The sequence below is a fragment of the Methanosphaera sp. DEW79 genome (assembly GCF_003266085.1).
GTDB classification, from domain to species: Archaea; Methanobacteriota; Methanobacteria; order Methanobacteriales; family Methanobacteriaceae; genus Methanosphaera; species Methanosphaera stadtmanae.
The window spans coordinates 1-56,568 of sequence record NZ_MUZW01000060.1; the positions used below are offsets into that span (position 1 = coordinate 1).

The following is a 56,568-nucleotide window of genomic DNA, read 5'->3' on the forward strand; positions in this document are numbered from 1 at the left end:
TATTTACATATAACTAAGAAAAAGAAAATTGAAAATAAAATTCAAAGAGATGTTGATGAGAAAGTAACTACCAAGTTACTAAAAGATAAACAATATAATCCACCTATTAAAAAGATAATTTTTTTAATATGTATTGGATTTATTCTATGTATTTTCAATATAACATATGCCATTGAAGTATTTATGATAACACTTCTTTATATTTTATTTAAAAGAAATCTACCCAAATATAAAAAAGAAAAAAAGAGAAAAGATATTTTAAAAGTTATACCCTATGTTTTAAGAGAATTATCAATAGAATTAAAGGCAGGTATTGGATTATTTGATGCTATTGAAGAAGTTAGTAATGGTAATTATGGTCAGTTATCTAAGGAATTTAAAATAACATTGAATGAAATAAAATATGGTACTAATTATATTGAAGCTTTTGAAAATTTATCAAAACGTATTAATTTACCTATTATGGAAAAAATAGTTAGTCATATGAATAGAACAATAATTAATGGTGGTAATCTTGCAGATACTTTGAATATTTTAGCTAATGAAAATTCACGTAATATGCAAATTAAATATAAGGAATATTCTGAAAAATTAAATTCATTGATGATACTGTATATGTTTACTACTGTAGTTATACCTGTAATTTTATTTATCATGATAATTGCAGCTACAACTGTTATAGGTCCCATAGTTAAGGCAGAAATATTGTTAGTGTTATATTTGTTTTTCTTTCCCATTATAATAGTATTCTTCATTATAATTATAAAAAGACTTGAACCAACTTTATAGAAAAAAAGATAAATATCAGAGTTTACACAAGTAAACTCTTATTTTTTTAATTATTTAAGCAGTGTAGAATAATTTATCATCACTGATTGTGTTATTTATTATTCCTAAATCCTTTTCAGTGTTCATAAATGTATGTATATTGTCTTTGTATGTATCATTTAAGTCAGATACCCAACTCATATTACTAAGAATTCCTTTTTCAACAGTTTCATTAGGTACAATATTTTTAGGTAAGTATTGTACACATCCTTCTGGATCAGATTCTAATTTTTCTGTTGCTTTTTTATGAATATCTGCAATTTTTTGAACTTGTTGTGGATGTTTATCAATGAAGCTTTGTGATACAGCAACTACACAACATGGATGATTACTTAATATACTACTAGAATCTTCTATTAATGTTTGATTATTTACTTGTGTAGCTATTGATACATATGGTTCATATGTTAACATTGCATCAATACTTCCAGTTTTTAATGCATCATTCATACTTGCTACTTTCATACTAGGACTTGTTATGTCATTTATAGACATGCCATGTTTTTTCAAGTCATATTTTAGTAACATGTATTGTATTGAAGCTTCTCCTGGTGTTGCTATTTTTTTTCCTTTTAAATCTGTTATGGATTTAATATTAGGATCTTTTGTTACTAATCCACTTCCTTCTGTTTGTGCTCCAGCAATTACTTTTACAGGAACTCCTTTTTGTATTGAAGACAATACTGGTGTTATACCTACATACCCTACATCTACAGTACCACTTGCCATAGCTGTCATTAAGTCTCCACCATTATTATATTCATGTAATTCTACTTTTAATCCTGCATCAGTATACATATTTGAAGCATTTGCTACAAATAGTGCTGCATCGTGATCACTAGGCAGATAACCTATTGATACTGTGTTATCATCATTACTTGATGTGAAGTAAAATACTGCTCCAGCAATGATAATTAAAAGCACTACTGCAATGCCTATATATTTTTTATTAACCATTTTTTTCTTTTCTCCAATATATTTAAAATCATTTATTTATAATTAATATTTTTCTAATATATTCTATTAACAAAAAATAACAATTGTTAATAGATTTATTGTTAATATATAATAAATATATCCCAAAATACAAAAATCCACTAGAAAAAAACTAAAAAACATTGAATAAAATTTTAATAAGTATTAAATTATAAAATAATTATAATCAAAAGAATGAAGGAAAGAAATTGACAAAAAAAGAAGAAGATTATATAAAGGAATTCGCCCAAGATCGAGAAATTATCAGCCCTTTTCTCATAAAACAAAAAGAAATGAAAAAAACAAAAACAAACACATCATATCTTGAAGTAACACTACAAGACAAAACAGGACAAATAAAAGGTAGAATGTTTAAACACAGACCATTTAAAACGTATGAAAAGATAGAAAAAAATACTGTGTGGAATATTGTTGGAAAAATACAAGAATTTCCAACTGAGAGTGGAAGATTTAATATATTAATTGAAAGTATGAACCCAACAACAAACTACAATGAAGAAGATTTTATAAGAAAAGTAGAAGACTATGATAAACATGTAGAATTTCTATTTAACACCATAGAAACAATTGAAAATATCCACCTAAAAAAATTATTAAAAGAATTTTTTAATGATGAAGAATTTAAAAATAATTTTTTAACAGCACCTGCTGCAAAAATACATCATCATAATTATAAAGGAGGACTACTTGTTCATACAAATGAAGTAATAAAAATATGTCAAACAATAACATACATCTACAACAAAATCAACTATGATTTACTAATAACTGGAGCAATACTTCATGATATAGGAAAAATTGAAACATATGACTATGAAACTGAAAACATTGAAATGAAATATGAAGGAATCATGTTAGATCATCTATTTATTGGAGCAAATATGATAGAAAATAGAATTAAAAAAATTGATGCACCCAAAAAACTTAAAATACAACTAATACATATGATACTTAGTCATCATGGAGACACATCCCTTGGATGGGGTTCTGCAGTGAGTCCAAAAACTCCTGAAGCATTAGCACTACATCATGCAGATGATATGAGTGCAAAAATTACCAGTTCATTAGAAAATAAATAATAATTAAATTTATAATAGAATAATATAAAATATAATAATTAATTAATTATGAATTAATAAACAAATTTCAAATATTTTATCAATTTATACTTCATAATTTTTTTTAAAGGTGTTAACATGGATAAAATTAAAATAGCAATTGTCGGAATGGGTAACTGTGCTAGTTCTTTAATACAAGGAATTTACTATTATGCAGATAAAACAGAAACAGATGTCGATGGCCTAATGCACTGGACTATAGATGGATATAAACCATCAGATATAGAAGTAGTAGCAGCAATTGATATTGATAAGAGAAAAGTAGGAAAAGATGTAAGTGAAGCAATATATGCTAAACCAAACTGTACAACAATCTTCTATCCAAATATGGAAAAAACTGGTGTAAAAGTAACAATGGGACGAGTACTTGATGGTGTAGCACCACATATGTCTAATTATAAAGATGATTCAACTTTTATAATCTCTGAAGAAGCAGAAAAATCCAAAGAAGAAATAGTCTCATTATTAAAAGAAAGTAAAGCTGAAATGTTAGTTAACTATTTACCAGTTGGATCTGAAGAAGCAGGAAAATTCTATGCTGACTGTGCACTTGAAGCAGGAATAGCATTTATTAATTGTGTACCCATATTCATTGTAAGTGACCCTGAATATGAACAAAAATTCAAAGAAAAAGGATTACCATGTATTGGTGATGATATAAAAGCACAAATTGGTGCTACTATTACACATAGAACATTGGCTAACCTATTTAAGGATAGAGGTGTAATATTAGATAAAACATATCAATTAAATACTGGTGGTAACACGGACTTTTTAAATATGTTAAATCATGATAGATTATCATCTAAAAGAGAATCTAAAACAGAAGCTGTACAATCAGTCCTAGCACATAGATTAGATGATGATAACATACACATTGGTCCAAGTGACTATGTTCCATGGCAAAAAGACAATAAGTTATGTTTCTTACGTATGGAAGGTAGAACATTTGGTGATGTGCCAATGAATATTGAATTAAGATTAAGTGTAGAAGATAGTCCAAACAGTGCTGGATGTGTAATTGATGCTATACGTTGTTGTAAATTAGCTCTTAAAAGAAATATTAGTGGTGCACTTACATCTATCTCATCATATACAATGAAACACCCACCAATTCAATATACTGATGATGTAGCTCATGATAAAGTTACTGAGTTTATTGAAGGAGAATTAGAAAGATAGATTCCCATTCCACTATTTTTTTTTAATAACTTATTCTAAAACAATCAATATTTAAATAATTATTTTAAAATCGAATTTTATATTATTATTTTTATGAAAAATAGAATAAATGGAGTTTATAAAAAAAGTAATGTAAAATAATTTACTCATTTTTAATTACTTCTTTATGTTCATTATTTGGAACTATTTGCATTTTACCATCATCATAAACTGTTTTTAATTCACTTCCATCCATCATATAATGAAGACAAATAGCTAAAGCTGCAACTTCAGAGTGTGGTTGATTTGTAACACTTAAATTCCAGTCTGCAGCTTCATAAACATCTGTTGGAACTCGTGATCCTCCAACAATTATAAGTTTATCACGATTATTATCCCTAATTGTAGGAACTACATCTTCAACATGTTTTCCATACATAGTTAAATGTATAATTTCAAATCCTTTCTGTTTATGTTCCTTAATAACTGGCCTATAAGCTTTTTGATATTCAACTTCAAAATCACCACCCCAATTTTCTACAACTTTTTGTGCAGATTCAATAATATGTTTATCATGTTCTCCACTTAAAATTACTTTATCTGCTCCAAAAGCACGAGCTGTTAAACAAACATGAGTTGTGATTCTTGTATCTCTTCCAAGTCTATGATCTAATCTTAAAACTGTTATCATTTATTAATCCTCTTTTTTCTACAATAACATTATGTTTAAATTTAATATTATAAATAATAGTGATACTACTTTTGCTATTTCATTAGATGCACCAAAGATATCCCCAGTAACACAACCAAATGATTTATCAGCAACATTTGATAAATACAATCCAGAAATAACTGATGCAAATACTGCCATAACACCTGATGCATTTAATAAAAAGTAACCTATTATTAATGAAATTATAATAGTAAATATTAATATTTTATAATCCATTCCTTTTTTAATTTCCTTACCAATTCCATTAGAATCAGTTCTTCCAAATACCATTGATGTAATCATACTTAACTTTGCACATAACTCCATTAATATAATTGAAGCTATTAAATACTGTGCTGGAACTGATGAAAGTGCTGCTATTGTCATGATTGCAATTATGAAAAAGGTTGCAATTCCACCAGCACCCACCATTGAATCACGCATAATACTTAATCGTTTTTCTGGTTCTCCATGTGCCATTAAGCCATCACCCATATCAAGAATACCATCAACATGATTAAATCCTGTAAACCATATTAAAAAACAATAAAGCATTGTTGCTGTTAAAAAACTTGAAAATCCAAATATATTTGAAAGTATATATGCCATTACTGCTCCAATTATCCCAATACCCAGACCAATATATGGCCAGAGTATTACAGAACCAGACATTTGTTCTATTGTAACGTATCTTTTAATAGGTATTCTTGTTGAAAAGGAAATTAAACCTAAAAAACCTGTGAGTGATGGTTTTACCTTAGCTTTTCCTTGAACATTTTTTTTGTTTACATTAACCATAAATTATCCTCTTTTATAAATCCAATTTAACAATACATCCAGAGACTAAAGCCATAACAATACCTTTTGTGAATGGTTCAAATTCTAATAAATTCAAATCATCTTTAATTTTATTAAAAACAGACACTGCTTCCTTACCTGCTATTTGATTTACCATATTTAAACATAATATATTAGCAGTATTTTCTATGTTAGTGTTGTTTTTGATAACTATTCTTTCATTATTATAATCTTCTTCCAATCTAATAATAGCAACAATATACGCTACTATATTCACATCATCTAAAATATTTTCTAATTGATTTACAAATACATTATGAGTTATGTCTTTAGTAGTAACTTTCCTAGCAACATCTTCAATTATATCTAATGAAATGTTAGCATCACGTAAATATTTTACAATGTTTCTTGGATATCCTAGAACTTTGAATGATTGTCTTAGAGCTTCATCAACAATTTCTTTTACTTCATAAAACAATGAAATATCAAATGGTAATGAAACTTCAGATTTCTTTCTACATGCAATGAAAATCGTGTTATAGAAGTTACCTAATTGGTTATCCAGCCTATTTTTATTCAATGCATTAACATCCCATGAAGTTGTTGAAATAGTTTCACTAACAGTTCTAAATAAATTCATTAATGTTAGATTATCTAGTGAAGTATCAATTAGTACTGTGATATTTGTAAAGAATTTTCCTTGTATTTCTTCAACAGTACTTACTACAGCTATTCCATTTCTTTCAACAAGAATTCTATCTAATAGGGGATTATTATAATAATGATTATTTATTTTATTAGAATATTTAAAATCATAATTTTCCCTATTAGCTAAAATATACAAAGGTTCTTCACTTTCAAAAATAAGACCATTACCTTCCTCATAACTAATTATTCCATCCAATTCAATATCCATACTCTGCCTCCTATTAATTGTTAAAAAAAAATAATTTTAATATTTAAGTAATTATATTTTTATTAATAATAAGATAAAAATGTATTATAAAATTTATACTATAAAAAACAAATTTACTTAATAAATGAAGATTAATATTTAAAAAAAAATGAATAAGAAAAACAATTAATATACTAGAAAAATAGGAGATTAAATATGGTTTTAATAATTGATGGACAAACATCGGGACTTGCAGGAAATATGTTTATTGGAGCATTTATTGATTTAGGTGCTAATAAAGATGATATTATTAATGTTATTAAAACTTATGCTAATGAATTTGGTGATATAGATATTACCATAACAAAACAACCAAAATCAGGTATAATGTGTACATATGCCCAAATTAACACAACAGATAAGAGTACACGACATTATAATGAAATTATTGAAAAATTAGATGATATAACACAAAAACATTATCCAGACAATGAAATTATATTAAAAACAATAAATTTATCTAAAAAAATATTTAAAACACTTGCCATAGCTGAGTCTAAAGTTCATGGAAAATCATTAGATCAATTACATTTCCATGAAGTAGGATGTGCTGATGCTGTAGCTGATATAATTGGTTCATCATATGCATATTATCTACTAAATCTTGATAAAGAAAAAGTATATTCTCTTCCAGTTGCAACAGGTAGTGGAACTGTGAAAACACAACATGGTATTCTACCAGTACCTGCTCCTGCAGTACTTAACATACTAAAGAATGTTCCAACTATTGGGGGATGTGTTAATACTGAAATATGTACACCAACAGGATGTGCTATTCTTGTAAATATTACTGATGAGTATGTATCATCATATCCTTATGTTACAAGAAAAACTATTGGATATGGAGCTGGAAAAAAGGATCTTGAAGTTCTTAATGCACTAAGATTAGTACATGCTAATAGTGTAACTAAAAATGATACTGTAACCATATTAGAGACAAATATTGATACTTTAAGTGGTGAAGTTCTTGGAAGTTTATATGATAAACTATTATCTGAAGGTGCAAGGGATGTTACAATCACACCTACAATAATGAAAAAAAATAGGCCAGGACAAATCATTAAGGTTATATGTAGAAATAATGATGCTCAACATATAACAAATGTTCTTATGGAGGAAACTGGAACATTAGGTGTTCGTGTAATTCCAACTGTACATAGAGGTGTTGCAATTAGAGAAAATATTCATGAAAAAATAAATATCAATGGTACCTGGGAAGATGTAAGATTTAAAATAGGGTATATTAATGATAAGATAATTAAATGTACTCCTGAATATGATGATATTAAAAAAATAGCCAATAAAACATCCATTCCTATTAAAGATTTAATAAAATATGTAGAAATGGAATATAGAATAAATAATAGAGGAGATTAAATGAAACCTAAAGCAATAACTGTACTCTCTGGAGGATTAGATTCAACAGTTGCCACATCAATTTATGCAAATGATTATGATATAACTGCAATCACATTTAATTATGGTCAACAAAGTATAAAACAAGAATTAAAACATGCAAAAATGATATGTGAAAAATTAGATATGAAACATATTGTAATAGATCTTCCATGGCTTAAAGAAATTAGTAATTCAAGTTTAACAACAGATAAAAGCATACCTCAACCAAGTGATAATGACTTAGATGATTATGATAAATCTATTGAAACAGCAAAATCTGTATGGGTTCCTGCAAGAAATACTGTTTTTTGTAGTATTGCCTTATCATATGCTGAAAGTATTCAAGCCAAAATAATTATTGTAGGATGGGATTATGAAGAAGCTGTTACATTTCCTGATAATTCAAAAGAATACCTGAAATCTTTTAATGAAACTATAAAATATGGTTCTTTTGATGATATTGAAATTAAAGCTCCCTTAATTGACATGACAAAAGAAGATATTGTTAAAAAAGGTCATGAAGTAAATGCTCCTATGAATATAAGTTATTCATGTTATATTGGATGTGACACACACTGTGGAGTATGTGAATCTTGTAAAAGAAGAAAAAGAGCATTCACAAGAGCAAATGTAACTGATTATACAGAATATGAAAAATAGGTGATTAAAATGAGTAACATTGAATATGAAGTTAAAAGACAACGTAAAACTCTTACTACCAAGGAATTTTATGATAGATTTTCAAACTTTGAAGTAGTTCAAGGTTACTGTAGAGGATGTTCAAGATATAATACTAATTATTCTTGTTCTCCACTAGATATAGATATTCAAAATTATATTGAAAGTTATGATTACATAGATATCGTTATAACCCAGTTGTTTTTCAATAAAGAAGATTATCAAGCTATTTATAGTCCTGATGAATTAAATGATATTTTAAATAACACATTTTTTATAGAAAAGAAAAAGACTGTAGATATACTTTTAGATGAAGAAAAAAAGTATGTAAAATCAGAATGTATCACTGGTCCATGTAATTATTGTAGAAGTGATTGTAAAAAAGAGTATGATGAATGTATTCATCCTGAAATAAGACGTTACTCCTTAGCATCACTTGGAATAGATAGTGCTAAAATATTAAAAGATTTATTTAATATTGATTTAATATTAATTGAAGGTAAACTTCCAAAATATCTAAATAATGTTTCATCAATATTATACTCAAAATAAGATTATAAAAAAAAAGTAGAAAGAGATTGTTTTAATCAATAACCATTAAAACATCATCTTTTTCTACAGTATCCCCTTCATTAATGAAGATTTCTGATATTTGTCCAGATCTATCTGCTTTTACATCATTTTCCATTTTCATAGCTTCTAGAACTGCAACTGTATCTCCTTCATTTACCTTATCCCCAATTTTTACTTTAAGTTTAACTATCATACCTTGCATTGAAGATGTTAAACCATTTTCTATAGAGGTTTTAATTTGTTTTGATGATGGCTCCATTTCCATGTAACCTGTAGGTAATACTTTTACACTGAATGTTTCCCCATCAACTTCCACATCATATGATGTTGGAATACTTGATGCACTGTATTCCACTTTAGGTTCTGGAATCTCTTCTACAACTGCTTCTCCTTTAAGGAATTTTTCACCAATTGTAGGATATAATACATATGTTAAAAGATCTTCATCTTTTTTAATTAAACCTTCAGATTCTATTTTTTCTTTTGCTTCTTCAAGTTCTGGTTCTATAAGATCTGCAGGCCTACATGTGATAGGTTCTTCATCACCATTTGCTTTTTTATATAATTCTTGATTTATTTCTGCTGGTGCTCTACCATATGCTCCTTTAAGATATTCTTTTACCTCTTTTGTAATGTTACCATAACGTTCACCAGATAATACATTCATTACTGATTGAACTCCCACAATTTGACTTGTTGGTGTTACAAGTGGTGGATATCCTAGATCTTTTCTAACTTTTGGTATTTCTTTAAGTACATCTTCATACTTATCAATAGCACTTTGTTGTTTAAGTTGTGAAACAAGGTTAGATAACATTCCTCCAGGTACCTGGTACATCAATACATCAGTATCAACTTTAGAAGCTAATGGATCGAATAATGCAGCATATTTTTCATTTAACTCTGCGAAGTAATCTTTTATTTTAGATAATGCTTTTAAATCAATACCTGTATCATATTCTGTTCCTACTAATGCTGCCACAACACTTTCTGTTGGTGGTTGTGCTGTTCCTCCAGAAAATGGTGAAATTGCTGTATCTAACATATCCACTCCTGCTTCAATTGCAGCTTCATAACTCATTAATGTCATTCCACTTGTACAATGACTGTGTAAGTTAACATCTAAGTCAACTTCATCTTTTAATGCAGTGACTAATTTACCAGCAACATCAGGAGTAATTAATCCAGCCATATCTTTTATAGTTATAGCATCACAATCCATTGCTGCTAATTCTTTTGCAAATTCAACATATTTTTCAATTGTATGAACTGGACTGATTGTATAACTGATTGTACCTTGAACATATGCTCCTTGATCTTTAGCAGTTTTAATGGACATTTTCATATTTCTAGAATCATTTAATGCATCAAATATTCTGAAAATGTCAACCCCATTTTCATAAGATTTTTCAACAAATGCTTTTACTACATCATCTGCATAATGTTTGTAACCTACTAAGTTTTGTCCTCTTAGTAACATTTGAATTGGAGTTTTATTTAGATGTTCTTTAAATATTCTAAGCCTTTCCCATGGATCTTCATTTAAAAAACGTATACATGTATCAAATGTTGCTCCACCCCAAGCTTCTAATGAGAAATAACCTACTTTATCCATATCTTCTATAATTGGAACCATATCTGCAGTTCTCATTCGAGTAGCAATTAATGATTGATGTGCATCTCTTAATGCAGTTTCTATTATTTTCACTTTTGCCATTTAGACACCTTCTTTGTTTTATTCAAGATTAAATTTATATGTAAGTGTTTTTATGCTTAAACTTATTATGGCAGTATAATTAATTAATTTGAGTACCTACGATATTACATTGAATTAGTTAAATGTTATTTCATAATATATTCAAAAACTATTTTCGTATAATACTCCTATAATCAAAAATATAAATAAATTTTCCATAACTTTTTTATTCTGTTTTTTATTTTTGTTTAAAGTAATATACTTAATTTACTATTATTATGAATGAAAAATTTGAATATATCTTAATAATAACTATAAAATTTTTAAAAAAAAAGAATTTAATAAGAAAAATAGTATAAATAGATTCACATCTAAATATCTATTTTAATCTTTTACCTGTAACAGGTTTTTTGTTTTGCCAACTGTATCTTCTTAATCTTTTAGATCTTCCAAATCCACAAGATGCACAGTATTTTTTTGTTGGATTGTAAGCATTTCTACCACATCTTCTACATCTGATATGGTTTTTCTTATTACGTTTTCCGAATGATGGTGTTCCTTTCAATTTCACAACCTCCTAGTAATATGTAAATAATAAATAAATATAAAACCTTTTTTTAAAAAAAGGTAAAAATAGAGAATAAAATTAAATTTTATTCCTTCTATAAGATATACACCTCGTATATCAATACCTTAAATGTATAAATAGTAAATTTCAGGTATATTTTTCTAATAAGGACGATTAATATTAATAGATTTGAAAACTACTAATGTCCTTTAAATAATTATCCTGGTGATATGTATACTATGTTATCTCCACGAACTAAAACAACGCCTAATCTACAGATAGATTCACCATCTTTTATTTCTTCAGCATCGTTTAGTACTAAATTCATATGCATGTCAAAACTTTGTAGAGCTCCTCTAAATTCTTTTCCACCTTTAAGTTTAATTAGAACTTGGGAATTTAAAGCTTGACCTAATGCATCTAATGGTCTAGATGTATTGTTATTATTTTTTTGATCATTCACTATTAATCACCTTATCAATAATATTAATTTATTTGTTCAGAATTATATTTAAATGTATCTATAATCCTAACTTTAATAAGTATTTATTCCTATTCTATTATTATATTTAATTTAGATATATGATATAAGTTTCTATTAAGTTCTATTATATTAATTTTTATAAAAAGGCCATTTAATAGATAATCATATATACAAATAGTAAATAGAATATTTTACTATAAATAAAAATCAAATAATTACTATAAATCAAATAATTAATAGTCAGTATAGCTAAAACTTCATTTTAGATTAATAAAATTTTATAATTCTAAAAATAGAGAGTAAAAAACTGTATATGACATTTTATTAACTTTTAAAAAGAATAGAAATATAAATTATTTAGACTAATAAACAATTGCAAAAAAACAAAAATAATTATATAAAAAAAATCATAATCTAATCTTAAAGGTGGATTGAGAAATTGAAAATTAAAAAAAGAAATTTCTTGAAAAATAAAAAAATTAAAGAGATTAAAGAAGAACTAGGAAATTACAGTATAATCATTCCTAAAAAAGCAAAGGTAGAATTATTAAAAATAGAAGATTTACCAAATATTCTTTTAATAAATGGAGAACCACTTTTAATGCAGACAGAAAATAAAATAATACCAACACTTAAAGCTGTTCTATCATTAGAAATTACAGAAAAATATGCTACAGTAGATATGGGTGCTATAAATTTTGTTATTAAAGGTGCAGATATTATGTCACCAGGTATTGTTGATGCAGATAAAACAATAGTTGCTGGTGAAACTATAGTTATTATTGAAGAAACACATAAAAAACCAATTGCTATTGGAACTAGTTTAATTTCTGGTGAAGAAATGATTGAAAATAGTAAAGGTAAAGCTATTGAAAATTTACATTATGTTGGAGATACTATTTGGGACTTAAAAATATAGGAGTTAAAAATAGAATGTCTTCAAATAATATTAAATTAAAATATGATTCAGGAAATATATTATCTAAAGATGTACATAGTATAGGAATCATTGCATTAGGTTCACATAGAGAAAATCATGGTGCTGCTCTTCCTATTGATACTGATTCAAAGATAGCTGCAAATGTTGCATTAAATGTAGCTACTAAGACTGGTGCCACTTTTCTAGGTATTTTTTATGGAGCTACTGAATATGATTATATTAAACATGGCCATCATTTAAAAAAAGATGATCTTGTAAATAAACAAATAATACCACAACTAATTAATATAAAAAAGCAATTAAATATTAAGTCTGTAATTATAGTAAATGGACATGGTGGTAACAATCTTATTATAGAGGATATTGATAAAATATCCAAAAAAACAGAACTAAAAATTATATTCAACAATTCAATTATTGAAAGTGAAGGTCCTCATGCATGTACTGGTGAATTATCAATGGGTGCTGTGTTAGGTATTACTGATATGACTTCTCTTAAAGAACATGAAAATTTTATTAAACACCCTGAAGTTGGAATGGTTGGCCTAAAAGAAGCAAGAGATAATGAGCCAATAATAAATAAAGAAGCCCTAACTATTGAAAAAGAAGGTTTTGAAGTTAACATGATACTTGGACAAGATATGCTAGAAAATGCTCAAAAAGAAATAATTAATGAGGTTAAAAAATTATTATAATCTAATTTCTTCCCTCTATTTTTTTAATTAAATTCCTACAATTATTACTTAAATTCTTATTATTAAATGCAAGACTTATTCTAGATATTGCTTCTAATGTTCTAATTACCTGATCAAGCCAACTGAAAATATCTCCAGGATAGATATGTACATCATAATTTGTCATGAAATACTTACTAATATGATTTGGATCCCACCCATGTAATCTTTGTCTTATTATCTTATCAGAAATATTTACTTCCAGACAATTACAAAAAGGTTTTTCTTGACAATTACATGATAAAAAGTCAATTTGTAGTGAAATTAACTTATCTGTATATTGTGGATCTATTTTTGCAATAACATCCCCCGTTGTTATAATATCTCTTGTTGAATCTGCAAATAGTCTTGAACTTACATTTGTTTTTAAAGCAGATGAAAGTCTGTTAATCAATCGACTACTAAGATATGCACTGTCAAATGGTTCTAATTTTTCAACAGTTACGAGTGGATCTTGTTTTAAATGTTTTTTAATATATTCTGCCTTATATATTTTTAAAAAGGATAAAGATACTGCTCTTCCATACTTTGTAGCCATATACATATTTTTTTTACCATTAATATTTTTAATTAATTTCTTATCATACAATACATCCATAACTTCATCAAAAAGTATAGGTGTTTCTAGTTTATCATATTTATCTTTGAGATTTTGTGTATTTGCATTTCTTATTGCACTAATATCTGCAAGTACCTGTTCATAAACATCATCTTCACTATACTCCACATTTATATTATCCACATCACTATCTAATAATTCAATTGCAACTTGTTCTTCTGAATCTCCATTATATTCCTTTCCAAGTTCTGGAAGTAAATATACCCTACCAATATCATGAAATGATGGTCTTCCAGCACGACCCAACATCTGTGAAAATTCATTGTTTGTTAACCATTTATTTCCCATTCTAAGTGTTTCAAACAAGACCTGCGAAGCTGGAAAATCCACCCCTGCAGCTAATGCTGCTGTAGTTACAACGGTTGATATTTGTTGATTTGCAAATTCCTTTTCTATCTTTAATTTTTTAGAATAGGAAAGACCTGCATGGTATGCTGCTGTTGTAAGTCCTTTTTTTGATATTTGTTGTGCAATTTGGTGTGTTTTACGTCGTGAATTTGTAAAGACTATTGTTTGACCCTTATAACCCTTAGATGATTTTGAATCAAATTCCTTCTTAGATAATCTGGCAAGTAGATCTTTTTTCTCATATTCACTTTTTGCAAAGATCAAATGACGTTCCAATGGAACTGGTCTTTCCTTATATTCAACAAGTTTCATTTTAAAATCATTTGCTACTTGTTTCGAATTTTTAACTGTTGCTGATAATCCTATTAACTGTGCTTTAGGAAAGATTGTCATTAATCTTTGAACTAAGCCATTTAGTCTTGGACCTCTTTCTTGTTCATCAAGCATGTGAATTTCATCAATAACAACAGTGCCAATATTTTTTAGTTCATTATAATTTCCAGAACGTAAAATAAAATCTAATCCTTCATATGTTGCAACGATTATATCTGCATTTTTCACAGATTTATTTGCTATTGTAAGTTCTCCTTTAGCTTTCACACGATTAGAACCTACTTTAATTGCAACATTTAACCCTAATGGTTTGTATTGTTTTTTAAAATCCCTATATTTTTGGTTAGCTAATGCTACAAGAGGTGTTAGATATATTAATTTTTTGTGATTCAATGCCTTTGGAATTCCTGCTAATTCTCCAACCAATGTTTTTCCTGAAGCAGTTGCAGATACTATGAGTAAATTTTCATTCTTAAGAAGTCCTGCTTTAAGAGCTAATATTTGTACAGGTAATAAATATTTTACTTTTTTAGCAAGAATATTTTTAAATGATTTTGGAATATTTAATTTTTTAACACTTATCTTTGGATATTTTGCTTTTTTTACATTGATTTTATCATAAATTGTTAAATTATCATGTTTAATAGGATTAAAATGAGGATCAAAAATCTGTAAAATTTTTTCTAAATCATGTGTCTTCTTAAGTAATTTCCTAAAACTTGGATATGACACATCAGAATATCCTTTTAAATGCATCACATGTTTAATTTCCTTTTCAGCACAATGTTTACAAATATATTCCCCATATAATTTGTATGAAGCTGATTTTTTTAGTATTGTTATGTTACCTTCAAATGTACAATGTCTACATATATGTGTTAGTTTATATGGAATATTAAGTGAATTTAACATTGATTCTATTTCTTCATCTTCAGTAGCAAGTAGTACATTCTGTTTTCTTAATGTTCTAATAACATCCTTTGGTGATTTTAATGTTTCAACATTATCTTGTTTTATAATAAATCGTTGAGGTCTTATTTTGCCATTGTCTTCATGTAACTTAAAATAACTATAAAATAATGGTTTTCGTTGATTATTAAGGGCACCCTTTGCTGAACCTATAGGATATAATTCAATTATTTTTTTATTACGTCTTAGTATTATCATGTTATCAAAAAAATTTTTTTACTTATAAAACATTTTTTTTCTTTCAGTTATATCTATACTATATATTTCTTAATTCTATAATATTTTTATTTAGAAAAATAAAATATCATATTTAAATAAATGTTTTAACATAGCCATATATACAAGAAAATAGAGTAAGTTAAAAAACAAAAATTCTAAAATAAAGGTGTGAAATTATATGTATAATATGGGAGCATCAACAAAACCAGGATATGATATTGCTAATAAAAGTAGAGAAATTATTAAATCATTAATTGATGATGAAACTAAGAATTTAACATATGAGGAACGAGACATAGTTGAACGTGTTGTACATTCTACAGCAGACCCAGAATATGCCAAACTTGTTAAAATATCACCCACATTTGTAGAAACTGCACTTGATTGTTTTGATAAAAAAGAAGATATTCTTACAGACATAAATATGGTTAAATCAGGAATTACAAGGTATGATGGTAGAGTAATGTGTTATATCCGTGATGAAAGAGCAATTAAATTGGCTAAAAAAGAAGAAATTACTCGTTCAGCAGCTGCTATGAGAATTGCAGCTGAAGATGGATTTAAAGGAGTAGTTGCAATAGGAAACGCTCCAACAGCATTGTTTGAAGTAATGGAATTAGTTGAAGAAGGTCAAATGGATGCACGTGCAGTTGCAGGGGTACCTGTAGGATTTGTAGGTGCAGCTGATTCTAAAGAAGCATTATCCAAAACAAATATACCTTATGCAATTACAACAGGACCTAAAGGTGGAACACCAATTGCAGTTGCAATTATTAATTCATTATTAAATATTAAAAAATAAAAGAGGAGACAATAAATGAAACTTGATAAATCAAAAGAATTATTTGATGAAGCTGTAAATTACCTTCCCGGAGGAGTTAATTCACCAGTACGAGCATACAAACCTTATCCTTTCTTTGCTAAAAGTGCTAAAGGTTCAAAAATATATGATGTTGATGGAAATGAATATATAGATTATTGTTTAGGATATGGACCCTTACTTTTTGGTCATGCAAATGAACATATTATTGAAAAATCCATTGAACAATTAAAATTAGGTACAGATTATGGAGTACCTTCAGAAAAAGAAGTTCAACTAGCAAAAGAAGTAATCAAAAGAGTGCCATGTGCACAAATGGTTCGATTTACAAATTCTGGAACTGAAGCTACAATGAGTGCTATTAGATTAGCACGTGGAATTACAAAAAGAGACAAAATAATCAAATTCGAAGGAGCATACCATGGAGCTCATGACGCTGTACTAGTCAAATCAGGATCAGGAGCTGCAGGACTACCCGATTCTCCGGGAATACCTACAGATACAACAAAAAATACTATGCTCGTAGAATTCAATGATGAAGAAGCCCTAAAAAAACTTATTAATGAAAATAAAGATGAAATTGCATGTATTATTGTTGAACCTGTTATGGGAAATATTGGATGTGTTCCACCTAAAGAAGGTTACCTTGATTTTTTACGTGAAATTACATTAGAAAATGGAATTTTATTAATTATTGATGAAGTTATCACAGGTTTCAGAATAAGTAAAGGTGGTGCACAAGAATATTATAATGTTATCCCTGACTTAGCTACATTTGGTAAAATTGTAGGTGGAGGATTCCCTATTGGAGCTATTGCAGGAAAAAAAGAATATATGGAACAATTTACTCCTAGTGGAAAAATATATCAAGCTGGTACATTTAGTGGAAATCCAATGTCCATTAATGGAGGATTAGCTGCATTTGAAGTTTTAGATGATAATAGTTATAAACAGTTACATAAAAGTGGAGAATATTTCAGAAATGGAATTGTAGACATACTAGATAAATTAAATATTAACTTCCATGTAAATGGTGTTGAATCTATGACACAAATATACTTCACTGAAAATGAGGTATATGATTATAAAACAGCACAAACATCTGATACAGAAAACTTCTTAAAATACTTCCACCTACTTCTTGAAAATGGAGTGTTTATTGCTCCATCACAGTATGAATGTGGTTTTATATCAACATCACATAGTAGAGATGACTTAGATAAAACCTTAAATGCAATTGAAATTGCTCTAACAAAATTATATAAATAAACTCCTCTTCTTTTTTTACTTTTTTTATATTAGAACTTCTTTTAAAAAAAAATAATTACTTATCCTTAAATTTAATAATATATTCATATAAAATTATTAATACTAAAAAAAAATATTAGGTTATTAAGTATGAAAATTGCAATTGGACTTGGAGAAAATAAAAATGTTTTAGAAGCAGTGAAACAATTTCCATATGATATAAAAATAGCAAGGACAAATGAAGAATTACTGAATTATTTAAATAATCCAGAAATAGATGGTGTTATAAGAGGATCACTTGAATCAAACATTATCATGGATCTTAAAAAGAAGTATCCCCATATATTTAGAGCTTCCATACTTGAAAAAGATGGACATAAATTCATGTTAACACCTGTTGGTATTGATGAATGTGATACTATAAAAGCTAAAAAAACAATAATACGTGAATGTTCTAGAATTATCAAACAAACTGGACACACTCCAAAAATAGCATTGATTTCTGGTGGAAGAAAACAAGATAAGGGTAGAAGTCCCAAAATAGATCATAGTATTGATGAATGTGAACAAATAGTTCAAGATTTAAAAGATGAATGTAATATAAAACATTACTATATTCTAATTGAAGAAGCAATAAAAGACCATGCAAATGTAATAATTGCACCTGATGGAATAAGTGGAAATATTATTTTCAGAAGCTTAGTCTTAGTAGCTGGAATAAAAAGTTATGGTGCTCTTACATTGAAACAAGAAAAATTATTCATAGATACTTCTCGTTCACAAACTACTGAAGGTTATGTTAATGCAATAACTCTACTGACAAATATTATTAAAACTAAAAATAAGTGAAAAAAGTTATTATTTTATGTAAGAATAAACAAATAAATAGTATAAATAAAAAATTGAAGAAGAATCTACTATGATATTATTACAACCCTTATACTCATTATATGAATGGTATATTACAAGAAACCTTGAAGCAGATAAGATGCCAAACCATGTTGCAATAATAATGGATGGTAATAGACGTTACTCTAAAATTCAAGGAAATATGGATCCAATAGAAGGTCATAAAAAGGGAGTGGATACACTAGAAAATGTTATTGAATGGTGTATTGATTTAGGTATTAATATTGTAACAGTCTATGCATTTTCAACTGAGAACTTCAATAGAGATAAAAAGGAAGTAGAGGGTTTAATGGATTTATTTGTTCAAAGTTTTTTAAATATTAGTACAAATAAGAAAATTCATAAAAATAAGATACGATTAAATGCTGTTGGTAAATTAGAATTGTTTCCAAAAAAAGTTAGAGATGCAATTGACACTGCAGAAGAAGCTACAAAAGATTATAATGAAAGAATGATTAATATTGCAATGGGTTATGATGGAAGAGTAGAAATTGTAGATGCATTTAAGAAGATTGCAAGAGAAGTTCAAAAGGGTAATATTGAACCTGATGAAATAAATGAAAAAATGATTAATGATAATTTATATACAGCAGGACTTGAAGATCCAAATCTAGTAATACGTACTAGTGGAGAAGAAAGATTAAGTGGATTCCTATTATGGCAATCTTCCTACTCCGAATTATATTTTACAGATAGTCTTTGGCCACAACTAAGAAAAGTAGATTTTCTACGCGCAATAAGATCATATACACAAAGACAAAGAAGATTTGGAAGATAACTAGATAAAAGAAGGATAAATATGATAGATACACATTGTCATTTAAGTTTTGAAGAATTTGATAATAAAAGAGAAGAAATTATAGAAAATACTAGAAAAGAATTTAAATATATTGTTGACTCTGGTGCTAGTTATAAGGGTAATATTAGATCATTAAAAGTAGCATCACAATACAATGGTTTTATAAAAACCACTATGGGTTACCATCCAGAGTATGCAGGAAATGATAATAAAGAAACTATTAATAAAACTTTGAAACAAATTAGTGATAATATAGATAATATTCAAGCTATTGGCGAAATTGGACTTGATTTCTCAGTAAAAAGATCCGAAAATGAATTAAAAAGACAACATACTGTTTTTGAAAAATTATTAGATATGGCAACTGAATATGATATGCCTATTGTTTTACATGTACGTGATGCTGAAGCTCATGCTCTTAATATTGTAAAAAAATATACTGAAATTCCAGATGTTATATTTCATTGTTTTAGTGGAAGTAAAGAAACTGCAATGGAAGCTGTTGATTATGGATATTATATTTCTTTTGCTACAAATACCCTTTTTTCAAAAAGACATAAAAAAAATATGAAAAAGGTTCCCCTTGAAAACATGCTTACTGAAACAGATAGTCCCTATCTTTCCCCTGTGAAGGGTGAATATAATCAACCACTGAATATAAGAAAGACTATTGAAAGAATTGCAAGAACAAAAAAGATTGATTTTGAAGAAATAGAAAAAGAAACTGAGAAAAATGCAATAGATGTATATAACCTGTAGGAGATTGTATTTATGGATGATATGTTAAAAATGTATATTGAAAAAAGAAGAGAATATGAATCTAAAATAAAAAAGGATTTATTAGATATTGAGAAATCTGTTACTGGATTTGTTGAAGTCGATGATTATTTTAGTATTAAGGATAAAGAGGAGTTAATTACTTTTAAAATCATTGAAATTAATAACATGAAACATGTTACAATAACCACAGCCAATACTCCTGAAACCATTCTTAGTAATTTAAGTATTGTTGATAATCCTGACTTAATTTTATGGGTTATTCAAAATGATAGTCTTATTAAACAAGGTTTTAAAGAAGTTTTAATAAATGCTGTTCGTAATGGTGAAAATATAGTAAATACTTTAAGAGAATTAAAAGTTAATTACAAGTGAGTTTATATGAAGCCATATGTATTATTAAATTCAGCCATGACAGTTGATGGTAAGATTGCAACCAACAACAGTTCAATGAAAATATCTGGTAAGAATGATTTAATTAGAGTACATACTTTACGAAAAGAGTATGATGGTATCATGGTTGGCATAAATACTGTTTTAATTGATAATCCTAAATTAACAATTCATAAAATTAATTGTAAAAAATCAGAAAATCCTACAAGAATCATTGTTGATAGTAGTGCTAGAATTCCATTAGATTCAAAAGTTTTAAATGATGATGCTAAAACAATTGTTATTGTATCATCTAAGGCCAATAAAGCTAGTGTTGAATTATTAAAAGAAAAATGTAATGTTATTATATGTGGTTCAAAACAAGTTAATTTAAAATTAGCATTAGATAAGTTATATTCCCTTGGAATAAAGAGTATTCTCCTAGAAGGTGGTTCAACACTTAACTTTTCAATGTTTAAAGAGAAACTTATCGATGAAGTTTCTATTTGTATTGGTTCTAAAATTTTAGGAGGATATGATTCAAAGACCTTTGTTGATGGTGAAGGTTTTGATAAGAATGATTGTATTAATTTAAAAATAAAAAAAGTAGAAAAAATAGATGATGATATTTTATTAAAATATGATGTTATCTATTAAATTTTTTTTAAATTAATCCATGTTTTTTAAGTATTTTTTCAGGATTATCTTTTAATATTTTTGGAATTTCATCTTCAGGTATTTCTGCACCTCTTGCAATACGTTCTGCTAATTCATATGTTATTAAATCATCAGGTGAATGTGTATCTGTATCTAAAACAAGGTTTGCTCCCATATCTAGTCCTAATTTTGCCACATGCCCATTACCTAAACAATGTCCTTTTCTTGCACTGATTTCTAATGATACATCATTATCAATTGCAATTTCCACTTCTTCAGGTGTTATAAGTCCAGGATGTCCAATTATATCTACTTCTGGTGATTCTGCTGCTTTTCTATTTGTTCCTGGTCTTACTGGTTCAACTATTGTTTCACCATGCACTACCACTATTTCTGCACCGTATTTTCTTGCTTTGTTTGCTAATTTATCTATTACTTCTATTGGCGTATGTGTTATTTCTACTCCCGGTATTATGTTAATATCCCAATTATCACGTATATCATTTACTGCTTCAGATATTTTTGAAGCTACTTCTATATTTGATGCATCGACATGATCTGTTATTGCTAATGCTTTATGTCCCAGCACATCTGCTCTTCTTGCAAGTTCTGATGGTAATAATTCACCATCACTAAAAATACTATGTGTATGTAGGTCTATTCTTTTATTTTCTGACATAGATATTATTCTCCAAATATTGTTATGATTAAATTAAATTTATTATATAATTATTTTTATTTTTTATATAATTTTATTTATGAATATGAAATGATATAAATAATATCATGAAAAATGAACTTAGTGTATTTGTACCTTCACATATAACAGGTTTTTTTGAAATTATTCAAAATAGTAATCCCCTTCTTAAAGGCTCAAAAGGTGCAGGTATTACCCTTGATGAAGGTGTAGTTACAAATACGAAAATTAAAGATGGAAATGGGAATATAATTATAAATGTTAATAATAAAGAAGATTCTCTTAACACAATAAGTAAAAAGACTGTTAAGATTATTTTAGATAGATATAATGTTAATATTCAAGATTATGATATTTATATTAATCATGATAGTAAATTACCTATCGGTGCTGGTTTTGGAACAAGTGCTGCATTTGCATTGGGTATTAGTTTTACATTACCTAAGTTAATGGGAATTAATATTAGTTTCAAAGAAGCAGGAGAAATTGCTCATCTTGCTGAAATTTCACAATCAAGTGGTTTGGGTGATGTTATATCTGAAATGTTTGGTGGTTGTGTTATTAGATTAAATGAAGGTTCACCAGTAAAAGGTATAATTGATAAAATTCCAATAACTAAACCTATATATGTTATTACTAAAACTATTGGTTTATTAGAAACTAAGGATATAATTGAAAATCCTATTCATCAAAAGCATATAAATCAAAGTGGTAGTATTTTACTTAATAGATTAATAAATAATCCAAGTATTTCTAATTTCATGAAATTATCAAGAAAGTTTGCAAATGACACACAATTAATTTCTAAAGAAATAGCAGAAATAATAAACATTCTAGATGAAGAAACACTGGGTGCCTCTATGGCTATGCTTGGAAATACAGCTTTTGCACTATCATACAGTCCTGATACAACGATAGATAATCCAATTATAACAAAAATAAATACTAAAGGAATTGAATATAAGTAATAAAAATAGATTCTATATAAAAAAAAAGTTTTATAGAAGAAAAAGAATATGAAGATTAAACTTTTTTAACATCTTCAATACAATAAATTATTCCTTTATCTTCTAATCTTGAAGTTACTCTATTTGTCATTTTACCTACTGTAAATACAAGTACACGTAAACCTTTTTCTGCAGCACTACAAGTTGCCTCAGCAGTAGCAAATTCAAAATCTGGATAAACATTTAAATGATTTGTAATAGCCCTTGCACTTGTTCCTAAAACACCTATTCTATCAAAATCTTGTGCATAAATTTCATTTATTTTTTCCATATCACATGCTCTAGATCCACCTTCAGCAATAGGAGGTATTTTTACTATAACAACATCTTTAGGAACTAAATCTATTTCTCCACCAAGATTTATAAGAGTTACATCTTCACCTTCTAAAGCATCATTAAATACTTCTGCATATGCTCCTGATTTATCTTCAGTATCAGCATATAAAATACCATCTTCCATATTTAACCATACTTGTTCACCTTGATGTAAATCTTCAGCAGCAATTGCAGGCCAAATAGATTTATATCCATTCATTGTTGTTAAAACCATATCTGAATAAGATTTAAGATTTATTGCTTCAGTTTTTACCTTATCTATACCATATTTGGTTATTTTATATCTGAAATTTGAGCTTCCTGTTTCAACATAACCCTCTTTAACTAAAGATTTAATATTTTCAGAAACAGCCTGTACAGTTATTCCTAATTCATCAGCAATATCCTTTTGTTTAAGATGAGGTTCCTGCTGTGCAATTTTTGCAAGAATTTGGAATTTTGTGAATTCACCCTTATTTTTAAATATTCTCATATGTGATACCTCTTAATAGTTATTCTATTAAAAATCAATGAAATTTTAATATTATATATTAATATATAAAAATTACTTTATTTAAATCTTTATAAAAAAAACCATTGAATAAAAAATTAATATATTATGTGGTTTGAATAATATGAAACTAAAATTCTTAAAGAAAGAAAAAAAATGAAATAATTAATTAAAATTAACAGAATTATTTAATAATTCCAAAAATTGGTCTATATTATCCTCTGGAATATATGCACCACATGCAACACTATGTCCTCCACCAGAACCACCACATTTCTGAGAAATATCCCTTACAAGATTACCATAATGTACACCATCATAACCAAGTAATCTAGAACAACGAAGTGATACTTTATATCCTGGTGTATCTGAATCAATATGTGTATAACCAACTATAGGTTTTTGCCAATCATAATTATTTAATAACATTCCTGCAATCGTTCCAACAACACTCGCCTTAACATCATCCCCATTAAAATACTGAATATTATCCATTATTTCAACAGAATTATTCTCTTGAATTTTTGTTAAACTCTGAGCAAGATATTGTTTATGTTCTTTAACAAGAGCTTCTAACTCCACATGTCTTTGAGCTCTATGTCCTTTAATAACATCCATTCCCAATTCATAATTATTGTTTCTTCCACAAGCATTGATAACAGTACTATACTCACTTGCATCTTTAAAAGGAGTGTAATCTTCCTCAAAAGTAAATTCATATGTTTCTCCAGAAATTAATTTAGGAATATATTTAACATATCTATCAGGAACTTCTCTTGTCATCATTTTCAATAATTCACCAAATAATTTAGATTTTTCATCCATACTTAAATCACAAAGATATCTTACAGAACCTAAATCATTTTTAACAGGAATTCCCAAGTTTTCCAAGAAATAAACACATTCATTACGATTATTTGTTAGAGGTAGATGAATATCACCAAAGTAGGATAAAGCTACAAATAATGGTCTAGTATGTCTACCATACAATAATAAATCATTTGTATAATCAACACAACCCACTTCCTTTCCATCATTTAAAATTTCAGTATTAAGACCCCTTAGTCGTCCTGTCATACTATTTTGCATATCTCCAACTGCACTTAAAATACCCATCCAACTTAAATCATAAAAATGAAATGATTTAGCAAGTAGATATGATAAACCTCCACCAGAAATTGTATATGATCCATCTAATCCATAATAGTTTGGATTAATTTCAATTAAATTACCCTTTAGTTTTGTACCTAATTTACGTATAGGTGGATGATGATCAAGTACAATTACTGATTTATTTGAATTATCACAGATATTAGATACGTTTTGACCTGCACCTAAATCTGATATTATAGTTAAATCTGTGTCAGTAGTTAAATTTTCTACTTCATTAATATCTACAAAGTTAACACTATGATCTATCTCAAGTTTATCAAAAATAGATGATAAAATACTACCTGCTGTTATACCATCACAATCTGTGTGTGTAAATACTGTAATATCCTCAGCATCTAAAATTTTATCTTTTGCCTTACTAAATAATAAGTCCATATGTTTTCTTGAATCAACAATATTAGAAGAACTATCTCCAACTTCACTCATTTAAAAACTCCATAAAAATTATTAAAAAAAGATTAGAAGATGAATATTTAATTGTTACGTGAATTCTTAATATTTTTAGCAATAGCACGTAATAATTCTAATTTAGTCATATCTTCTTGTTCTACAACAACTCTTCCAGATTTTTCCCACCAAGAACCTGGATAAGATTTATTATGTTCAACAACATATTGTATTTTTAATTTTTTTAGACTCTGACTAATTTCACGTATTTTAGGTTCTTCCACTGATTCTTCAAGGGATAATTTTCTACCTTCACCCCTTGAATGTTCTGAATTTATATATGTTGGCCAAATTATTGTTTTCATATGAATCTCCCTAATTAAATATTTTGTAAAATTGCTTCAACCATGTCTTTAACAGTATATCTACTAGGTTCAATAGTACAAATACCATATTCTGATAATGCTTTAGCAGTGATTGGACCAATTGATGCTACAACAACCCTATTTTTCAATGCCAATATAAGTTCATCTAATCTACTAGGTTGACTATTTTTATATACTTCCATAAGATTTTTTACTGTTAGAGGACTTGTAAATGTTATAATATCTACAAGACCATCTATTATATCATTACATAATTCAATAATCTTAGTTGTATCATGAGGAATACCTGATGTGTATGCTTCTGCAATTAATACAGATGCACCATAATCTTCTAAACCTTTAGGTAAAACTTCACGAGCACTTAAAGTTCTTGGAAGTGCTACATTCTTATTTTTTAAATTTATTGATTTGAATGATTCTAATAATCCTTCAGCAGTGAAATCTTTTGGTATTAAATCTGGCTTAAATCCATATTTTAACAATTCTTCTTCTGTTTTAACACCAATTACTGCTATTTTAGAAGGAATAATATCTAACTTACATAGTTTAAAAAAGGATTTAACACCAGCAGGTGATGTAAATACAATCCAATCAAAAGTCTCAATATTTTCTATGATATATACCAATTCCTTAGATTCTACCAATTGTAATTCAAGTGTAGGTACTATTATTGGTTTTCCACCTTTTTTAAGAATCATATCAGATAATGTTTGAGATCTTTCAATAGGACGTGTAATTACAACATTTTTATTGTTAAAATTATTACCAGACATTATTCAAGTTTACTCCTTAATTCTTCACATTTATTATAGATATTTACAACATCCCCAATAATTATTAATGCAGGAGGTCGAATATCTTTTTCCGATATATCGGCCAATGTTCCAGTAACTATTCTTTGATCAGGTAGAGTACCTTTTTCTATTGCACAAACTGGCGTGTCTGGAGATCTATATTTAAGTATTTTTGGAATGTATTTTTTAAGTAATCCAACACCCATAAATACTACTATAGTATCTGCAGTATAATCCCAATTTACTTGTTTTTCACTTTTTTCAGGATCTTCATGACCTGTTACTAATGTAAGACTTGTTGCAACAGCCCTATGAGTTAATGGTAAACCTATAGATGTAGCTGCGCCTATACCTGAATTTATTCCTGGAACAAATTCTACATTAATCCCTTCTTCAAGTAATGCAAGTTCTTCTTCACCACCACGTCCAAATATAAATGGATCTCCACCTTTTAAACGTACAACAGTTTCATGTTTTTTTCCTTGATCAATCAATAATTGATTAATTTCTGGTTGTTTTCTATAATGTTCTCCAGCTCTTTTTCCAACATATATTAATTCAACATCGTCTGGAGCATAACTTAGTAATTCATCATTAGCTAAGCTATCATATAATATAACATCTGCTTTTTTTAATAGTTTTATTGCTTTAAGTGTTATTAGATCAGGATCTCCTGGACCTGCTCCTAACATATATACTGTCATTAAAATCACTCCAATGTTTTAATTTTTATTCTATAGTAGTATTATTTATACAAATACTACAATATTAAAATATTCATTATAAAAAAAAGTGAATTTATTTTAAAAAAAAATATAAAAAAAATAGAATTAATTAGTCAAGAAAACTTTTAAAGAATTTTAATCCATCTTCTGAACGTAATAATTTTTCAACAGCCCTTTCAGGATGAGGCATTACAGCAACAACATTACCATCAACATTACATACTCCAGTTATATTATCAAGAGAACCATTAGGATTACCATCTTCAAATGTTAAAACTATCTGATTGTTATCATATAATGTTTCAAGATTATCTGTATAATATCTACCTTCCTTATGTGCTATTGGTAAATCAATAACTTCATTTTTCTTATATAACTTTGTAAATGGTGTTCTTGTAGTATTTACTTTAAGTTTTTTACTTTTACATATGAATTTTGCATTCTCATTTTCAATAAAAACTCCTGGAACTAAATCAATTTCACCAAGAATCTGTGCACCATTACATATTCCAAGAACAGGATTTTCTTTTTTAGCAAAATCTTTTATTGCATCAATAATTGGAGTAATACCTGCAATGGAACCTGCACGTAAATAATCCCCATATGAAAATCCACCAGGTATTATTACAACATCCATCTGTGATAAGTCAGTTTCATTCCAATATATGTAATGTGAATTAGCACCTACTAAATTAACTGCATATTCTATATCTCTATCACAGTTTGTTCCTGGAAATCTAATTATACCAACATTAACATCAGCTACATCTGTCACTATTATTCCTCACTAATAGTTATTTCATAATCATGTATCACTGGATTACATAATAATTTTTGACACATTTGATCAACTTGTTCTGAAGCAACTTCCTTATTTTCAGCATCAATTGTAAATTTAATAATATTAAGTGTTTGTGTATTTTTAACTTCATAATCTAATAAAGCTAATGCTTTTTCAATAGTTGATGCTTCTGGACTTAGCATACCTTTTTTTAAACTTATTTTTACTTCCACATCAAAATTCATATTATAATTTCTCCTTGACTATTTATTTTTTTATATTATGAAAAATTAATCTTCAAATTTTTCTACGTTCCATTTTTCTTTTTCTTCAGTTGTTAATACTAAATCAACTACTTTATGATAAGCATCAACTACTCCTTCTTCACCTTTTCTAAAGATATCTTTATCGAAGTTGTCTAATGTTTCACTATCCCATAATCTAGTTGTATCTGGACTTATTTCATCACCCAATACTATGTTTCCCTCAGTATCTAATCCGAATTCAATTTTAAAGTCTACAAGAATTAATCCTTTTTCTTTTAAGAACTTAGATAATACTTTGTTAATAACATGTGTTATTTCACGTATTTTATCTAATTGTTCCTGTGAAGCTATTTTTAAAGCAGTGATAATACTATCATTTAACATTGGATCATGATATACATCATTTTTATAGTCAAATTGAATAATTGGAGGATTTAATTCTTGATTTCTATGAAATGGATATTTTCTAAGAAGACTACCTGTAGCAATATTACGACAGATTACTTCTAGAGGAATCATATCTAGGGATTTTGTTAACATTTCATTTGGTTCTACTAATCTTATAAATTGGGTTTTTATTCCACGTTCTTCTAATATTTGGAATAGTTTAGCAGATATCAATGCATTATATTCCCCTTTTTTTGATAAGGTATCTTTTCTACCACCATCAAGAGCAGTGATATCATCCCTAAACTTAATTATTACTTCATTTTCATTTTCAGTTTTATAAACATCTTTTGCTTTACCAGTATAAAGTAATTCTTTTGTTATTTCACTCATATTTAATTCCACAATAATCTTATTTCAAAAGAATAATTCTATTAAATAATATTCTTTTTCTAAAATATAATAATATAATATATGTATAATGTTTATAATAAGTATTATAATATATGAATTAAATAAATTATATTATAATAATTTAATATAAATTAGTTTAATAACTTAATAAGTTAATGAAATAATAAGTTCCAGGTGATTAAATAATGTGTGGAATAGTTGGATGTGTTTTAGATAAAAAAGCTGCTCCTATTATTATTGATTCAATTAAAAAACTTGAATATAGAGGATATGATTCTGTAGGAATTGCTACAGTAACTGATTCAATAAATGTTAAAAAAGGCAGTGGAAAAATTAAAGAAGTTGATGATGAAATCAAACTTAAGGATATTGATGGAAACATAGGTATTGCTCATGTCAGATGGGCTACACATGGAAATCCTACAAAAGAAAATGCACATCCACACTGTGATTGTAAAAATAAGATAAGCGTTGTACATAATGGTATAATTGAAAACTACAAAGAATTACGTCAAGAACTACTTAATGAAGGACATGTATTTAAATCAGAAACAGATACTGAAGTTATACCTCATTTAATTGAAAAATATATGGATGAAGGTCTAGACTTATTAAAATCAGTACAAAAAACTGTTAAAAGATTAATAGGATCTTATGCTTTAGCAGTACTTTCATCAGATGAACCTGATAGAATTATTGGAGCAAGAAATGAAAGTCCTTTGATTGTAGGAGTATCAGATCATGGAAACTACCTTGCATCTGATGTTCCTGCTATTTTAAATGAAACTAAGAAAGTAATTTATCTTGAAGATAAAGAAATTATTGTTCTTAAAAAAGATGATGTTACAATAATGGATCTTGACTTAAATGTTCTTGAAAAGAAAATCACCACCATAACATGGGATCCTGAAATGGCAGAAAAAGGTGGATATGAACACTTTATGATAAAAGAAATATATGAAGAACCACAAGTAATTAAGGACACATTATCTGAAGCAGAAAAGATAAAGGAAATCGTTAGTAAATTCAAGAATTTCAATAGAATCTGCTTTGTTGCATGTGGAACATCGTATCATGCTTCACTTATTGGAGAATATCTTATTGAATCCCAGATAGGAATTCCAACAGAAGTAATACTTGCTTCAGAATTTGAATACTTCCAAAAAACATTAGATAAACACACATTAGTAATATTCATAACACAATCAGGAGAAACTGCAGACACAATAAAAGCTCTGAAAATAGCTAAAAAGAAATCAGAGACTTTAGCTATTGTTAATGTAGTTGGAAGTTCCATTACACGTGAAGCAGATCATGTTATATATACAAGAGCAGGACCTGAAATTAGTGTAGCTGCTACTAAAACATACATTAGTCAATTAATATGTATTTACTTACTTGTAGCATATCTTGGTGAAAATGAAAAACTACTTGATAATTTATATAAAATATCAAGATTATCTGAGAAAATACTAAGTAGAGAAGAACAAATAAGAGAAATTGCTAAGAAATATAAGTTTGCACGCGACTTCTTCTATATTGGAAGAGGATTTAACTATCCCACAGCACTTGAAGGAGCATTAAAACTTAAAGAAATAACATATATTCATGGTGAAGGTTATCCTGCAGGTGAATTAAAACATGGCCCACTTGCATTAATAGAAGATAATATACCAGTAGTTGGAATATTACCTCCTGGACCTAGCTATAGAAAAACATACAATAATTTACAGGAAATTAAAGCTAGAGGAGCAGATATGATCATATTAGGTGCTAATAATGACACTCATCTTGATGATATTGAGGATAAATTATTATTTGATCCTGAAATTGATGAAGTATTATCACCATTATTATATATCATTGACTTGCAACTATTAGCATATTATATTAGTATTGAAAAGGGTATAGATCCTGATAAACCAAAAAATCTAGCTAAATCTGTAACAGTAGAATAAAAAAAATAATTACTATGAGAAGGTGATTCTGTGAATGACACTACAAAAGGTGAACTTGTTATAGTATTACTCATATCTCTTCTTGCAATAGGCTGTGGAACAGCTTGTGGAATTAATAATGTTGTTGAGAACATATGTGGTAATATTATACCATCATCTTTAACTGAAACAGAAGACATAATAGATGAAATAGAAAATAATAATGTATCATTACAAGTATCTAATGAATCAGTCAATAACATAGACTATGTTGGTAATGAAATTCATAAAGATAAATCTAAAATAAATGATAATAAAACTAGTACTGTTGATAATAATACTAATAATAAAAATGTAGATAAAAACAATACAAATACTCCCAATACAAACAACACAAAATCTATTGATACATCATCAAATAACAATCAAAGTATAAACAATACACATGAAGAAAATATTCCTAAACCACTAAAAACACTTAAAAAAACTGGAGAGAAATATTTTACTAATAACTCTAACTTAGTAACTAAAATCGAAGAATTAGTATAGTAATACTAATACTCCTCACCCTCTTTTATTAATCTATAATAAAAAAAACTTTTTCTGTTAATAAAAAAAATACAATTATCTAAAAAAAGGAAACAATAATATGTATACAACTAAAATAGAACCTAGAATCGGTGAAACAGACGGACTTAGACATATAAACAACACAGTTCTACCAATATGGTTTGAAAGAGCACGAAACAAAATATTTAAAATATTTGTTCCTAACTTTGAATTAACATATAAAAAATGGAATCTTATAATGGTACATTCTGAATTTAATTATTTAAAACAAATATATTATGGATATGATGTAGAAGTTAGAACTTATATTAGTAAGATTGGAAAAACATCATTCACCATTTTCCAAGAAGCTTGGCAAAATGGACAATTAAGAGCTAATGGTAAGTGTGTTTTAGTTTATTTTAATTTCATTAAAGAAGAAAGTGTAGTTATTCCCAAAGATATTCGTGAAAAACTAAAAGAACATTACATTACAGAAGAAGAGCTTGAAAAAAATAATAAAAATGAAATAAAAGAAAATATAAATAAAGTTGAGGAATTAGATTACTTTAACTTAGATAAATAAATCTAAGTATTCTTTTTTTACATTTGATTTCCCATAATAAAGTTAACAATATCCTCTGATGATGATCTGTTAACGATTGATAAGTATGGATCCTCTGATTTTTGGCGTATAACTAATATGTCCGAGATATTACCTTCCTGAATACTAATATCCTTTCCCAATATTTTAAATCCATTTATTGTTGCCATCTTTAAAACATCATGTGCAGTTATCTTATTTTTATATGAACCTCTTACTGCTTTTAAAGTATATTCCATTTCTCTAAACATATCTGGTTTATTGAACATTACATTATCTGTACCTAATGCAACATCAATTTGTTCTTCAACATATGCAGATACTGGAGGTACTCCTACAGATAACATTCCATTGGAACGTGGACATGCAATGATACATGGACTTGTTGAGCTAAGTAACGTAAGATCTTGCATTATTGGATATGTTACATGTACTAGATTTGTAAATCCTGCTCTTAAAGCACGTTCTACCTCTGTTTGATTTGTCATTTGAACAGATTGCTCTTGTAAATCATAGTATTCTGCTACATGAATCATGGCTAGTTTACCCTCTTGATTACATACTTCTGCTATCTGTAGCATTATTTCAGAATCAACATCCTCCACACCACTTAATCCTATCCCATCACAGTGTTGTAGTAACTCACGAGTAATTAATCTTGCTTCATTTGGTGTTGTTGTAGAATCATAGTATTTATCACTTCTTCCCAATATACATGCATTTATTGGAAGATCATATATTGCTTTTTTTAGAAGTTCTATACCCTTTATTCCACCTTCTCTAAAGTCTATAAATGTTGATATTCCAGAGTATAACATTTCTTTTGCTGTTTCATGCATTGATTCTACTATTTGGGAGTCACTTGCTTCATTTAATTTTTGATGTTTTAGTCCATTTGGTGGTTCTACTAGTTGCTTTATAGATAATCCATCACCCACATCCTTTACTATAGAGTCACCTATATGAATATGTGCATTTATAAAGGCAGGACATACTATACAATTTGTAGCATCAATTATTTCGCCCTCTTCATAGTAAGAGGATAGTTTAATTATACGTCCTTCATCATTTATTACAACATTTGTTTTTACAGCATCTAAATTAAAACCTGTAAGTACCAATCCATTTTTAATAGTTATCATAAAAAATCATTCCTAAAAAAAAATCATATTATTGTATCAAAAAAAAATTAATTTAAAAAAAGATGGAGAAAAAAAGTTATGAATATAGTTATAATTCACCATATTCATTTAATGATTTTACATCAATTTCTCCACATCTTACTTCTTCTATAGCTTTAAGAACTGCATTAGCACCAGCTATTGTAGTTACATATGGAATTCCTAATTCAATAGCAAGTCTTCTGATTATATATCCATCATCAGCAGATTGTTTTCCAGAAGGTGTGTTAATTACAAATGCTACTTCCCCATTTAACATAGCATCCCTAATATTTGGTGAACCTTGACTTACTTTACGTATTATATCAATATCCACACCAGGTGCAGCTTTAGCTGTTCCTTTAGTTGCTATTAAATCAAAACCTAATTCTTTAGCTTTCTGTGCTATTGGTGCTATTTTAGGTTTATCTAGATCACGTACACTTAAGAATATTTTTCCTTCTGTAGGTAATTTCATATTAGCTGCTAATTGTGCTTTATAATAAGCTAATCCAAAGTTTTTATCAATACCCATACTTTCTCCTGTAGATTTCATTTCAGGACCAAGTACTGAATCAGCATCAGGTATTTTAAGGAATGGGAATACAGATTCTTTTACAGACACGTGTTTAATATCAGAATAATTTACTAAATCAAAGTCTTTAATTTTAGAGCCTAACATTATTTTAGAAGCTATTTTAGCAATAGGTATTCCTATAGCTTTACTTACAAATGGAACTGTACGACTTGCCCTTGGATTTGCTTCAATAATATATAATTTTGGTTCTGGATCCATTTTTATAGCATATTGAATATTTATTAATCCAACAACTCCAAGTTTTAGAGCAAGTTTTGTAGTGTACTCTTCTACTTGTTTAATAATTTCAGGTGGTACAGTCTGAGGTGGTATTACACATGCAGAGTCTCCTGAGTGAATACCTGCTTCTTCAATATGTTCCATTATTCCACAAACATAAACTTCTTCACCATCACAAAGTGCATCAACATCCAATTCTATTGAATCTTCTAGGAATTTATCTACAAGTATAGGATGTTCTTTAGAAACTTTAACTGCTTCTTTCATATAATCTTCAAGTTCATCATCATCATATACTATTTCCATTGCACGTCCACCAAGAACATATGATGGTCTTACAAGTACTGGAAATCCTATTGAATGTGCTGCTTTACGTGCATCTTCAAGGGAATTTGTTATACCATAATCTGCTTGAGGTATATTTAATTCATTAAGTACTTCTGTAAATTGTTCCCTATCTTCAACCATATCAATACTTTCAAATGGAGTACCTAATATTTTTATTCCTGCATCACGAATATCTTTTGCAAGATTAATTGATGTTTGACCACCAAATTGTACAATAACACCATCAGGATTTTCTTGTTTTAATACTTCCAATACATCTTCTTTAGTTAATGGTTCGAAGTATAATCTATCAGAAATATCATAATCAGTACTTACAGTTTCCGGATTGTTATTTATGAGTATTGTTTCTACATCTTCATCTTTTAGTGCAAGTGCTGCATGTACACAACAATAATCAAATTCTATTCCTTGACCAATCCTAATAGGTCCTGCACCCAATACTGCAATTTTTTTCTTATTATCAGATATTTCATCAGGTAGAGAATCATATGTACCATAATAATATGGTGTTTTTGCCTCAAATTCTGCTGCACAAGTATCCACCATTTTATATTCAGGTTTTAAACCTAATTCTTCTCTTGCTTTAAAGACATCTTCTTCTTTAAGATTTAATAATTGAGCTATTCTTTTATCTGAGAAACCATATTGTTTTATTTCTTTAAATAACTTCACATCATATAAAACACTACTGCCTTGTTGTTGTATTTTATTTTCAAGCTCTACAATATTTTTAATTTTATATAAGAAGAATGGATTTATTTTTGTTATTTCTGAGATTTCTTCAACAGAACGTCCATCTTTAAGTGCTGAATATACTTGGAATATTCTTTGATCAGTTGCATGTTCTAAATCATAATCTGTATAATCAGTGTATTCAAATGCTTCTTGATCAATATCTAATGAACGAATAGCTTTCTGAAGAGCTTCCTCAATAGTTCTTCCTATTGCCATTACTTCACCTGTTGATTGCATTTGAACTCCTAATTCACCAGTATTACCTTTAAATTTATCAAATGGCCATCTTGGTATTTTAGCAATCACATAATCTACTGCTGGTTCGAATGATGCAGGTGTTTCCTTTGTAATATCGTTTGAAATTTCATCCAATGTCATTCCTAATGCTATTTTAGAAGAAACCTTTGCAATGGAATATCCTGTTGCTTTTGATGCTAAAGCACTACTTCTACTTACTCTTGGATTTACTTCAATTACTTTATATTCTTTTGTTTCAGGATGTACTGCAAATTGAATATTACATCCACCACGTATACCCAATGCTCTAATGATTTTTATAGATGCATTACGTAGTCTTTGATTATCTTCATCAGATAATGTTTGTGTTGGTGCTACTACAATACTCTCACCAGTATGTATTCCCATTGGATCTATATTTTCCATGTTACATACTATGATACAAGAATCATTTTTATCTCTCATTACTTCATATTCAAATTCTGCCCATCCAAGTACTGATTCATCAATTAATACTTGGTTAATGAAACTCATATCTAAACCATGATTTACAATTTCCTCAAATTCTTTCTTATTATTTGCTATTCCTCCACCAGTTCCACCTAATGTAAATGCTGGTCTTACAATTACAGGATAGCCTATATCTTCTACAGCTTCAAATGCTTCTTCTAATGAATTTACTGCATGACATTTTGGAATTGGTTCATTAAGCCTTTCCATAAATTCTGCAAATAAGTCACGATCTTCTACATCATTAATAGTTTTAATTGGTGAACCTAGTACTCTAATACCATCAAGAGCACCCATTTTATTCAAATCAATTGCTATATTTAAACCAGTTTGTCCACCCATTGTTGGTAATATTGCATCGACCTGTTCTTTTTCAATAATCTTTGCTACAACTTCAGCTGTTAAAGGTTCTACATATACCTTATCTGCTGAATCTATATCAGTTTGTATTGTAGCAGGATTACTATTAACTAATATTGTTTCAATATTTTCTTCTCTTAATGATTTACATGCTTGAGATCCAGAATAATCAAATTCAGCTGCTTGTCCAATTTGAATTGGTCCTGAACCAATAATTAATACTTTTTTAATATCTTCATCCTTTGGCATTTAACTAACTCCTAAAAAAAATATTTATAAAAATTTTATGATACCTAATAGTTTTTTATTGTTTCAATGAAATCATCAAAGAATTTTTTAGAATCATGTGGTCCAGGTCCAGCTTCTGGATGGTATTGAATACATGAAATAGGTAAATTTTTATGTCTAATTGCTTCTGGTGTTCCATCATTTAAGTTAATTTGAGTTATTTCTAAATCAGTATCTTCAATTGAATCTTCATCAATTGCAAAACTATGATTTTGTGAAGTTATATAAATTTTACCAGTTGCTAAATCTTTAACTGGCTGATTTGAACCTCTATGTCCAAATTTCATTTTATATATCTTTGCACCATATGTTAATGCAATGATTTGCTGACCTAAACAAATTCCTGCAACAGGCATTTTCTGTGCTATTTGTTTTATTGTATCTTGGATTTTATCTACATTTTCTGGATTTCCAGGTCCACTAGATATTAATACTCCATCCACATCTAAATCAAGAATATCTTGAACAGAAGCAGATGATGGTAAAACAACGACGCCCACATCTTTTTGTACTAAGTTATCCAAAATACTTTTCTTTACCCCACAATCTAAAACAGCAACATTGTATTCTTTTCTTTCCTGAATAACTTTTGGTTTTTTAACTGTAATTTCTTCAACCAAATTCATATCTTCAAGACGTGGTTGTTCTTCTACAATTTTAAGTAATTCTTCATCACTTATATCAACAGTTGCTACTGCAGCTTTCATAGAACCTAATTCCCTGATTTTTAATGTTAATGCACGAGTATCAATATTACTAATACCTGGAACATCAAATTCTTCTAAAAATTCAGATAGTGTTTTTTCAGATTTAGGATGACAAGGTTCTCTACATACCTGTCTTACAATATATGCTTCTACTTTAATATCATCTGACTGATACCATTCAGATGAAACACCATAATTTCCTTCTAATGGATAAGTCGACATTAATATTTGACCTTTAAAAGATGGGTCAGTTAATGATTCAACATATCCTGTCATTGCGGTTGAAAATACAATTTCCCCAGATTTAATGGTTTTAGCACCAAAACCTTCACCTGTAAGAATCGTACCATCCTCTAACGCTAATTTTGCAGTCCGTACCACTTTTAAACCCCAGTTTATAATTTCAATAACTAATTCTTTAAAATAAATTTAAGAAAAAAATATTTCAAAGTCAAAAGTTCTTATTAATTAGTTTTTTTCTTGAATAAATAATAGAACATAATTTAAATAAAAAAAATAACCTCTTATTTTCAAATAATACCAACAAATATTAATTTAATTAATTAATAGTACTTTATTAAAATTTAATTCAATGATATAATCATGAAAATTAATTTAATTACACTAAAATTGTATAATTAATATTTTAATTATTAAATAAAAATATTTAATTATTTAAATCAAGAATTAAAGGAAAATTATTCCTTAATTATTTTTTTATTTTAAAATATTATTCTATCTTAATTCCTAATATTAATATATAGTATTCAATAGTAAAAAAAAGTAACGGTAATATATATTATATACAATCATCATAATTAGAATATTGCATAATAATTGCACTTTCCCCATCATTATAATAATCATCCTCTTCATTAATCTTTACAAACCCATTTCTTTTATAAAAATTAATTGCACGAATATTAGACTTACGTACCTCTAAAAAAACCGTGTTAATATTATTTCTTTTAAAAATAAAACAAGCCTTTTCCAATAGAAGTGAACCCACTTTCATATCTTGATAATTACTATCCACTGCAATAACAATAATATGACCTTGACCCTCTTTAATCCAGAAAATAACATATCCTACAATAGTCTGAGCTACTTGTGCTACAAGAAATCCAGCACCGGCATTATATAATTGTAACAAAATTCCAACAGGATATGGATCATCAAATGCTTCATACTCAATTCTTACAACATCATCCAAATCAGATAATAAAAAATCACGTATAATCATAAAACAATCACCTATTATAATTCTGAATATATTTAATAATATATAGCTTTATAATTAAGTAATTTCATATTATTTATTATATTAATATAGATTATTCTTTTTATTACTACATGAAAAAATAAAGAATAACAATAGATTCTTTTTAAATAAATTCATGTATAAAACAAGATAAAAGCAAGTTATGTGATTAAATGAGTAAAGTATGGGAAAATTTTTCAGAGTACATTATAAATAACTATCAAGATAGTAAAAAAATCATTGAAGTAGGTGTGGGTAAAATAACAGAACCTAGTGACATACTAAAAAAACACTTACCTAACACAACAATTAACCTAGTGGATATATATCCCTGTAACAGTGATGTTATAAAGGATGATATTACAAACCCAACTGATAAAATCTATGAAGATGCTGATTTAATCTATTCAATAAGACCTCCTGAAGAATTACAACCTGATATACTTAAATTGTCTGATAAATATAATAGTGATGTTATTATTAAACCATTATTTACTGAAGAAATTAATTTTAATTTTCAACAAAGATTAAAATTAGTAAATTACAAACGTATGGCTTTTTATATTATGAAAAGAGAGTGAAATAACATATGACATGGGAAGAATTAACAAAATCCGAAGTAATATCGAAATTAAATACAACTGAAAACGGTTTAACTTCAGATAAAGCAACAAAAAACCTTGAAAAATATGGTAAAAATGCGTTGAAAGAAAAAGAAAAAGAAAGTGAATTAAAAAAATTCATCTCACAATTCACAGAACCATTGATGATTCTTCTAATAATTGCAGGCATTATTGCTGCAGTTATTGGAGATGGTATAGATTCAGCAGTGATATTTCTAGTTGTTATACTCAATGCTGTGATTGGATACAAACAAGAAAATAAAGCAGAAAATGCAATGGAAAAACTAAAATCAATGACAAATAAAACAACCATTGTTTTAAGAGATAATCATAAACAAGAAATTAATGCTGAAGATTTAACTGTTGGTGATGCAGTAATACTTGAAGAAGGAGATAGTATTCCAGCAGATTTACGTTTAATAGAAACATATGATATTAAAGTAGATGAATCCTCATTAACTGGAGAATCACTACCTGTACATAAGGTGGATTGTGAAGTAACTGATGATTCACATGACAACATGGTGTTTATGAATACACAAGTTGTAAGTGGAAGAGCTAAAGGTCTTGTTACTTCAATAGGTATGAATACTGAAATTGGAAAAATAGCCTCTATGATTCAAGAAGAGGGAGATAAACAAACACCACTTGAAATTAAGATAGATAAACTTGGAAAAACTCTTGGATTACTTGCAATCATCATATGTGTAATTATATTTGTACTTGAATTGTTACAAGGACAACCTGTTGCAAACACATTTATGACAGCAGTATCACTAGCTGTTGCTGCTATTCCTGAAGGATTACCTGCAATATTAACATTAACATTAGCTCTTGGTATGCAAAAAATGGCTAAAAATAATGTTATTATTAGAAAATTATTAGCTGTTGAAACTTTAGGTTCTTGTTCTGTAGTATGTACTGATAAAACAGGAACATTAACACATAACAAACTCACAGTTACAGATTCATACACTACAGACAAAAATATGGCTTATATTATATCTGGATTATGTAATAATGCTAAAGTTGATAAAGATAAAAATACAAAAATTGGAGATCCAACAGACATATCTGCCCTTGAATATGCTATTAATAACAACTACAGTGATAATATAACACAAACAAGATTACATGAAATACCACTTGATAGTACAAGAAAAAGAATGACAACTATAAATAAAATCAATGGAAAAGAATATGTTCTAATAAAAGGTGCACCTGAAATACTTCTTAGTATGTGTAAATATATTAGAAAAGAAGATAAAGTAAGTGAAATCACAACTGAAGAAATTAAAACAATTGAAAAAATAGAAACTGAGTATACTGATAAAGCACTGCGAGTTCTTCTTCTTGCATACAAAGAGATTGATGATTATAGTAAATATTCTGCAGAAGAATTGGAAGAAGATTTAGTATTTGTTGGATTAATTGGAATGATGGATCCTCCAAGAAAAGAAGTATTTGATGCTATAAAAACTTGTACAAATGCTGGTATAACAGTAAAAATGATTACTGGTGACCATAAAAATACTGCTATGGCTATTGGTAAACAAGTAGGAATAGAAAATCCTGATAAATCTTTAACAGGACCTGAAATAGATAAATTATCAGATGAGGAATTTATGAAGGTTGTTAAAGATGTAAATATATATGCAAGAGTATTTCCAGAACAAAAAGTTAGAATTGTTAAAGCACTGAAAACAAATAATGAAATTGTTTCAATGACTGGTGATGGTGTAAATGATGCACCTGCATTAACTACTGCAAATATTGGTGTTGCAATGGGTTCAGGTACAGATGTAGCAAAAGAATCAGGGGACATGATACTTCAAGATGATAACTTCTCAACAATAATATATGCAATTAAAGAAGGACGTACAATATATTCTAATATAAAACGCTTCCTTAAATATCAGTTATCAACAAATATTGCAGCAATAATTACAATATTAACTACTACACTTCTATCACTGCCAATACCATTTAATCCTGTGCAACTTCTCTGGATAAATATAATAATGGATGGACCTCCTGCACAATCATTAGGAGTTGAACCTGCTGATGTGAATATCATGAATACTCCCCCAAATAATGAAGATATAGTATCTAAGGCAAATTTAATACATATTACATTAATTGGTATAGTAATGACCATTGGAACACTTGGATTATATTTATATGAAATGTCAATAGGTTCAAATCATACACTTGCAAGTACAATTGCATTTACTGTATTTGTAATGTATCAATTATTCAATGTATTTAATTGTAAATCAAAAAGTAAAGAGAAAAATAACACATTAAAATATGCTGTCATAGGATCATTTATATTACAATTACTAGTAATATACATACCATTCCTACAAACCATATTTAAAACAACAGCTATTCCAATTATGTCCTGGATTCCTATAATTATAGTTTCAGCTTTAATTATAGTTGCAGAAAGAATTATTAGATTATTTGAAAAAAAAAGTAATTTAAAATAATTCTTTTATATATTCCTTTTTTTAGAAAATTTTTATAAATATCATCAAATATCAATTAATATATCTAAAACTCATTTTTTTAAGTGTTTATAAAACATTTAGCTATTTTTACATAGCATATTTATTATAATATTGAAGATTTCTTTTTAAACAATAAACTTATTTATCTTATTTCAATAAAAATTTAAAAAAATATATAAAATTTTTAGTATATTATTTAATAAAAAAAGAATATAATAACAAAATAAGTATATAAATATGATTTTTTGAAAAAAAAGTATAGTATAATTCATTAGATTATAATATTGGAGGGAAAATATGAGATATATGGTGATGTCTGGTACATCTGATTCAACAAAAGTTATTAAGTTTTTAAGGGAAGATAAAAATAATTATATTCTTGCTACAACTGTCACAGATTATGGTTCAGAAATAGCAAAATCTGCAGGGGCAGATGAAGTTATATCAAAAGCTTTGAAAGAAGAAGATTTTATAAATGTAATTAAAGAAAAAAATATAGACACCTTAATTGATGCTACCCATCCTTTTGCAGCAGTAGCAACAGAAACTGCAATTGAAAGTTGTGAAAAAGCTAGAATAAATTATATTAGATATGAACGAGCTTCAACAATCTTACCTGACTCAGATTTAATATACAAAGTACCTTCATTTTCCAAAGGTGCTCTAAAAGCTAAAGAATTATTAAAAGAAAAAAATGATAAGTTAATGCATTTAGCTGGAGTTATGACACTTCATGAAATAGTAAAAGAAGTTAATCCACAACAAGTTATTGCAAGAGTTCTTCCAAATACATTTAGTATTACAAAAACCCAAAAAAATGGTATTCCTGCAGAAAATATCATTGCAATGCAGGGCACATTCTCTAAAGAATTTAATATTAGTCTTATGAAAGAATATTCAGTTAGTGCAATAATAACCAAAGAAAGTGGTGAAAGTGGTGGTGCTGAAGAAAAAATCAATGCTGCTCTTGAATTAAATATACCTGTAATATTAGTTACAAGACCAATTGTTAAAAAATTAGAAAACCATACTATAGTTAGATCTATATATGAATTGAAAAAAAATATTTAAAAACTTTTTTTCTTAATTAAATTTTTTTTAAAATAAAAAAATAAGCATTTTATTTTGGTGGTTAAAGTAAAAATAGCCTCAGATCGCCCATCATTCATCATTTATTCAGAGCTCATAGGGTTCATCATTGGCTACTTTTTTTATTAATTTATCTGAGCTTCCTATTAGTTTATACAAACATCACTGATTCTTTAGAAGATTTATCTTTATTTTTATGCATTACTTTTTCTAAAGCATCTTCAAAGTTTTTAGCTGAGACACTGTGATGTTCTTCTCTTATTGCAAACATACCTGCCTCAGTACATATTGATTTAAGATCTGCACCAGATGCTGATTTTGCATTTTGGGCTATGTATTTTAAATCCACATCTATATCTAATGACATGTTTTTAGTGTGTATCTTAAGAATTTCTAATTTTCCATCTTCATCTGGAACTGGAACTTCTATGATACGATCAAATCTACCTGGTCTTACAAGTGCTGGATCTAGAATATCTGGCCTATTAGTTGCTGCTATAATACCAACATTTCCTCTTGATTCAAATCCATCCATTTCTGCTAGAAGTTGCATGAGTGTTCTTTGAACTTCACGATCTCCACTTGTTGAACCTTGTAATCTTTTTGCTGCTATTGCATCAATTTCATCAATAAATATGATTGCTGGTGCTTTTTCTTTTGCTAATTCAAATACTCCACGTACTAAACGTGAACCTTCACCTATATATTTTTTAACAAATTCTGATGCTACTATTTTTATAAAAGTTGCATTTGTTTCATGTGCTACTGCTTTTGCTAGTAAAGTCTTACCAGTTCCTGGTGGTCCATAGAAGAGAACTCCTTTTGGTGGAGTTATACCTACTTCTTCAAAGATTTTAGGATTTTTAAGAGGAAGTTCTACTGTTTCTACTGTTTCTAATACTTGATCTTTTAGTCCACCAATTTCATCATAGGTTATGGATGGTTTTTCATCTATTTCCATACCTGATACTAATGGATCTTTTTCTGATGTTATAATATCCACAATACTAAATGTTTGTTGATTTAGAGCTACTCTTGCCCCAATTTCTATCCTATCAGAATCTTTTTCTGGATATTTTAATAGAAATGATGGTCCAGTACTACTTTTTACAACAACTTGATTATCATCCAATATTTCAGATACTGTTGCTAATACAAGTGGTGGTATTCTAAATCTGTTAATTTCACTTTTCAATGATTTAACTTCACGATCTAACCTTAAGTTTTCATTTTCAAGTAATACTTTATCTTTTTCTAGTTTTCTTACTTCCCAAGTTAGATTTCGTTCAATTGCTTCATGCTTATCAATTAAATTTGTTATTTCAGTGTTTTCTTTATTTTCAATTGTATTAAATGGTTCTGAATCTTCCATAGTAAACCTCCTTTTTTTTAAATAAATTAATATAATAATATTTTTCTTTATTATATTTTATAAACAGTTATTTTATTTTTTTACTTTTAAATTTAAATTATTAATTACTACATTTTATTTCTTTAAAGTTTATTATTATTATATTATTTGATTTATTTTTTAATTACTTCGTTATACAATAGATAATAATTAAAAAAAGTAAGAAAAAGAAATGTGAAAAAATACAAAAAGAATATTTAAGTAAATAAAAATAGATATGTGTATATAAAAATAATATTTAAGTGAATAACAATGAATTGTGAAATATGTGGAACAGAAATAAAAGGTCAACCTTATAAAACTAAAATAGATAATTCTCTTATGGTTACATGTAAAGAATGCTCTAGATATGGAAAAGTTCAACAAAAACCACAACGCCAAGGAAATAATAAAAGAAATAAAAATAATCAGAACAGAAGAACAAATTCAAACAGACCATACACCCGAAAATCTAAAGAAGAAGAGTATGAACTAGTCGATGATTATGAAAAAACTATTAAACAAGCAAGAGAAAAGAAAAATCTCACACATAAACAACTTGGAGAAAAAATCTATGAAAGAGAATCTGTTATAGCTAACATTGAAACTGGAAAAATGGTTCCTGATAATAAGATTGCTCATAAATTAGAAAAAGCATTACATATAAAAATTATTGAAAAAATAGAAAGTAATGAAAGGGAATTCCAAGAGTCTAGACGTTTTAAAGAAGCTACCCTTGGAGATATAGCTCGTATAAAAAGGAAGTAAATAATTAATTACATTCCTTCAATTACTTTTTTTTGAATTTGAAGATTTATTTTTAGAAGAATAATAACCATCAAATATTTTAGATTTACTAAATTCCTTATTTAAATCTTCATATTCTGGATATTCTTCACTAATAACAATAACATGAACTGGAGGATGGATTTTTCTTAAATTCATAATACTTGTTGTTGTACTTTCTTGAACTTTAACTAGAACTGCTATTTTAATATCATCTCTAGGTTCTTGTTTTAAAACTCTTTTTGTTACATCATGCACACTTTTTAAAGAAACCTTCCTAGGTTTTCCTATTATTGATAATTTAGCATGCCTTTCTATATCTGCCAAGCCATTTAATGCTTTTTTCTTATTCATAGCCCTAACTAATATCAATGCCATAATTTAACTCCTATTAATTAATATGAAAAAATTGAATATTTATTTAAAATTTAAAATTAAAAAAGAAAATAAAAATAGAAGACTTAACGTCTTCTAAAGAATGATTTTATTAATGTACTTCTAAATATAGCTAGTAATATTAATAAAATCCCAATTACACTTTGAATATTTCCAAGTACATCAAATACTTGAGAATCTATTGGTAAATTCCATGTTGGTGCAGATCTTCCATTTGTTGCAGGAGTATAATATACACCTACTGCTTTAATATTTTCTTTAACATTAATATCTGATGCATCAACATATTCCACACCAATTAATGTTCCACTATCTATAGCTTTATTAATTGATTGTGCAATTTTAACTGGATCATAACCATTTTTAGTTACTGATGCTATTACAACACTACTTGTAGCTTCAGATATTCCTTTTTCATCAGAACCATATGTCGATACTGATGGATTATCATCAGATACTGTTATAGCATTACCTAATGCTTGATAAGCATAAATAACTGTAAGTGGACTTCCATCAACAGGAGACACTTGATAATTTTCTGCTTCAGGATAACCTACTGCCCATCCACTAGAACTTACCTTAGAATATGGTTTTTCCATTTCATAACCTGTTTGATTTAATTGTTCTGGAGTAAACATATCTCCTGTAGTTACACCAGATACTAGATTTATTGCACCACCACCATGATCTTCTCCAGAATCTGCAGCTACTTCACCAATTGCTTCTGAAACTATTTTTGTAGCTGGATATCCATCCCTTATCATTTTACCCATGTTTATTGCAGTTTGTAATCTTACTGTTTCTGCAGTACCTGATTTTGGGTTTCCATGAGAATTACGAAGATGTATCATAGCCCCTTTAGTTCCTGGAGGTACTGTTGCTAATCCACCACTTGCTGCTTGAACATTAATTGTACTGTTGTTATCTACTGTAACAACATAAACATCAAAACTTCCCCCTACAGCAATACCTTGTGTTGGGTTAACAGCCATTAGACGAATTCCATCAAATCCATTTGCCACATTAACTACCTGTTCAGGAGTTCCATTATTTTGAAGTTGTGTAAGTGCTGATATAATAGCAGCTACACGAACATTTGAAGAACCTTCCCCCCCTGATAGTAATGCCATTTTATGTTCTTGTGAGAATATAAATGTTGACTGGAACATATTAGCTGCAAATGATTGACTTCCAGCAGCACACCCATTAGGATCCTTTCCTGTAGGATCTGTAATAACTGCCACATTCATTGTTGCTGATGCAGTAGTTGAAAATAACATGACAATAATTAGAAATAAAGCTATTTTTGCTAATTTTGATTGTTTAACCATTATATCACCTTACTTTTTAACTCCTGCAACATTAATAAACCAGTTATTTGGCTAACTCCACCAACTTCAGCATTTCCTTCAAAGTCAAGATTACTTTGTGAACTTCCATTGGTTGTATTGTTAGTTACATTAACTTGTAATAATGAGAAATCTTCAATAACTGTAACAACCACATTCCCAGTTGTTGTATCTACTTGAACACTTGCCGCATTTATAGGAGCTACTGAAGTACCAGGTATTGTTGACTTTTTAACCAATTCTACAGCATTCGTTTTAGCATCACTTAATAGAAGTTGTCTTTGTGACGTGACTAGAGTATTTCCATTAATATAACTTCCATCCCTAAAACCAGCAGCCTCTACATTGGCTTTAATTACACTTGTAGGTATTATATCATTACCTTTAACCATTATTCCAGCAATAGGAACACCATCATCAGTAGTATTTGATGAAGCAAATGCAACATAACTCATTGCACGTCCAGACAAAATCAAAATAAATGCTAAAATTAAAATGATTAAAGTATCTCTTCTAACTCGTATAAACAAAATTTCACCTCTAATCTTATATAAATTCTAGTATTATTCTATATTTTGAACTAGAACTACTTTAGAGTATAATTATAAAATAAATAAGTACCATTTATTATAATTAATATACAATTCATAAAGTATAAATCTATTATATATTTCTTGATGTTATACTATTTAATTATAACAATATTTTAAAAATTAGTTTTCTTTAATAAAAAATATAAAGGAAGATATTAGAATAATTTCTAAAATATAATTATTCATTATCTTTAATAATATCTTTATATTTGAATGCAGCTTCTCCAGTACATACTACTAAGTTAGCATCTAATTCTAATGCTTTATTAAAACCTACAAGTACCTGTTCAACTGTAGCTCCAAGTGTTCCTTTTTTATCACCTTCAGGCATAGAATCAGGCAACACTATTTTATCAGTATATTTTCCATTATCCAAAGCATGTTTTGCACATAAATATGCATTGTGTGATGCTGGAACTATGTAATTAGCATGTTCTGCTGCACAATCCAAGATTTCTTTATCACCATCAATTCCAGATTCTGATGAAGTAGTAATAACATCTACTATAGTACCATATGCATTTTTTAATTCCTTAAGTACTGATGTTATTCCTGCAGGATTATGGGCATAATCTACCATGATTTGTTTATTATGACTAATTCCTATTTTTTCCATACGCCCTCCAACACCTTTAAATGATTTAACTGCTTCTTTTATTGTTTCATAAGATATATTTAATGTTTCATGTGCAATTATTATTGCTCCAACTGCATTATATATATTATGTATACCATATATTCCTAATTTAAATTCATATTCTTCATTATATGGTGTTTTAAGAATGAATTGATTGTGTTTATCATTTATATTACATGCTAGATAGTCTGGTTTTGTATATTTTAATCCACAATTACATTCATATACTCCTACTCCACCACAAAATTCTTTAATTTGAACTTTTTTTCCACAGAAACATTGTTTTAATGTGGTTTTGTTGGAATTTGTATCTAAACCAAATGAAATTAAATTACCTTCATAATTTAGTTCTTTTAACAATGATTCAATCGTTGGATCATCATTATTTATTACAAGAGTTTTATTTCGTAATAATTCAACTAATTCTCCTTTAACTCGAGCATAATCTAGAAAACTTGAATTTTCAGATAAATGATCTGGAGTTATATTAGTTATTAACCCTACATCAGGTTTACATGCTTTTGCTAATTTTTCAAGACTTCCTTTAATACCAAATGTTCCTGTTTCTAATATGTTAATATTTCCATTTAATCTTGATTGTAGAGGTGGAATATCTGCAGTATTTCCCTGCATACCCATTAAATTATGTTCACATGGTTTTAAACCGGCATGATATGCTATGTGTTTTAGGAGTGTTGTTGTGGTTGTCTTACCATTTGTTCCAGTAATACATATAACAGGATGTTTTGGTTCAAAAATTTCAAGTATATCTTTTACTGTTAAAATAGGAATACCATATTTTTTAATTTTATGATACAGCATTGATTTTGATTCAAGAAGTGCAGTTGGAATTATCATATAATCTGAACTTGTAAAAAATGTTTCTGGAATTTCACCATAGTATATTTTCATCTCAGGATAATCCTTTAGAGCAGCCTTAAAACGGCAATCTTCTTCGTTTACCATATCATTTGCTTGTACTTTAAATCCATGATCCATTAATAATCTTGCAATAAGATTACCATTTATTCCACATACACCTATAACTCCAAATACAGTGTTTTCATCAAAATCAGTTATTTCCATAACGTTTACATCCTTCATTAAGACCATTTATCATTCTTGTTTTTGCTTGTTGATATGAATTTGATGCATCTGGACCAAGATGTACAATTATATCCCCTGGTTTTGCATATTTCATTGCAAGTTCTGCTGCTTCATCAAGTGTACATAATGCTATTTTTAGTACATCATCATTTTCTATTGCATTTAATAAATCTAGAGCTGCATCCATATCAAGTGTATTTGTTATTTCAACATAACCTGTTGCTATAACAATATTTGCATAATCTCCAATTACACGACCACTTTCTGCTTTATCTCTTATTGTTGTTGAGTCTACATTGTCATATAATATTATTAGATTTTCATCTTTAACTGATTCAAGTGCTTGTCTTACACTTTGATCTCCATATGATGCATCATAATATGCATCAACACCATTGAATTTACCAAGATATTCCATACGTCCACCCACACCAGTAAACATACCAATACCCTTTTTAATATCATTCAACGATATTCCATACTCCCTACTTACAGCTATAGCAGCAGTTAAATTTTCATATGTATAGAATGCTATTGTATCTATTTCAATTTCAGATTCAGTAGTCTCCTTATTATTTACAATTCTAATATTATATTTACCATCATCATAGAACCCATAGTATGTTGGTGTGTACTTATCTAAATTAACAGCTTCATCATTTTCAAAGTTGAAATATACAGTGTCTTCTCTTTTATATGTTAATAAATCACCACATTGTGAATTTGCTATAAGTTTTTGACTTGCTGGAAGAATACATGCTTTACGTTCAACATATTTTTCCATAGAACCACCAAATTCACATAAATGTTCTGGTCTGAGATTTGTTAGTACTCCTATTTTTAAGTCAATTTCCCCCATTAATCCAAGTGTTCCATGGGGTAATTCTAGAATTGCAATGTCTGCCCCAATATATTCCCCCTTAACAATATCATCAACTATTGCTTCACTTACCAAGTTCCATTTCATTGAAGAACATTGATAAACATTATATCCTGCAGCTTTGAAGATATTTGTTAACATATCTGTTGTGGTTGTTTTACCAAAAGATCCTGTTATACCTATTTTATCCATAGGTAATATTCTATTAATAATATCACTGATTGTTTTTCTTGTAACTTCCACTTTATCATGTTCTTTAATTTCTTTACGAATTGATGCAGATTCTGGTATTGTTGGTGCTAAAAATACTGCATCATATTTTGTTATATCTGGTGATTTATTACCTAAATCTAAGGTTACTCCTTCATTTTCCATTATTTTAAGTCTATCTTGTCTTCTAGTTGTAAAATCATCAAATGTTTTTGTATCAGATATTGTTACATTAACACCTTCATGATTTAATAATCTAGCTACTGGTCTTCCAGCATTTCCCGCCCCTACTACTAAGCATGATTCAAAATTCAAAGACTACAACTCCTTTTATCTTAATAATAAAATTTTAATATATTAATCTATAGTTATATATTCTTTCAAGTGTATGATGAAAAAATAATTCTTTCCTAATTAATTATCTATTATTATTTATAAATATTTTTAATTATTATAAAAAATCAAGTAATAAAAAAAAGTTAAAAAAAAGAAATGATATTTATTATATTATATCATGTTTTTTTAGAATTCTACTTGCAGGATCCATTCCTTGAGCACCCAATAATAATATAACATCATCATCAGATGCTAAGTTTACAACATTTAATAATGATTCTTCTAATGATTCAAATAACATAAAATGAATATTATTTTCTTCTAATATTTCTAAAAATATATTTTTTTCAGAATCAACAACAGTATTTAAATGATTTACAACATCAACACTACATGTTAATAATAAAGTATAATTATCCCTATCTTTAAGCGATTTTACCAAAGCTTCGGCTATTTCACGATTAATATCATCACCACGAGAACCTCTAATAGCATTGACAATAAACAAATTATTACCTAACTTAGATCCATTCTCAATAGTTAAATTAATTCCAGATGGATTATGTGCAAAATCATCAATAATAATAGGATTTTCCCTAAGCTTAATAAAACGTCTTGCTAATGGTTTATAATTTTTTAAAGATTCAATTACTCTACCCCTATCCATATTTCTATAGATACATACAGCTAGTGCTGCCATTATATCTTGTATGAAATGTATTGAATTAAATGGAAGATCCTTTTGCTCAACATACAATTCATTTCCAGAATAAATACCAACACCTTCCTTATATGAAACAGATAAAATATTATTTTCATCATAATTTCCAAAAAACATGACATTAATATTTGATTGATTTGATACAATATTAGCCATGTTTCTAATATTTTCATCCTCATAATTCAATACAAGTAATGATTCTTTATCCCCATTAAGTAATGCTTTTGCTGCTCCAGATATTTCATATAATAAATTGTCAAATGATTTAACTAAATTAATATGATCCATGGATGCATTTGTAATTATAACACTATCTGCATCTAATGCCCGTATCATCTTATTAGAATGATTTTTCATTATTTCATCATCCCATCCTTGAACTTCAGATACTTCTAAAGTAATTACATCAATATTATTATTTTTATGATAATAATCAGATAATTCTGATGCTACTCTTGGATCTATAAGGGTATTTCCTTCTGATTCTGCATCAGTATTTGTGTAAGTATCATAATTAAAATCTGAAAAAATAGTATAGAGAAGATGAGTAGTTGTTGACTTTCCATTAGTTCCAGTCACAGCTACTTTAAATGAATCTTCTGCATATTCTTTAACAATTGTATTTAATGCAAATGCAGTTGCATATTCAATATGCTCAGTAACGATAAGAGAAAAATTCAATGCTTTTGCCATACTTATTGCATCATCATGAGGATTTTGAGTTATTAAACAAGAAACTCCCTTTTCATTTGCAATTTCTATACCCTTACCATTAATTTTATGTCTGATAACTATATCATTTTCAGAAGCTTTATTTAAAAAGGTATAATTTCCTGACAATAAATTATCAGGACCATATAACACTCCTTCAATTTTATTAGCTAAATCAGATGCTTTAATACTAATTTCTTGCAATGTTTCACCTCAATTTATGTCTATATTATGCCAAATAAAAATAAGGCAATAATAGAAACTACCAATGTAACTGTCCAATATAACAAAATAATTTTTTGTTCAGACATACCATGATAATTCAATGTATGATGCAATGGTTCAACAGGTAATGTTATAATATGTGACCTATGTAAAAGACTTATTATTACAGATACAATTGGTACTGCCAGAGCAATTATTGAAAATATCAATGAATTTCCCAGTAATGCTGCTGTCATATAACCAGTACCTAATGCATATGATCCAGTATCCCCCATGAAGATTTTTGCAGGATAATGATTTAATACTAAAAATCCTACACATGCACCAGCAATTATTATAAATGGTAATGCTGCTACAGAACCTGTTGTTACATTAGCATACAATGCTGAAGCTATAGATGCTATTGCAATTATACCTGCAGCTAATCCATCCATACCATCAATTAAATTAACCGAATTTATAGAACCAATAATTGCAAATAATGCTAAAGGTATCATTAAAATACCAAGTTCAAAACCACTTACAGATGTTGGTAAAAATCCAGGAAGTATTACAAAACATGCAACTACAAACTGAGTAATTATTTTTTCACTTTCTGTAGTTTCACTTTTAATTGGAATTTCATCAATTAAAGTAAGTTTATGTTCTTGTTCAACGATTTTATTATAATCTGCTTTAGCTTTTTCAGATGCAATTCTAGCTTCTTCACCCGGTTCTAAAGTCAATAAACCTATACTTACAGGTTTATCCCCATCATTACGTACTACTTTCTGATATTCTTTTACTTTAAATCCAAGTAAATCATCAAACATTCCAAAAATTCCTGCAACTACCATCATAATTACAGTTATTAATAAATAACTTGTAGAATGCCAATCGAATAAGAATAAGGCCATTACTGAAACACCTATTAAAATACCAAAACCACCCATGGTTGGTGTTCCACTTTTTTGTCTATGTTCTGATATTATAGGATTATCCCTTATGTCTGCTACCAGTAATTCTCTTCTAACAACAGCAGTAAATAGTGCTGTGACAATTATTGTTAAAGCAAATATTAGAACGTCTACTTGACCTATCACTAGTTTAACCCCCTAAGTTTAAAACTAAATTCAGTATATAGTTAGTTATTTTTTTTAATATTAAAATAAGTAACTGTTATTTAAAATAAAGTAATATCCAATCTAATAGAAAAAAAAGAAATGTATATTAAAATATGACTATAAAATAAGAAATATAACTTTAATAAGTAATATAAGTATTAAAAATAAAAAATAAAAGGAAATAAATAGTTTAAATCACTAATTATTTAATTAAAATGAATATTATTTGCATTTGCATAATCACTTACTAATTCATATGTTAAATTATTTAATTTATTTCTAGATGTTGCACGAATTGTAAGTCTTTGATAATTCTTTGGACCATGGACTATATATGAATTTTCTGATGAAAATCTCTTCTGGGATGGAATATTTTCTTGTGGGAAATTTCCAATAGGAAGTTCTGTAGAATAATAATTCTCCATAGAATTTCTTACATCTTTTGCACTCCAATGTCCCTTAGCCATATCCACCAATTGACATAATGGATAGATATTCGTAGTAGCTGCTGTCATATATCTTGTTCCACTAGGTCTGGTATTTAATTCTATTACATAATCTAATTTTGAATTATTATCATGTAATATATCAATATCCATAGTACCATCCAAGCCAACTAAATTAGCAATTCTCTGTGCAAGAAGTCGAATATCCCTATTATGAGCAACATTATCTATACCTTCAATTTCAAGAGGTGCTTGTTTTATTTTCTTCAAAGGATGTGTTCCATTTAATGTTGTATCACCTTTATATACTGGAGTTAATGCTACTGATTCATTATTCCAACGTAATACCTCAATTGAAACTTCAAATCCTTCCACATATTCTTCAGTAAAAACATTACTCTTGTTATCTAAGAACTCATTAATATCATCCCTATTAACAGCTACTTTTACACCTGTTCCCCCTTGACCTTCAGGAGTTTTTAATACTATGGGTAAATCTTTTTCAATATCATCTATATTATAAGGTTTATTTAAAGCATGAAATTGTGGTGTTTTAATATTATTTTCCTTTAATAATTTCTTTGTATTGTATTTATCTGCAGCAAGACTTGCTGTTTTATATGAAGATGCTATAACAGGAATACCAATTTCTTCAAGTTCATCCTTCATTTTACCTACATCAGGAAGAGGTGGATCAATACCAATTAATGGAATAACAGCATCCACATCTTCCTTAATTGCTATTTCCATAGGTTTATCCATACCTCTTGGAACTATATAATTATAATCAGCTAAATCCAAATTTATTGCATTTTCATTTGATTCCGTTATTATTGAAGTTATATTTTCTTGTTTAAGATACCAAGATACATCATCAAATAAACGTGAACCTATAAATAATATTTTCATCTTAAAACTCCTTAAACTAATTTGGCTATTATATCTGTTAAGTCATTAGCACTACTTTTAACTTCATCAGATATTGTATTTATTATATTCATTTCCTTTGGTTGTATTCCAATTGTTAAAATTTTACTTCCAATAGTTTCTTCAATATAATTTATTATGAATGATATTGGCATAGAATGTGTTGAAAAATTGAATGTGTCTATTTGATTCTTTGAAATGGTTATTATAGAACCAGCTTTAGCATCAAATTCAACTGCATCCACTATTATTATATGTGATGGTTTTAACTTTCTTATTTCTTGTGTATGATTTTCTGGTGCTGATTCAGTATTTAACAAGTATACATCATCAGTATTTTTATCAGTTAAATTAACTAACTTCTCATATAATAAATCAAGTATTAATGGTCCTACACCATCATCTCCACGTAAGGGATTTCCTATACCTAAAATTAATAATTTTTCATAATCAACAATAAAATCATTTATTTCTTCTGATATTTGTTTTAAGTGTATTTAAACCACCACCCATAATATATTCCATATTAATTATAATTTCATCATCAACATCAACATCCATACAATCTACTGGTACTATAATTGGTGGATTTAACATTGGTGTTGGTTCTAAAATAATATTATCTGTTAAAATAGTATATGTTGTTAATTTTAATGCATTTATCTTTCCAGCTTTCATAATATTTATAGAAATTTCTACATTAACTTTTTCACATATTACATCTTGAAATGATATAGAATGATATTTAATTTCATCAGATAATGATATGTACTCTGGAATATTATCTTCATAATATGTTATATGATTAATATTTGTTGAAATTATCTCTACAGTTGAATATACTGATTTAGGTATGAAAACTGTATCTTCCTTTATGTATTTATGAGCATTATTTATTACTGGAACTTGTTCTTCATCAATTAAAGCTGTATCTAACATTTCACATATGATTGTATCGGCCTTTTCTGGAAATTCATACCTACTTGCATCTGTTTTTATTAATTCAATATTATCATACTTTGACAAATTCTTTTTAGTACTTTTTATAATGAAAGGGTTTTGTTCTAAAGCATATACTTTTTTAGCATGATTTGCTGCTAATTGAGCTAATATTCCAGATCCTGTTCCTAAATCATATGTTATCCCACTTGTTTTTTCATAAATTGCCCTTTTAAATGAGTTTACTCTTTTTTTATCCTTTGTTAAATCATCATAATATGTCATTGTATAATTCTTTGTTAGAAGAATAATAAATTTTTAATTATATTAAATAATCCAACCATATTAATCATCTAACAAAAAATTCTTCTTTTTCTAGTAATTTTATATTTTTAAGAATAAAAATATACTCAGTTTATTATTATTCTTTTTATACTTATACTAAGCACATAAATAAACATAATTCATATAATATCTATGGAGATTACTTAATAAAACAAAATAAGATAAATAGTTAATAAA

Annotated in this window: 55 protein-coding genes; 23 read left to right on the forward strand and 32 right to left on the reverse strand. The window is 27.8% G+C overall.

Features of this window, described 5'->3' with window-relative positions:
- Nucleotides 1-789: type II secretion system F family protein (locus BZ132_RS05565; protein WP_286940633.1), on the forward strand; the 789-nt coding region annotated here is incomplete at its 5' end.
- Nucleotides 790-843: 54 nt separating this feature from the next.
- On the opposite strand, the gene BZ132_RS05570 is transcribed toward BZ132_RS05565, so the two are convergent.
- Nucleotides 844-1,785, reverse strand: a complete 942-nt coding sequence (locus tag BZ132_RS05570; RefSeq protein ID WP_011406744.1) for an ABC transporter substrate-binding protein — start codon at nt 1,783-1,785, stop codon at nt 844-846.
- Nucleotides 1,786-2,012: 227 nt separating this feature from the next.
- On the opposite strand from BZ132_RS05570, the gene BZ132_RS05575 reads away from it, so the two are divergent.
- Nucleotides 2,013-2,903, forward strand: coding sequence for a 3'-5' exoribonuclease YhaM family protein (locus tag BZ132_RS05575; protein ID WP_286940634.1), 891 nt, complete (start codon nt 2,013-2,015; stop codon nt 2,901-2,903).
- Nucleotides 2,904-3,020: 117 nt separating this feature from the next.
- Nucleotides 3,021-4,124, forward strand: coding sequence for an inositol-3-phosphate synthase (locus BZ132_RS05580; RefSeq protein ID WP_011406746.1), 1,104 nt, complete (start codon nt 3,021-3,023; stop codon nt 4,122-4,124).
- A gap of 142 nt (nt 4,125-4,266) precedes the next feature.
- On the opposite strand, the gene BZ132_RS05585 is transcribed toward BZ132_RS05580, so the two are convergent.
- The 3 genes from BZ132_RS05585 to BZ132_RS05595 are packed head-to-tail and all read right to left on the reverse strand — an operon-like array spanning nt 4,267 to nt 6,529.
- Nucleotides 4,267-4,794: a tRNA methyltransferase gene (locus BZ132_RS05585; RefSeq protein WP_011406747.1), complete on the reverse strand. Its 528-nt coding sequence runs from the start codon at nt 4,792-4,794 to the stop codon at nt 4,267-4,269.
- 18 nt (nt 4,795-4,812) lie between these two features.
- A complete protein-coding gene (gene cobS / locus BZ132_RS05590) occupies nt 4,813-5,613 on the reverse strand; it encodes an adenosylcobinamide-GDP ribazoletransferase (protein ID WP_011406748.1) in 801 nt (266 codons plus the stop codon).
- Nucleotides 5,614-5,626: 13 nt separating this feature from the next.
- Nucleotides 5,627-6,529: a hypothetical protein gene (locus BZ132_RS05595; protein ID WP_011406749.1), complete on the reverse strand. Its 903-nt coding sequence runs from the start codon at nt 6,527-6,529 to the stop codon at nt 5,627-5,629.
- A 195-nt stretch (nt 6,530-6,724) separates the two neighbouring features.
- Here BZ132_RS05595 and larC point away from each other — a divergent pair, with 195 nt between their 5' ends.
- Genes larC through BZ132_RS05610 form a run of 3 tightly spaced genes read left to right on the forward strand, consistent with a single transcriptional unit; the run spans nt 6,725 to nt 9,196 of the window.
- A complete protein-coding gene (gene larC / locus BZ132_RS05600) occupies nt 6,725-7,945 on the forward strand; it encodes a nickel pincer cofactor biosynthesis protein LarC (RefSeq protein ID WP_011406750.1) in 1,221 nt (406 codons plus the stop codon).
- Nucleotides 7,946-8,626, forward strand: a complete 681-nt coding sequence (gene queC, locus BZ132_RS05605) for a 7-cyano-7-deazaguanine synthase QueC (RefSeq protein ID WP_286940635.1) — start codon at nt 7,946-7,948, stop codon at nt 8,624-8,626.
- 9 nt (nt 8,627-8,635) lie between these two features.
- The gene (locus BZ132_RS05610; RefSeq protein ID WP_011406752.1) at nt 8,636-9,196 is read left to right on the forward strand and encodes a DUF2284 domain-containing protein; all 561 of its coding nucleotides are present in this window, start codon (nt 8,636-8,638) and stop codon (nt 9,194-9,196) included.
- Between the two features lie 31 nt (nt 9,197-9,227).
- Here BZ132_RS05610 and oadA read toward each other — a convergent pair whose 3' ends face one another.
- The 3 genes from oadA to BZ132_RS05625 form a co-directional block, all read right to left on the reverse strand.
- Nucleotides 9,228-10,934, reverse strand: a complete 1,707-nt coding sequence (gene oadA / locus BZ132_RS05615; RefSeq protein ID WP_011406753.1) for a sodium-extruding oxaloacetate decarboxylase subunit alpha — start codon at nt 10,932-10,934, stop codon at nt 9,228-9,230.
- 358 nt (nt 10,935-11,292) lie between these two features.
- Entirely contained in the window at nt 11,293-11,478 is a 186-nt protein-coding gene (locus tag BZ132_RS05620; RefSeq protein ID WP_011406754.1) for a 50S ribosomal protein L37e, read from the reverse strand.
- A gap of 220 nt (nt 11,479-11,698) precedes the next feature.
- Complete coding sequence (locus tag BZ132_RS05625) at nt 11,699-11,944, reverse strand: LSm family protein (RefSeq protein WP_011406755.1); 246 nt, start codon at nt 11,942-11,944, stop codon at nt 11,699-11,701.
- 460 nt (nt 11,945-12,404) lie between these two features.
- On the opposite strand from BZ132_RS05625, the gene BZ132_RS05630 reads away from it, so the two are divergent.
- Together BZ132_RS05630 and arfB are read left to right on the forward strand one after the other, a co-directional pair.
- Nucleotides 12,405-12,884, forward strand: coding sequence for an RNA-binding protein (locus tag BZ132_RS05630; protein ID WP_011406756.1), 480 nt, complete (start codon nt 12,405-12,407; stop codon nt 12,882-12,884).
- A 14-nt stretch (nt 12,885-12,898) separates the two neighbouring features.
- Nucleotides 12,899-13,600 carry a 2-amino-5-formylamino-6-ribosylaminopyrimidin-4(3H)-one 5'-monophosphate deformylase gene (gene arfB, locus BZ132_RS05635; protein WP_011406757.1) on the forward strand — a complete coding sequence of 234 codons (702 nt, stop codon included), beginning with the start codon at nt 12,899-12,901 and terminating at the stop codon, nt 13,598-13,600.
- A 1-nt stretch (nt 13,601) separates the two neighbouring features.
- Here the strand turns inward: arfB and BZ132_RS05640 are convergent, their stop codons facing one another.
- Nucleotides 13,602-16,106, reverse strand: a complete 2,505-nt coding sequence (locus BZ132_RS05640) for a DUF5814 domain-containing protein (RefSeq protein WP_286940636.1) — start codon at nt 16,104-16,106, stop codon at nt 13,602-13,604.
- 199 nt (nt 16,107-16,305) lie between these two features.
- Between BZ132_RS05640 and BZ132_RS05645 the strand changes: the two genes are divergently transcribed.
- The 7 genes from BZ132_RS05645 (at nt 16,306) to BZ132_RS05675 (ending at nt 21,709) form a co-directional block, all read left to right on the forward strand.
- Complete coding sequence (locus tag BZ132_RS05645) at nt 16,306-16,929, forward strand: cobalt-precorrin-8 methylmutase (RefSeq protein WP_011406759.1); 624 nt, start codon at nt 16,306-16,308, stop codon at nt 16,927-16,929.
- A 15-nt stretch (nt 16,930-16,944) separates the two neighbouring features.
- Nucleotides 16,945-18,216: a glutamate-1-semialdehyde 2,1-aminomutase gene (gene hemL, locus BZ132_RS05650; protein ID WP_011406760.1), complete on the forward strand. Its 1,272-nt coding sequence runs from the start codon at nt 16,945-16,947 to the stop codon at nt 18,214-18,216.
- A 129-nt stretch (nt 18,217-18,345) separates the two neighbouring features.
- The gene (mtxX, locus tag BZ132_RS05655; protein ID WP_011406761.1) at nt 18,346-19,044 is read left to right on the forward strand and encodes a methanogenesis marker protein Mmp4/MtxX; all 699 of its coding nucleotides are present in this window, start codon (nt 18,346-18,348) and stop codon (nt 19,042-19,044) included.
- A 70-nt stretch (nt 19,045-19,114) separates the two neighbouring features.
- The gene (uppS, locus tag BZ132_RS05660; protein ID WP_286940637.1) at nt 19,115-19,882 is read left to right on the forward strand and encodes a polyprenyl diphosphate synthase; all 768 of its coding nucleotides are present in this window, start codon (nt 19,115-19,117) and stop codon (nt 19,880-19,882) included.
- A 21-nt stretch (nt 19,883-19,903) separates the two neighbouring features.
- On the forward strand, nt 19,904-20,662 hold the full coding sequence (locus tag BZ132_RS05665; protein ID WP_011406763.1) for a TatD family hydrolase: 759 nt from the start codon (nt 19,904-19,906) through the stop codon (nt 20,660-20,662).
- Between the two features lie 12 nt (nt 20,663-20,674).
- Entirely contained in the window at nt 20,675-21,055 is a 381-nt protein-coding gene (locus tag BZ132_RS05670) for a hypothetical protein (RefSeq protein ID WP_112149679.1), read from the forward strand.
- Nucleotides 21,056-21,061: 6 nt separating this feature from the next.
- A complete protein-coding gene (locus BZ132_RS05675) occupies nt 21,062-21,709 on the forward strand; it encodes a 2,5-diamino-6-(ribosylamino)-4(3H)-pyrimidinone 5'-phosphate reductase (protein ID WP_011406765.1) in 648 nt (215 codons plus the stop codon).
- 7 nt (nt 21,710-21,716) lie between these two features.
- Here BZ132_RS05675 and BZ132_RS05680 read toward each other — a convergent pair whose 3' ends face one another.
- Entirely contained in the window at nt 21,717-22,388 is a 672-nt protein-coding gene (locus BZ132_RS05680) for a histidinol phosphate phosphatase domain-containing protein (protein ID WP_011406766.1), read from the reverse strand.
- A 107-nt stretch (nt 22,389-22,495) separates the two neighbouring features.
- On the opposite strand from BZ132_RS05680, the gene BZ132_RS05685 reads away from it, so the two are divergent.
- Entirely contained in the window at nt 22,496-23,374 is an 879-nt protein-coding gene (locus BZ132_RS05685) for a pantoate kinase (protein WP_011406767.1), read from the forward strand.
- A gap of 55 nt (nt 23,375-23,429) precedes the next feature.
- Here BZ132_RS05685 and BZ132_RS05690 read toward each other — a convergent pair whose 3' ends face one another.
- From BZ132_RS05690 to purC, 8 genes are all read right to left on the reverse strand, one after another.
- The gene (locus BZ132_RS05690; RefSeq protein WP_011406768.1) at nt 23,430-24,221 is read right to left on the reverse strand and encodes a winged helix-turn-helix transcriptional regulator; all 792 of its coding nucleotides are present in this window, start codon (nt 24,219-24,221) and stop codon (nt 23,430-23,432) included.
- Between the two features lie 183 nt (nt 24,222-24,404).
- On the reverse strand, nt 24,405-25,838 hold the full coding sequence (gene recJ, locus BZ132_RS05695) for a single-stranded-DNA-specific exonuclease RecJ (RefSeq protein WP_011406769.1): 1,434 nt from the start codon (nt 25,836-25,838) through the stop codon (nt 24,405-24,407).
- A gap of 47 nt (nt 25,839-25,885) precedes the next feature.
- Entirely contained in the window at nt 25,886-26,164 is a 279-nt protein-coding gene (locus BZ132_RS05700) for a signal recognition particle subunit SRP19/SEC65 family protein (protein WP_011406770.1), read from the reverse strand.
- Between the two features lie 14 nt (nt 26,165-26,178).
- Nucleotides 26,179-26,958 carry a uroporphyrinogen-III synthase gene (locus BZ132_RS05705; protein ID WP_286940639.1) on the reverse strand — a complete coding sequence of 260 codons (780 nt, stop codon included), beginning with the start codon at nt 26,956-26,958 and terminating at the stop codon, nt 26,179-26,181.
- Nucleotides 26,958-27,683, reverse strand: coding sequence for a uroporphyrinogen-III C-methyltransferase (cobA, locus tag BZ132_RS05710; protein ID WP_011406772.1), 726 nt, complete (start codon nt 27,681-27,683; stop codon nt 26,958-26,960). The genes BZ132_RS05705 and cobA overlap by 1 nt, the downstream gene beginning before the upstream one ends.
- A gap of 130 nt (nt 27,684-27,813) precedes the next feature.
- Nucleotides 27,814-28,479 (reverse strand): phosphoribosylformylglycinamidine synthase subunit PurQ, encoded by a 666-nt coding sequence (gene purQ, locus BZ132_RS05715; protein ID WP_011406773.1) that lies wholly within the window; start codon nt 28,477-28,479, stop codon nt 27,814-27,816.
- 2 nt (nt 28,480-28,481) lie between these two features.
- On the reverse strand, nt 28,482-28,730 hold the full coding sequence (gene purS, locus BZ132_RS05720; RefSeq protein WP_011406774.1) for a phosphoribosylformylglycinamidine synthase subunit PurS: 249 nt from the start codon (nt 28,728-28,730) through the stop codon (nt 28,482-28,484).
- Between the two features lie 45 nt (nt 28,731-28,775).
- Nucleotides 28,776-29,531 (reverse strand): phosphoribosylaminoimidazolesuccinocarboxamide synthase, encoded by a 756-nt coding sequence (gene purC / locus BZ132_RS05725; protein ID WP_048059754.1) that lies wholly within the window; start codon nt 29,529-29,531, stop codon nt 28,776-28,778.
- A 206-nt stretch (nt 29,532-29,737) separates the two neighbouring features.
- On the opposite strand from purC, the gene glmS reads away from it, so the two are divergent.
- From glmS to BZ132_RS05740, 3 genes are all read left to right on the forward strand, one after another.
- A complete protein-coding gene (gene glmS / locus BZ132_RS05730; RefSeq protein WP_286940640.1) occupies nt 29,738-31,510 on the forward strand; it encodes a glutamine--fructose-6-phosphate transaminase (isomerizing) in 1,773 nt (590 codons plus the stop codon).
- Between the two features lie 30 nt (nt 31,511-31,540).
- Complete coding sequence (locus tag BZ132_RS05735) at nt 31,541-32,038, forward strand: hypothetical protein (protein WP_011406777.1); 498 nt, start codon at nt 31,541-31,543, stop codon at nt 32,036-32,038.
- Nucleotides 32,039-32,138: 100 nt separating this feature from the next.
- A complete protein-coding gene (locus BZ132_RS05740; RefSeq protein ID WP_011406778.1) occupies nt 32,139-32,624 on the forward strand; it encodes a thioesterase family protein in 486 nt (161 codons plus the stop codon).
- 17 nt (nt 32,625-32,641) lie between these two features.
- Here BZ132_RS05740 and BZ132_RS05745 read toward each other — a convergent pair whose 3' ends face one another.
- The 4 genes from BZ132_RS05745 to rimI all read right to left on the reverse strand — a co-directional run bounded on the left by BZ132_RS05745 (nt 32,642) and on the right by rimI (nt 39,047).
- Nucleotides 32,642-33,784, reverse strand: coding sequence for an amidohydrolase family protein (locus BZ132_RS05745; RefSeq protein WP_011406779.1), 1,143 nt, complete (start codon nt 33,782-33,784; stop codon nt 32,642-32,644).
- An 88-nt stretch (nt 33,785-33,872) separates the two neighbouring features.
- A complete protein-coding gene (gene carB / locus BZ132_RS05750; RefSeq protein WP_286940641.1) occupies nt 33,873-37,058 on the reverse strand; it encodes a carbamoyl-phosphate synthase large subunit in 3,186 nt (1,061 codons plus the stop codon).
- Between the two features lie 44 nt (nt 37,059-37,102).
- Nucleotides 37,103-38,185 carry a glutamine-hydrolyzing carbamoyl-phosphate synthase small subunit gene (gene carA, locus BZ132_RS05755; RefSeq protein WP_011406781.1) on the reverse strand — a complete coding sequence of 361 codons (1,083 nt, stop codon included), beginning with the start codon at nt 38,183-38,185 and terminating at the stop codon, nt 37,103-37,105.
- Nucleotides 38,186-38,603: 418 nt separating this feature from the next.
- On the reverse strand, nt 38,604-39,047 hold the full coding sequence (rimI, locus tag BZ132_RS05760) for a ribosomal protein S18-alanine N-acetyltransferase (protein ID WP_286940642.1): 444 nt from the start codon (nt 39,045-39,047) through the stop codon (nt 38,604-38,606).
- Nucleotides 39,048-39,238: 191 nt separating this feature from the next.
- On the opposite strand from rimI, the gene BZ132_RS05765 reads away from it, so the two are divergent.
- The 3 genes from BZ132_RS05765 to cobK all read left to right on the forward strand — a co-directional run bounded on the left by BZ132_RS05765 (nt 39,239) and on the right by cobK (nt 43,272).
- Nucleotides 39,239-39,646 carry a UPF0146 family protein gene (locus BZ132_RS05765; protein WP_011406783.1) on the forward strand — a complete coding sequence of 136 codons (408 nt, stop codon included), beginning with the start codon at nt 39,239-39,241 and terminating at the stop codon, nt 39,644-39,646.
- An 8-nt stretch (nt 39,647-39,654) separates the two neighbouring features.
- A complete protein-coding gene (locus BZ132_RS05770; protein ID WP_112149685.1) occupies nt 39,655-42,180 on the forward strand; it encodes a calcium-translocating P-type ATPase, PMCA-type in 2,526 nt (841 codons plus the stop codon).
- A gap of 318 nt (nt 42,181-42,498) precedes the next feature.
- Complete coding sequence (gene cobK, locus BZ132_RS05775) at nt 42,499-43,272, forward strand: precorrin-6A reductase (RefSeq protein ID WP_011406785.1); 774 nt, start codon at nt 42,499-42,501, stop codon at nt 43,270-43,272.
- Nucleotides 43,273-43,441: 169 nt separating this feature from the next.
- On the opposite strand, the gene BZ132_RS05780 is transcribed toward cobK, so the two are convergent.
- Nucleotides 43,442-44,662 (reverse strand): proteasome-activating nucleotidase, encoded by a 1,221-nt coding sequence (locus tag BZ132_RS05780; protein ID WP_286940643.1) that lies wholly within the window; start codon nt 44,660-44,662, stop codon nt 43,442-43,444.
- A gap of 291 nt (nt 44,663-44,953) precedes the next feature.
- On the opposite strand from BZ132_RS05780, the gene BZ132_RS05785 reads away from it, so the two are divergent.
- Nucleotides 44,954-45,448: a multiprotein bridging factor aMBF1 gene (locus tag BZ132_RS05785; RefSeq protein WP_011406787.1), complete on the forward strand. Its 495-nt coding sequence runs from the start codon at nt 44,954-44,956 to the stop codon at nt 45,446-45,448.
- 18 nt (nt 45,449-45,466) lie between these two features.
- On the opposite strand, the gene BZ132_RS05790 is transcribed toward BZ132_RS05785, so the two are convergent.
- The 10 genes from BZ132_RS05790 to BZ132_RS05835 form a co-directional block, all read right to left on the reverse strand.
- On the reverse strand, nt 45,467-45,844 hold the full coding sequence (locus tag BZ132_RS05790; RefSeq protein WP_011406788.1) for a DUF356 domain-containing protein: 378 nt from the start codon (nt 45,842-45,844) through the stop codon (nt 45,467-45,469).
- An 83-nt stretch (nt 45,845-45,927) separates the two neighbouring features.
- Complete coding sequence (locus tag BZ132_RS05795) at nt 45,928-47,142, reverse strand: hypothetical protein (RefSeq protein WP_048059888.1); 1,215 nt, start codon at nt 47,140-47,142, stop codon at nt 45,928-45,930.
- A gap of 50 nt (nt 47,143-47,192) precedes the next feature.
- Entirely contained in the window at nt 47,193-47,741 is a 549-nt protein-coding gene (locus tag BZ132_RS05800; RefSeq protein ID WP_011406790.1) for a hypothetical protein, read from the reverse strand.
- 241 nt (nt 47,742-47,982) lie between these two features.
- Nucleotides 47,983-49,527 (reverse strand): Mur ligase family protein, encoded by a 1,545-nt coding sequence (locus tag BZ132_RS05805; RefSeq protein ID WP_258393708.1) that lies wholly within the window; start codon nt 49,525-49,527, stop codon nt 47,983-47,985.
- Nucleotides 49,514-50,953 carry a Mur ligase family protein gene (locus BZ132_RS05810; RefSeq protein ID WP_011406792.1) on the reverse strand — a complete coding sequence of 480 codons (1,440 nt, stop codon included), beginning with the start codon at nt 50,951-50,953 and terminating at the stop codon, nt 49,514-49,516. The genes BZ132_RS05805 and BZ132_RS05810 overlap by 14 nt, the downstream gene beginning before the upstream one ends.
- A gap of 187 nt (nt 50,954-51,140) precedes the next feature.
- Complete coding sequence (locus BZ132_RS05815) at nt 51,141-52,610, reverse strand: Mur ligase family protein (protein WP_011406793.1); 1,470 nt, start codon at nt 52,608-52,610, stop codon at nt 51,141-51,143.
- 20 nt (nt 52,611-52,630) lie between these two features.
- Nucleotides 52,631-53,713: a phospho-N-acetylmuramoyl-pentapeptide-transferase gene (locus BZ132_RS05820; protein ID WP_011406794.1), complete on the reverse strand. Its 1,083-nt coding sequence runs from the start codon at nt 53,711-53,713 to the stop codon at nt 52,631-52,633.
- Nucleotides 53,714-53,940: 227 nt separating this feature from the next.
- Entirely contained in the window at nt 53,941-55,089 is a 1,149-nt protein-coding gene (locus BZ132_RS05825; protein WP_011406795.1) for an ATP-grasp domain-containing protein, read from the reverse strand.
- 11 nt (nt 55,090-55,100) lie between these two features.
- Nucleotides 55,101-55,604, reverse strand: a complete 504-nt coding sequence (gene hycI, locus BZ132_RS05830) for a hydrogenase maturation peptidase HycI (protein WP_048059755.1) — start codon at nt 55,602-55,604, stop codon at nt 55,101-55,103.
- Nucleotides 55,570-56,331 (reverse strand): methyltransferase domain-containing protein, encoded by a 762-nt coding sequence (locus tag BZ132_RS05835; RefSeq protein ID WP_286940644.1) that lies wholly within the window; start codon nt 56,329-56,331, stop codon nt 55,570-55,572. The genes hycI and BZ132_RS05835 overlap by 35 nt, the downstream gene beginning before the upstream one ends.
- Between the last annotated feature and the right edge of the window lie 237 nt (nt 56,332-56,568).

Excerpts from the sequence above, each read along its gene's own strand:
- BZ132_RS05805 (WP_258393708.1), bottom strand. The coding sequence starts at position 49,527 with ATGGAAATAACTGATTTTGATGAAAACACTGTATTTGGAGTTATAGGT.
- BZ132_RS05680 (WP_011406766.1), bottom strand. The coding sequence starts at position 22,388 with ATGTCAGAAAATAAAAGAATAGACCTACATACACATAGTATTTTTAGT.
- BZ132_RS05640 (WP_286940636.1), bottom strand. The coding sequence starts at position 16,106 with ATGATAATACTAAGACGTAATAAAAAAATAATTGAATTATATCCTATA.
- uppS (WP_286940637.1), top strand. The coding sequence starts at position 19,115 with ATGATATTATTACAACCCTTATACTCATTATATGAATGGTATATTACA.
- BZ132_RS05610 (WP_011406752.1), top strand. The coding sequence starts at position 8,636 with ATGAGTAACATTGAATATGAAGTTAAAAGACAACGTAAAACTCTTACT.
- rimI (WP_286940642.1), bottom strand. The coding sequence starts at position 39,047 with ATGATTATACGTGATTTTTTATTATCTGATTTGGATGATGTTGTAAGA.
- BZ132_RS05705 (WP_286940639.1), bottom strand. The coding sequence starts at position 26,958 with ATGTCTGGTAATAATTTTAACAATAAAAATGTTGTAATTACACGTCCT.
- carB (WP_286940641.1), bottom strand. The coding sequence starts at position 37,058 with ATGCCAAAGGATGAAGATATTAAAAAAGTATTAATTATTGGTTCAGGA.
- cobA (WP_011406772.1), bottom strand. The coding sequence starts at position 27,683 with ATGACAGTATATATGTTAGGAGCAGGTCCAGGAGATCCTGATCTAATA.
- BZ132_RS05765 (WP_011406783.1), top strand. The coding sequence starts at position 39,239 with ATGAGTAAAGTATGGGAAAATTTTTCAGAGTACATTATAAATAACTAT.
- larC (WP_011406750.1), top strand. The coding sequence starts at position 6,725 with ATGGTTTTAATAATTGATGGACAAACATCGGGACTTGCAGGAAATATG.
- BZ132_RS05675 (WP_011406765.1), top strand. The coding sequence starts at position 21,062 with ATGAAGCCATATGTATTATTAAATTCAGCCATGACAGTTGATGGTAAG.
- BZ132_RS05645 (WP_011406759.1), top strand. The coding sequence starts at position 16,306 with ATGTATAATATGGGAGCATCAACAAAACCAGGATATGATATTGCTAAT.
- BZ132_RS05690 (WP_011406768.1), bottom strand. The coding sequence starts at position 24,221 with ATGAGAATATTTAAAAATAAGGGTGAATTCACAAAATTCCAAATTCTT.
- BZ132_RS05595 (WP_011406749.1), bottom strand. The coding sequence starts at position 6,529 with ATGGATATTGAATTGGATGGAATAATTAGTTATGAGGAAGGTAATGGT.
- purS (WP_011406774.1), bottom strand. The coding sequence starts at position 28,730 with ATGAATTTTGATGTGGAAGTAAAAATAAGTTTAAAAAAAGGTATGCTA.
- BZ132_RS05685 (WP_011406767.1), top strand. The coding sequence starts at position 22,496 with ATGAAAAATGAACTTAGTGTATTTGTACCTTCACATATAACAGGTTTT.
- BZ132_RS05835 (WP_286940644.1), bottom strand. The coding sequence starts at position 56,331 with ATGACATATTATGATGATTTAACAAAGGATAAAAAAAGAGTAAACTCA.
- queC (WP_286940635.1), top strand. The coding sequence starts at position 7,946 with ATGAAACCTAAAGCAATAACTGTACTCTCTGGAGGATTAGATTCAACA.
- arfB (WP_011406757.1), top strand. The coding sequence starts at position 12,899 with ATGTCTTCAAATAATATTAAATTAAAATATGATTCAGGAAATATATTA.
- oadA (WP_011406753.1), bottom strand. The coding sequence starts at position 10,934 with ATGGCAAAAGTGAAAATAATAGAAACTGCATTAAGAGATGCACATCAA.
- BZ132_RS05670 (WP_112149679.1), top strand. The coding sequence starts at position 20,675 with ATGGATGATATGTTAAAAATGTATATTGAAAAAAGAAGAGAATATGAA.
- BZ132_RS05780 (WP_286940643.1), bottom strand. The coding sequence starts at position 44,662 with ATGGAAGATTCAGAACCATTTAATACAATTGAAAATAAAGAAAACACT.
- glmS (WP_286940640.1), top strand. The coding sequence starts at position 29,738 with ATGTGTGGAATAGTTGGATGTGTTTTAGATAAAAAAGCTGCTCCTATT.
- cobK (WP_011406785.1), top strand. The coding sequence starts at position 42,499 with ATGAGATATATGGTGATGTCTGGTACATCTGATTCAACAAAAGTTATT.
- BZ132_RS05790 (WP_011406788.1), bottom strand. The coding sequence starts at position 45,844 with ATGGCATTGATATTAGTTAGGGCTATGAATAAGAAAAAAGCATTAAAT.
- hemL (WP_011406760.1), top strand. The coding sequence starts at position 16,945 with ATGAAACTTGATAAATCAAAAGAATTATTTGATGAAGCTGTAAATTAC.
- purC (WP_048059754.1), bottom strand. The coding sequence starts at position 29,531 with ATGAGTGAAATAACAAAAGAATTACTTTATACTGGTAAAGCAAAAGAT.
- BZ132_RS05580 (WP_011406746.1), top strand. The coding sequence starts at position 3,021 with ATGGATAAAATTAAAATAGCAATTGTCGGAATGGGTAACTGTGCTAGT.
- BZ132_RS05585 (WP_011406747.1), bottom strand. The coding sequence starts at position 4,794 with ATGATAACAGTTTTAAGATTAGATCATAGACTTGGAAGAGATACAAGA.
- BZ132_RS05570 (WP_011406744.1), bottom strand. The coding sequence starts at position 1,785 with ATGGTTAATAAAAAATATATAGGCATTGCAGTAGTGCTTTTAATTATC.
- BZ132_RS05700 (WP_011406770.1), bottom strand. The coding sequence starts at position 26,164 with ATGAAAACAATAATTTGGCCAACATATATAAATTCAGAACATTCAAGG.
- mtxX (WP_011406761.1), top strand. The coding sequence starts at position 18,346 with ATGAAAATTGCAATTGGACTTGGAGAAAATAAAAATGTTTTAGAAGCA.
- cobS (WP_011406748.1), bottom strand. The coding sequence starts at position 5,613 with ATGGTTAATGTAAACAAAAAAAATGTTCAAGGAAAAGCTAAGGTAAAA.
- BZ132_RS05770 (WP_112149685.1), top strand. The coding sequence starts at position 39,655 with ATGACATGGGAAGAATTAACAAAATCCGAAGTAATATCGAAATTAAAT.
- BZ132_RS05825 (WP_011406795.1), bottom strand. The coding sequence starts at position 55,089 with ATGAAAATATTATTTATAGGTTCACGTTTATTTGATGATGTATCTTGG.
- BZ132_RS05785 (WP_011406787.1), top strand. The coding sequence starts at position 44,954 with ATGAATTGTGAAATATGTGGAACAGAAATAAAAGGTCAACCTTATAAA.
- BZ132_RS05665 (WP_011406763.1), top strand. The coding sequence starts at position 19,904 with ATGATAGATACACATTGTCATTTAAGTTTTGAAGAATTTGATAATAAA.
- BZ132_RS05740 (WP_011406778.1), top strand. The coding sequence starts at position 32,139 with ATGTATACAACTAAAATAGAACCTAGAATCGGTGAAACAGACGGACTT.
- recJ (WP_011406769.1), bottom strand. The coding sequence starts at position 25,838 with ATGAGTGAAGTTGGAGATAGTTCTTCTAATATTGTTGATTCAAGAAAA.
- BZ132_RS05795 (WP_048059888.1), bottom strand. The coding sequence starts at position 47,142 with ATGTTATTTTCAACTACTGCATCAGCAACAATGAATGTGGCAGTTATT.
- BZ132_RS05745 (WP_011406779.1), bottom strand. The coding sequence starts at position 33,784 with ATGATAACTATTAAAAATGGATTGGTACTTACAGGTTTTAATTTAGAT.